At 61.4% G+C, this 57671-nt stretch carries 46 protein-coding genes and 1 rRNA gene (1 of these 47 running past the window's edge); 8 read left to right on the top strand and 39 right to left on the bottom strand.

Annotated elements, in window-relative coordinates; all coding sequences use genetic code 11:
• The 26 genes from B3N48_RS09525 to B3N48_RS09400 all read right to left on the bottom strand — a co-directional run.
• A protein-coding gene (locus B3N48_RS09525; RefSeq protein ID WP_296182544.1) for a flagellin domain-containing protein crosses the window boundary here: on the bottom strand, positions 1 to 456 show its 5' portion. The gene continues 393 nt to the left of window position 1, outside the view; 456 of the gene's 849 nt are visible here — the first part of the coding sequence; the start codon lies at positions 454 to 456; the stop codon falls past the left edge of the window.
• A gap of 291 nt (positions 457 to 747) precedes the next feature.
• On the bottom strand, positions 748 to 1599 hold the full coding sequence (locus B3N48_RS09520) for a flagellin domain-containing protein (RefSeq protein ID WP_296182542.1): 852 nt from the start codon (positions 1597 to 1599) through the stop codon (positions 748 to 750).
• A 275-nt stretch (positions 1600 to 1874) separates the two neighbouring features.
• Positions 1875 to 2147, bottom strand: coding sequence for a hypothetical protein (locus B3N48_RS09515; protein WP_296182539.1), 273 nt, complete (start codon positions 2145 to 2147; stop codon positions 1875 to 1877).
• A complete protein-coding gene (locus B3N48_RS09510) occupies positions 2144 to 3439 on the bottom strand; it encodes a motility associated factor glycosyltransferase family protein (protein WP_296182536.1) in 1296 nt (431 codons plus the stop codon). The genes B3N48_RS09515 and B3N48_RS09510 overlap by 4 nt, the downstream gene beginning before the upstream one ends.
• 83 nt (positions 3440 to 3522) lie before the next feature.
• Positions 3523 to 4455, bottom strand: a complete 933-nt coding sequence (locus B3N48_RS09505; protein ID WP_296182533.1) for a ketoacyl-ACP synthase III — start codon at positions 4453 to 4455, stop codon at positions 3523 to 3525.
• A 571-nt stretch (positions 4456 to 5026) separates the two neighbouring features.
• Entirely contained in the window at positions 5027 to 6079 is a 1053-nt protein-coding gene (gene pseI / locus B3N48_RS09500; protein WP_296182530.1) for a pseudaminic acid synthase, read from the bottom strand.
• A 2-nt stretch (positions 6080 to 6081) separates the two neighbouring features.
• A complete protein-coding gene (gene pseG, locus B3N48_RS09495) occupies positions 6082 to 7176 on the bottom strand; it encodes a UDP-2,4-diacetamido-2,4,6-trideoxy-beta-L-altropyranose hydrolase (RefSeq protein WP_296182528.1) in 1095 nt (364 codons plus the stop codon).
• A complete protein-coding gene (pseF, locus tag B3N48_RS09490) occupies positions 7173 to 7874 on the bottom strand; it encodes a pseudaminic acid cytidylyltransferase (protein ID WP_296182525.1) in 702 nt (233 codons plus the stop codon). Before pseF ends, pseG begins: the two co-directional genes overlap by 4 nt.
• On the bottom strand, positions 7871 to 9049 hold the full coding sequence (gene pseC / locus B3N48_RS09485) for a UDP-4-amino-4,6-dideoxy-N-acetyl-beta-L-altrosamine transaminase (RefSeq protein ID WP_296182522.1): 1179 nt from the start codon (positions 9047 to 9049) through the stop codon (positions 7871 to 7873). The genes pseF and pseC overlap by 4 nt, the downstream gene beginning before the upstream one ends.
• Positions 9046 to 10047: a UDP-N-acetylglucosamine 4,6-dehydratase (inverting) gene (pseB, locus tag B3N48_RS09480; protein ID WP_296182519.1), complete on the bottom strand. Its 1002-nt coding sequence runs from the start codon at positions 10045 to 10047 to the stop codon at positions 9046 to 9048. The genes pseC and pseB overlap by 4 nt, the downstream gene beginning before the upstream one ends.
• A gap of 23 nt (positions 10048 to 10070) precedes the next feature.
• Positions 10071 to 12998 carry a TIGR00180 family glycosyltransferase gene (locus B3N48_RS09475; protein ID WP_296182517.1) on the bottom strand — a complete coding sequence of 976 codons (2928 nt, stop codon included), beginning with the start codon at positions 12996 to 12998 and terminating at the stop codon, positions 10071 to 10073.
• Positions 12999 to 13049: 51 nt separating this feature from the next.
• The gene (locus B3N48_RS09470; protein WP_296182513.1) at positions 13050 to 13784 is read right to left on the bottom strand and encodes a cephalosporin hydroxylase family protein; all 735 of its coding nucleotides are present in this window, start codon (positions 13782 to 13784) and stop codon (positions 13050 to 13052) included.
• Positions 13785 to 13798: 14 nt separating this feature from the next.
• A complete protein-coding gene (locus B3N48_RS09465; RefSeq protein ID WP_296182511.1) occupies positions 13799 to 14881 on the bottom strand; it encodes a class I SAM-dependent methyltransferase in 1083 nt (360 codons plus the stop codon).
• Positions 14871 to 15737 carry an NAD-dependent epimerase/dehydratase family protein gene (locus B3N48_RS09460; RefSeq protein ID WP_296182508.1) on the bottom strand — a complete coding sequence of 289 codons (867 nt, stop codon included), beginning with the start codon at positions 15735 to 15737 and terminating at the stop codon, positions 14871 to 14873. The genes B3N48_RS09465 and B3N48_RS09460 overlap by 11 nt, the downstream gene beginning before the upstream one ends.
• Complete coding sequence (locus B3N48_RS09455; RefSeq protein WP_296182505.1) at positions 15734 to 16957, bottom strand: class I SAM-dependent methyltransferase; 1224 nt, start codon at positions 16955 to 16957, stop codon at positions 15734 to 15736. Before B3N48_RS09455 ends, B3N48_RS09460 begins: the two co-directional genes overlap by 4 nt.
• Complete coding sequence (locus B3N48_RS09450) at positions 16954 to 17505, bottom strand: dTDP-4-dehydrorhamnose 3,5-epimerase family protein (protein ID WP_414704221.1); 552 nt, start codon at positions 17503 to 17505, stop codon at positions 16954 to 16956. The genes B3N48_RS09455 and B3N48_RS09450 overlap by 4 nt, the downstream gene beginning before the upstream one ends.
• Before the next feature lie 5 nt (positions 17506 to 17510).
• The gene (gene rfbG, locus B3N48_RS09445; protein ID WP_414704220.1) at positions 17511 to 18584 is read right to left on the bottom strand and encodes a CDP-glucose 4,6-dehydratase; all 1074 of its coding nucleotides are present in this window, start codon (positions 18582 to 18584) and stop codon (positions 17511 to 17513) included.
• Positions 18575 to 19348: a glucose-1-phosphate cytidylyltransferase gene (gene rfbF / locus B3N48_RS09440; RefSeq protein WP_296182493.1), complete on the bottom strand. Its 774-nt coding sequence runs from the start codon at positions 19346 to 19348 to the stop codon at positions 18575 to 18577. Before rfbF ends, rfbG begins: the two co-directional genes overlap by 10 nt.
• A 1189-nt stretch (positions 19349 to 20537) precedes the next feature.
• Positions 20538 to 24137: a glycosyltransferase gene (locus B3N48_RS09435; RefSeq protein WP_296182490.1), complete on the bottom strand. Its 3600-nt coding sequence runs from the start codon at positions 24135 to 24137 to the stop codon at positions 20538 to 20540.
• Between the two features lie 119 nt (positions 24138 to 24256).
• Positions 24257 to 25861: a flagellar hook-associated protein 3 gene (locus tag B3N48_RS09430; RefSeq protein WP_296182486.1), complete on the bottom strand. Its 1605-nt coding sequence runs from the start codon at positions 25859 to 25861 to the stop codon at positions 24257 to 24259.
• A gap of 11 nt (positions 25862 to 25872) precedes the next feature.
• Positions 25873 to 27966, bottom strand: coding sequence for a flagellar hook-associated protein FlgK (gene flgK / locus B3N48_RS09425; protein WP_296182483.1), 2094 nt, complete (start codon positions 27964 to 27966; stop codon positions 25873 to 25875).
• A gap of 10 nt (positions 27967 to 27976) precedes the next feature.
• Complete coding sequence (gene flgJ / locus B3N48_RS09420; protein ID WP_296182480.1) at positions 27977 to 29245, bottom strand: flagellar assembly peptidoglycan hydrolase FlgJ; 1269 nt, start codon at positions 29243 to 29245, stop codon at positions 27977 to 27979.
• 10 nt (positions 29246 to 29255) lie between these two features.
• Positions 29256 to 30365: a flagellar basal body P-ring protein FlgI gene (locus B3N48_RS09415; RefSeq protein ID WP_296182478.1), complete on the bottom strand. Its 1110-nt coding sequence runs from the start codon at positions 30363 to 30365 to the stop codon at positions 29256 to 29258.
• A 13-nt stretch (positions 30366 to 30378) separates the two neighbouring features.
• Positions 30379 to 31092, bottom strand: a complete 714-nt coding sequence (gene flgH / locus B3N48_RS09410) for a flagellar basal body L-ring protein FlgH (protein WP_296182476.1) — start codon at positions 31090 to 31092, stop codon at positions 30379 to 30381.
• 109 nt (positions 31093 to 31201) lie between these two features.
• Positions 31202 to 31990: a flagellar basal-body rod protein FlgG gene (flgG, locus tag B3N48_RS09405; RefSeq protein ID WP_296182475.1), complete on the bottom strand. Its 789-nt coding sequence runs from the start codon at positions 31988 to 31990 to the stop codon at positions 31202 to 31204.
• A 47-nt stretch (positions 31991 to 32037) separates the two neighbouring features.
• Positions 32038 to 32778, bottom strand: coding sequence for a flagellar basal body rod protein FlgF (locus B3N48_RS09400; RefSeq protein WP_296182473.1), 741 nt, complete (start codon positions 32776 to 32778; stop codon positions 32038 to 32040).
• 272 nt (positions 32779 to 33050) lie between these two features.
• Here B3N48_RS09400 and B3N48_RS09395 point away from each other — a divergent pair, with 272 nt between their 5' ends.
• The gene (locus B3N48_RS09395; RefSeq protein WP_296182471.1) at positions 33051 to 33230 is read left to right on the top strand and encodes a hypothetical protein; all 180 of its coding nucleotides are present in this window, start codon (positions 33051 to 33053) and stop codon (positions 33228 to 33230) included.
• A gap of 540 nt (positions 33231 to 33770) precedes the next feature.
• On the opposite strand, the gene B3N48_RS09390 is transcribed toward B3N48_RS09395, so the two are convergent.
• The 7 genes from B3N48_RS09390 to B3N48_RS09360 form a co-directional block, all read right to left on the bottom strand.
• Complete coding sequence (locus B3N48_RS09390) at positions 33771 to 35582, bottom strand: flagellar hook protein FlgE (protein WP_296182468.1); 1812 nt, start codon at positions 35580 to 35582, stop codon at positions 33771 to 33773.
• A gap of 242 nt (positions 35583 to 35824) precedes the next feature.
• Positions 35825 to 37141, bottom strand: coding sequence for a flagellar hook protein FlgE (gene flgE, locus B3N48_RS09385; protein WP_296182466.1), 1317 nt, complete (start codon positions 37139 to 37141; stop codon positions 35825 to 35827).
• Positions 37142 to 37169: 28 nt separating this feature from the next.
• Positions 37170 to 37865 (bottom strand): flagellar hook assembly protein FlgD, encoded by a 696-nt coding sequence (gene flgD, locus B3N48_RS09380; protein ID WP_296182464.1) that lies wholly within the window; start codon positions 37863 to 37865, stop codon positions 37170 to 37172.
• Positions 37866 to 37880: 15 nt separating this feature from the next.
• Complete coding sequence (gene flgC, locus B3N48_RS09375; protein ID WP_296182462.1) at positions 37881 to 38324, bottom strand: flagellar basal body rod protein FlgC; 444 nt, start codon at positions 38322 to 38324, stop codon at positions 37881 to 37883.
• A gap of 3 nt (positions 38325 to 38327) precedes the next feature.
• On the bottom strand, positions 38328 to 38735 hold the full coding sequence (gene flgB, locus B3N48_RS09370) for a flagellar basal body rod protein FlgB (RefSeq protein ID WP_296182460.1): 408 nt from the start codon (positions 38733 to 38735) through the stop codon (positions 38328 to 38330).
• Positions 38736 to 39280: 545 nt separating this feature from the next.
• Positions 39281 to 40108: a protein-glutamate O-methyltransferase CheR gene (cheR, locus tag B3N48_RS09365; RefSeq protein ID WP_296182457.1), complete on the bottom strand. Its 828-nt coding sequence runs from the start codon at positions 40106 to 40108 to the stop codon at positions 39281 to 39283.
• Positions 40109 to 40153: 45 nt separating this feature from the next.
• Positions 40154 to 41086, bottom strand: coding sequence for a chemotaxis protein CheV (locus B3N48_RS09360; RefSeq protein WP_296182455.1), 933 nt, complete (start codon positions 41084 to 41086; stop codon positions 40154 to 40156).
• Positions 41087 to 41162: 76 nt separating this feature from the next.
• Between B3N48_RS09360 and flgA the strand changes: the two genes are divergently transcribed.
• The 4 genes from flgA to B3N48_RS09340 all read left to right on the top strand — a co-directional run bounded on the left by flgA (position 41163) and on the right by B3N48_RS09340 (position 43743).
• Complete coding sequence (flgA, locus tag B3N48_RS09355; RefSeq protein WP_296182452.1) at positions 41163 to 41924, top strand: flagellar basal body P-ring formation chaperone FlgA; 762 nt, start codon at positions 41163 to 41165, stop codon at positions 41922 to 41924.
• A 162-nt stretch (positions 41925 to 42086) separates the two neighbouring features.
• Complete coding sequence (gene flgM, locus B3N48_RS09350) at positions 42087 to 42404, top strand: flagellar biosynthesis anti-sigma factor FlgM (RefSeq protein WP_296182449.1); 318 nt, start codon at positions 42087 to 42089, stop codon at positions 42402 to 42404.
• Between the two features lie 49 nt (positions 42405 to 42453).
• Positions 42454 to 42921: a flagella synthesis protein FlgN gene (locus B3N48_RS09345; protein WP_296182446.1), complete on the top strand. Its 468-nt coding sequence runs from the start codon at positions 42454 to 42456 to the stop codon at positions 42919 to 42921.
• Positions 42922 to 43002: 81 nt separating this feature from the next.
• Positions 43003 to 43743 (top strand): flagellar brake protein, encoded by a 741-nt coding sequence (locus tag B3N48_RS09340; RefSeq protein ID WP_296182443.1) that lies wholly within the window; start codon positions 43003 to 43005, stop codon positions 43741 to 43743.
• Between the two features lie 123 nt (positions 43744 to 43866).
• On the opposite strand, the gene B3N48_RS09335 is transcribed toward B3N48_RS09340, so the two are convergent.
• Together B3N48_RS09335 and B3N48_RS09330 are read right to left on the bottom strand one after the other, a co-directional pair.
• Complete coding sequence (locus B3N48_RS09335; RefSeq protein ID WP_296182438.1) at positions 43867 to 45348, bottom strand: MFS transporter; 1482 nt, start codon at positions 45346 to 45348, stop codon at positions 43867 to 43869.
• A gap of 56 nt (positions 45349 to 45404) precedes the next feature.
• Positions 45405 to 46646: a glutamine synthetase family protein gene (locus B3N48_RS09330; protein ID WP_296183054.1), complete on the bottom strand. Its 1242-nt coding sequence runs from the start codon at positions 46644 to 46646 to the stop codon at positions 45405 to 45407.
• A gap of 321 nt (positions 46647 to 46967) precedes the next feature.
• On the opposite strand from B3N48_RS09330, the gene B3N48_RS09325 reads away from it, so the two are divergent.
• Complete coding sequence (locus tag B3N48_RS09325; RefSeq protein ID WP_296182436.1) at positions 46968 to 50087, top strand: glycosyltransferase; 3120 nt, start codon at positions 46968 to 46970, stop codon at positions 50085 to 50087.
• 21 nt (positions 50088 to 50108) lie between these two features.
• Here the strand turns inward: B3N48_RS09325 and B3N48_RS09320 are convergent, their stop codons facing one another.
• A complete protein-coding gene (locus tag B3N48_RS09320; protein WP_296182434.1) occupies positions 50109 to 51122 on the bottom strand; it encodes an AraC family transcriptional regulator in 1014 nt (337 codons plus the stop codon).
• Positions 51123 to 51306: 184 nt separating this feature from the next.
• On the opposite strand from B3N48_RS09320, the gene B3N48_RS09315 reads away from it, so the two are divergent.
• Together B3N48_RS09315 and B3N48_RS09310 are read left to right on the top strand one after the other, a co-directional pair.
• The gene (locus tag B3N48_RS09315) at positions 51307 to 52488 is read left to right on the top strand and encodes an acetyl-CoA C-acyltransferase family protein (RefSeq protein WP_296182431.1); all 1182 of its coding nucleotides are present in this window, start codon (positions 51307 to 51309) and stop codon (positions 52486 to 52488) included.
• Positions 52489 to 52500: 12 nt separating this feature from the next.
• Entirely contained in the window at positions 52501 to 53352 is an 852-nt protein-coding gene (locus tag B3N48_RS09310; RefSeq protein WP_296182429.1) for a 3-hydroxybutyryl-CoA dehydrogenase, read from the top strand.
• 177 nt (positions 53353 to 53529) lie between these two features.
• On the opposite strand, the gene B3N48_RS09305 is transcribed toward B3N48_RS09310, so the two are convergent.
• The 3 genes from B3N48_RS09305 to rrf all read right to left on the bottom strand — a co-directional run bounded on the left by B3N48_RS09305 (position 53530) and on the right by rrf (position 57578).
• The gene (locus tag B3N48_RS09305; protein ID WP_296182426.1) at positions 53530 to 55911 is read right to left on the bottom strand and encodes an efflux RND transporter permease subunit; all 2382 of its coding nucleotides are present in this window, start codon (positions 55909 to 55911) and stop codon (positions 53530 to 53532) included.
• A 27-nt stretch (positions 55912 to 55938) separates the two neighbouring features.
• The gene (locus tag B3N48_RS09300) at positions 55939 to 57039 is read right to left on the bottom strand and encodes a WD40/YVTN/BNR-like repeat-containing protein (protein ID WP_414704218.1); all 1101 of its coding nucleotides are present in this window, start codon (positions 57037 to 57039) and stop codon (positions 55939 to 55941) included.
• Positions 57040 to 57462: 423 nt separating this feature from the next.
• Positions 57463 to 57578, bottom strand: a 5S ribosomal RNA gene (rrf, locus tag B3N48_RS09295).
• Positions 57579 to 57671: the final 93 nt, after the last annotated feature.

Raw genomic sequence — 57671 nt, 5'->3', positions numbered from 1 at the left:
ATCGGAACCGACTTGCAGAGTCATGGTGCCAGCAGTACCGTCCAGCAGGTTCTTGCCGTTCAGGTTGGTCGACTTGGAGATACGAGTCAGTTCGTCCGACATCTGAGCGAATTCAGCGTTCAGAGCGGTACGGTCAGCCGAGCCGTTGGTGTCGTTTCGCGACTGAACAGCCAGTTCACGCATACGTTGCAGAATGTTGGTCGACTCTTGCAGAGCGCCTTCAGCGGTCTGAGCCATCGAGATACCGTCGTTGGCGTTCTTGATCGCTACGGTCTGACCACGGATTTGCGAAGTTTCGCGAGTAGCGATCTGCAGGCCGGCGGCGTCGTCTTTGGCGCTGTTGATTTTCAGACCGGAAGACAGACGGGTCATGGAAGTCGACAGTGCATCGGAAGCCTTGCCCAGGTTCTTCTGAACAGCCAAGGAAGCTACGTTAGTGTTTACGCCTAAAGACATGATGAATTCCTCGTTGGTTGGGTACTGCGGCTTTCCGGCCCTGGCAAGCGCCGGGTGTGGCCTAGAGAACCTTCGTAATGTTTATCGTCGCGGTTGCCAGGAGCTTGAGGGCTTTTCAGAAATTTTTTGCCACCAGAGCGCCACCCCTGTGTTCCACGGGGGTTACACAGCGTTTCGGCTCGATCCTCACAAGCTTTAATCACGACGTTAAACCTCTGATCACCAGGGGATTCATCCCGGACACGCCCAGTGGACGTGCCCGGTTCAGCGTTTGCGTCTGTAAGCGCGGGATTACTGAAGCAGCTTCAACACCGCCGCAGGCAGCTGATTGGCCTGCGCCAGGATAGCGGTAGAAGCTTGCTGAAGGGTTTGCTGCTTGGTGAGTTCAGACGTTTCGGCGGCAAAGTCGACGTCCTGAATACGGCCTCGGGCGGCATCCGTGTTCTCACGCATGCTTTGAAGGTTGGCAATGGTCGATGTCAGCCTGTTCTGGGCAGCGCCCAAACCTGCGCGCGTGGCAGTCACCCGTGCCAGCGCAGCGTCCACTGCCGACATCGCCGCATCGGCGTTGGTATGGGCATCCGCCGTCGTGGCCCCTGACAAGGCGAGTGCAGAAGAGGCGACATTCAAAGACACGGCATCAAACTTATCGCTCAATACCAAACTGATCCGATCCGCAGCGGTAGTCCCCGTGCCCACCTGGATTTCCAGAATTCCGGCTGTTCCATCCAGGAGCGGACGGCCATTAAGTTTCGAACTTTCCGACAGCCGTGTCAGTTCGTCACTCATCTCCGCAAACTCTTTATTCATCGCGATGCGTTGAGTCGATCCATTCGTGTCATCACGTGCCTGAACGGCCAGTTCTTTCATCCGGGTCAGAATCTGTGTCGTTTCATGAAGCGCGCCTTCCGCCGCTTGCGCGATCGATATTCCATTGTTGGCATTTCGAAGCGCGACCGTCTGCCCTCGGATTTCACTGCTCATCATCGTTGCGAGCTGCAAGCCAGCGGCATCGTCTTTGGCGCTGTTGATACGCAACCCTGAAGATAAGCGGCTCATCGATGTGCTCAAGGCATCACTGGTGCGGCTGAGCTTGGTCTGAATCGACAGCGACGCAATATTGGTATTAACGGTTAAAGCCATGTTGAATTCCCTCGTTGATGGTAACGGCCGGTCTTCAAAAAGCGGGGAAGTCCATTTCTCCCGGAAAACCTACAGTTTCGTTATCGCCGATTCGAAAGTTGGCTTTAACGCGTGCACGCTCATTCAGAACGTGCCACCACGACAGCTGTCGGATAATAAAGCGGCTAAGTTATTCATAATACTGGGACAAAAAAAATTGAATAAAAAAAGCCCTTTCGGGCTTGGTTAATTCACACATTCTTAATAATTTGTAGGAAGTTTCTCCAACTATTAAGTCAGATCGCATGGGTGGTCTTAACCAACTCAACCAATTCCACTTCCAGCCAATCCGCCACCCCCAACCAATCCTGCCGTTCCTGGCACCCGAGAATTGCGCTCAGAATCCGCGTCCATTCAGCCTGCTCCGTGGCCGGGCGTGAGGTCATGAGCGGCATGGCGGTGTCGATGAGGTCGACCATGCTCAGCGACGCTTCGATGTCGCGCCCGAGGCGGAAAAGCCGCGCGCAATGGCGGGCGGTGTCGATCACGGGCGAGGTAACGTCGGTCATGCCGGGGTCCAGGTCGGGTCGAAAGTGGTGCCGGCGATGAATGCGCCGTCGCGGCTGGTGTTGAGGAAGGTCACGTCGGGGTGCGATGCGATGTAGCGTTCCAGTTCGATCAGGTAGCTGCGGAAGTTAAGCTGGGTCTTGACCTTGTCGCCGCGCCCGTCGAGCACCCAGTGGCGGGCGACGTCGACGTTGGGCCCCAAGTGCCCATCGCCCCAGCCGGTGTGGGTCTTGCCGCCGGGAAAGGCAAAGTCGGCGCCGAACAGGGTGAGGCGCGGCGCACCCATTTTCACCGCCAGGTCGACCGCCGGGTGAATCACGCTGCCGCCCATGTGCAGGTGGCCACGGGGGATCTCGTTACGCATCACCGAATAGATCGGGCTGCTGGAATAGCCCCCGTAACGCGGCCCCTGCCACGCCTTCAGCACATCGGCGTCTTGACCGGGGAGGTAAACCAGCGCAATGCCATCGGTGTCTTCGGGCGGCAAGTGCCGAGGGGCGATGCGGTGATCGATGCTGATCACCAGATCGGGCTTGATGCCGTGTTGGCGCAACGACACATAGGCGGTGTCGACGCAGATGAACACAGGCCGCTGCGCCGCGTGAAAGACTTCGGTCAGGCGCGGCAAGTGCTGTTGCAGGCTGGGGCCGGTGGCGATGATGAACGCGTCCCGCCCGCGCTGGCTGTCAAACAGATCGGCAACGTCGGCATCACTCAGCAGCAGCGCCCTGCCCTGCTCCAGTCGCTCGGCGGTCTCGGCGCTGTCCGGGGAAAACGTCTGATTGGTGAAGCCGACGTGCACTTCGCTCACCAGTCGGTCGCGGATCCGGGCGCTGCTGTCGTCGGCCAGCACCAGTTCGGCGGGCAAGGCGAAGAACGGCAGACGGATTTCGCTGGCGGCATCGGCGTAGGCCAGCTCAACCCGCGGGTCGGTCAGCCAGTCGTCCTGCTCCAGCAGTTGCAGCACCAGCGCGAACAGTGCGCCGTTAAGGATGTAGACGTGCAACGCTCGTAAGGTATTCGCCGCAAGCAGCACACGCTGCAGGTCGCCCAGGCCAGTACCGTAGAGGTAGAGCTGCGGGCTGTCGGCGGGCAGGCTCTCGGCCTGCCGCTGCGCTTCGGCGACGCGGTCATGACGGCTGGTGAGCTGAATGCCGTTCACACTGAGGGTCGAACCCTGGCCTTCAAGCAGTTGCGCGGGCACGGCCTCGGTGTTTTCAGCCAACAGACGCCGGGCGACGTCGGGCCACCGCCGCTCGATGGCTGCAAGGTTGCGCTGAAGTGTCTCGCTCATGACAACCGTCCCTTTCGCACGAGAAGAGCAGAATGCAAAACGGCGACGTGAAGTTCAACGTCGCCGTTTTGGCTGACTCAAGGTCAGGAACGATAAAGGATCGCCGAACCCCACGACAAGCCCACGCCGAAACCGCTGACGGCCACGCGCTTCCAGGTCGCGTTGAGCATGTGTTTTTCGAGCAGCAGCGGAATGCTCGACGACACGGTATTGCCGGTTTCGAGCATGTCCTTGACGAACTTGTCAGAGGCGGCGCCTTCTTCGAAGCGACGCGCCACGGCGTCGACGATGGCCGCACTGCCCTGGTGAATGCAGAACGCATCGATGTCCGATGATTGCAGGTCGGAGTCGGTGAGCAGTTCGTTCAGGTGCGCCGGGACTTTGATCAGCGCGAAGTTGAACACCTGGCGGCCATTCATGAAGAACGCGCCGTTGGTGGTCTTGAGGAATTCGGCGCCGCCGCCGTCCGTGCCGAATTTCGACTTGCCGAGCTGCCATGCCGCGTCTTCGCCCATCCAGGTCGCAGTGGCCGCGTCACCGAAGAGCATGGTGGTGTTGCGGTCTTCGGGATCGACAATCTTGGAATAAGGGTCGGCAGTGACCAGCAGGCCATTTTTCAGGCCAGCGGCTTCCATGAAGCCTTTGAGGGCGTAGATGCCGTAGACATAACCCGAGCAGCCCAGAGAGACGTCGAACGCGGCGACGTGGGTCGGCAGGCCGAGTTTGTGCTGAACGATGGCCGCGGTGTGAGGCAGGCCTTCGGCATCGCCGTTCTGGGTGACGACGATCAACGCGTCGATGGCGTCGCGGGACAGGTCAGGGTTGTTAGCGAATAACTGGTTGACCGCTTCGACGCACAGGTCCGAAGTTTCCTGAGCGTCGTCTTTGCGTGGCAGAAAAGCAGAACCGATCTTGCCGAGAATGAAGTCTTCATCCTTTCCGAATTTGGCACCCTGCGCGTAATTGTCGACGCCGACCGCAGGCACGTAACTCGCTATGCTTTTAATGCCAATCATCATGGCTTCCCAATCAAAATCTGCTGAACATCGCCCGTCGCCCGAAGGCTGGGCATTGAAATCCTGGGCTCGAAGCCGCAAAAACGGCGATCGACTGGCACGGGCGTACAGAGAAAGTCTGTGAAATCAGCCTGATGCCTTTGTCTTCTGCGAGCACGATACAGTGAAGATGCCCGTTATGACTCATAGGTCACCAAAAGTTTTACAAGCTTTTAGCTGACCGATGAGTGCTGCGCAAGGGCGGATGAGGGTTCAGACAGGCAATTGACATGAAGCTGTCACGGCGGCGTGTCAGCCAGGGCCCGTTCGCCACCGTCGTAACCTCCGGAAGCTCCCACAGGGATTACAGGGGGCTCAGATTGTGTGGTCGTCACGATACTGCTTCTGCCGAAGGCGTAGGAGCAAGCTTGCTCGCGATCGGCTGCGCAGCAGTCGCAAATCCTGCCGATGAGGTATACCTGACACTCCGCGCACTGAGGGTTTGCTGCCAGTTCCTGGCAGATCGCAGGCAAGCCAGCTCCTACGCCTTCGGCAGAATCAAAAGCTTCAACCTCGACAGCCGCCCGTTTTTTCAGCCCACCACCTCCCAACTCAACGGCGTGCCGCGCTTGAGCGGTTGGCAGGCGGTGTGGCCGAGGAGGCGGTCGATGTGTTTGGGTGCCAGGCCAAGGCCGGGACGAATGGCGCGGACGTTATCTGTGCTGAAAACCTCGCCTGCGGCCATGTCCTTCACCACGTACAGCGACCGGCGGTAGAGCAGCGAGGGTTGCTCGGCCTGGGTCGCGCCGTATTGCACGTGGCCGAGCCCTTGCCAGGCGCGTTCGGTTTCGGTGACCAGACTGGCCATTTCCGCAGGTTCCAGCGAGAAACTCGCGTCCACCCCGCCCGCCGCCCGGTCCAGGGTGAAGTGTTTTTCGATCACGGTGGCACCCATCGCCACCGCCGCCACCGACACACCGACGCCCATGGTGTGGTCGGACAACCCGACCTGACAGCCGAACAGCCCCGCCAAATGGGGAATGGTTCGAACGTGGCTGTTCTCGGGGGATGCCGGGTAGGTGCTGGTGCATTTGAGCAGCACCAGGTCCTCGCAGCCTGCCCCACGGGCGGCGCGCACGGTTTCGTCGAGCTCGGCAATGCTGGCCATGCCGGTGGAAATGATCATCGGCTTGCCCGTGGCCGCTACTTTGCGAATGAGCGGAATGTCGGTGTTTTCGAAGCTGGCGATCTTGTAGGCCGGCACATCGAGACTTTCGAGGAAATCCACGGCGGTTTCATCGAAGGGCGTGGAGAACGCCAGCAGCCCAAGTTCCTTGGCCCGAGCGAAAATCGGCGCGTGCCATTCCCAGGGCGTGTGCGCTTGTTCGTACAGCGCGTACAATGACGTGCCGGCCCACAGGCTGCTGGGGTCTTTGATGAAAAATTCGCCCTCGGCGATATCGAGGGTCATGGTGTCGGCGGTGTAAGTCTGCAGTTTCAGCGCATGAGCACCTGCCGCCGCAGCCGCTTCAACGATGCGCAGGGCCTGTTCCAGCGACTGGTTATGGTTGCCGCTCATCTCCGCAATGATGAACGGCGGGGCCTCATGGCCGATGGTTCTAGGGCCGATCTTGAAAGCCTTCATGGTCATTCACTCACTGAAAAAGGGTCATCGCCGGACAGCAGGCCGCTGAGCGCATCCGCCACCCGTCTGGCACCGAAACCGTCCACCAGCGCCCGCGACCGTTCAGCGAACGCTTGACGTTGCGGCGCATCGTCGATCAGCCCGGCAATCGCAGCGGTCAACTGCGCCGGGGCCAACCGTTCATGGGCGCCAAGATAGCGGTGCACGCCTGCTTCGGCCAGCAACCGCGCATTGAGCTGCTGGTTGTGTGCCACCGAGATGCAAATCGTCGGCAACCCCAGCGCGGCGCGCTCCCAGGTCGTGCCACCGCCGGCGCCGATGAACAGGTCCGCCTGTTGCATCAGCCCGAAAAAATCGTCCACCAGCGTGTGCAGACGCCAGTTCGGGTGCGCCTTCGCCATCGCCGTCATTGCCGCCCATTGCGGGTTATGCATCCCGGCGACGGCGTCCACCTGCAAGTCGTCGAAGCGTTCCAGCACCCGCAGCGTGGCCTGTACCTGACACGCCGCATCGAAGCCACCGAAGTTGACCAGCACCCGCTTCACTTTCGGTTTGATCACGATGGGCTGGCACTGAAACTCATCGCGCAGCAGGGCGAATCGGGGGCCGAACAAGGTCTGGCAGTGGCTGTCCAGCCACTGCGCGTAGGCTGCGGGCAGTGCTTGAGCGGAGACGTTCTGATCGAGCAACAGGTCCACCGCGTGGGGCCGATTGGCCAAGTCATCGAGGGCCATCAGCCGATGAGTGAACCGACGCGCCGCCCTCTCCCACTGCGCATCCAGCCCGTAGTGGTCGACGATCAGCCAGTCGAAACGCGGGGTATCGGCGACGACGCCGGTCAAGGCCGCAATGTCGGCCTCCCAGGGCAAGCCTGCCTCGATGTCAGCGTCGTTCCGCTCCTGCGGGTAACGTTCCGGCAAACCATGGGCAACGTAACCTTGATCGCGCAAACGTTGCAGCAGATGCCCCGGCAGTTGCCGACAGGCGAAGGTCACTTCAGCACCGCCATTGCGCAGCACATTGGCCAGCGTCAAGCAGCGGGCAATGTGGCCGCTGCCGATGGCGATAGACGCATCGGCGCGAATCAGCACCCTCACGGTTCGATTTCTCCGCCCGCCTTGAGCGCGGCGTACAGGTACTCGGCGCGACGCCAGTCTTCCTCGTCGTCGATGTCCTGCACCAGATGCCGGGGCAGAATCACCGGCAGGCTGAGGGGCGAAAAGATCACGTCGCCCCGCAGCCACGCCGCGCTGCGCCCCCAGTAGAACTGCCCGGCATCCTGATACGCCGGCGGCAAATCCTGCGAGCGCACATGGCGAAACTCGGGGTGCATGGCGTCCAGGCTGCCGTCGTCGTTGATCTTCAATGCGCGCTGGATGGGGAAACCGAAGCTGCACACGGAGAACGCGAACGCCTTGTCCGGCGCAGCCTGCAAAGCCTCGAACCCCTGACGCAGAAATCGGGGCTGCAACAGCGGCGCAGTGGCGTAAATGCAGCAGGTGAAATCGTAGTGTGCGTCCAGTGAACGAATCGCGTGTTGCACCACCGGCCCGGTGCCGGTGAAGGCATCGGCCAGTTCCGAAGGACGCATGAAGGGCACGTCAGCGCCATGCCGACGCGCCACCTCGGCAATCTCTTCGTCGTCGGTACTGACAATGACGCGGTCGAACAGGCCGCTGTTCAATGCCGTGCGAATCGAGCCGACGATCATCGGCTCGCCGTTGAACCGCTTCAGGTTCTTGCGCGGGATACGCTGGCTGCCGCCCCGCGCCGGAATGACCGCAAGTGCCGTCATGAACGCAGACCCTGACCACTCGACAGCAGACGCCGAAGTTGATCGACCACGAAGTCCTGCTGCTCATCGGTCATCGCCGGGTACATCGGCAGGCTGATGGCCTGGGCGTAATAAGCCTCGGCTTCAGGGAAGTCGCCGGGCTTGAACCCGAGGTCGCGGTAATAGGGCTGCAGGTGAACCGGGATGTAATGCACGTTGACCCCGATGCCTGCCGCCCGCAGGCCATCGAATACCTCGCGATGGCTGATGCTCAGACGCTCGGTCTGCACCCGCACCACGTACAGATGCCAGGCGGATTCCGCCTCGGGCTGCAGGGCCGGAAGGGTCAGGGGCAGCTCGGCAAGCAAGGCTTGATAACGGGTCACCAACGCACGACGTCGCGCCAGAAAGCCATCGAGCTTGCCCAGTTGCGACAGCCCCAGCGCCGCCTGCATGTCGGTGATGCGGTAATTGAAGCCCAGTTCGACCTGTTGGTAATACCAGGGGCCGTGAGGCGGTTCGTCCATTTGCGCCGGGTCGCGGGTCATGCCGTGGCTGCGCAGACGCCGCAAGCGTTCGGCCAGCTCGGGACGGTTGGTCAGCACCATCCCGCCCTCGCCGGTGGTGATGATCTTCACCGGATGGAAACTGAACACGGTCATGTCGGCGAATTCGCCACAGCCCACGGGACGACCGGCGTAACGGGCGCCGACGGCGTGGGACGCGTCTTCGATGACCACGAACCCGTAGCGGCGCGACAAGTCACGAATCGCCCGCATGTCAGCGCTCTGACCCGAAAACGCCACGGCCACCAGCACCTTCGGCAGCGTGCCGGCGCGCTCGGCGGCGTCGAGTTTGTCAGCCAGCGCGACGGCATCGAGATTCCAGGTTTGCGGGTCGATGTCGACGAAATCCACCGCAGCGCCGCAATAGCGCCCGCAATTGGCCGACGCCAGAAAGGTGTTGGGGCTGGTCCAAAGCCGGTCGCCCTCCCCCAACCCGGCCGCCAGGCAGGCGATGTGCAGAGCTGCCGTGGCATTGCACACGGCCACGCCAAAACCGGCTTCGCAGCGCTCCGCCATCGCCGCTTCGAAGCGCTCGATGGTCGGGCCCTGGGTCAGCCAGTCGGACGTGAGCACCTCGACCACCGCGTCGATATCCGCCTGATCGAGGCTCTGTCGGCCGTAGGGGATCATGGCCGGATTTCAGCGTGAAGTTGGCCGATTTCAGACACCGACATGAAATCCGGATTGGTATCGGAGCGGTACTCGAAATCATCGGCCACGGGCTGGCCTTTTTCACCCGTGGCGTCGGTGGTGAAATCGGTTTCGACGTTATTGAAACGGATCGACGGCACGATGGTGTAGTGGTCCTTGAACTCCAGCGTCATGCGCGCGTCGTCCTGAGGCACCATCAATTCATGCAGTTTTTCCCCTGGACGAATCCCCACCAGCTTGTGTGGCAGGTCAGCGGCCATGGCAGTCGCCAGATCGACAATGCGCACCGACGGAATCTTCGGCACGAACACTTCGCCGCCATGCATGCGCTCAAAGCTCTGCATGACGAATTTCACGCCGTGGTCGAGTGTGATCCAGAAACGGGTCATGCGCGGATCGGTGATCGGCAATTCTTGAGCCCCGCCCGCGATCAGCTTGTTGAAGAACGGCACGATCGAACCCCGGGAACCGGCAACGTTGCCGTACCGCACGACAGCGAAGCGGGTCTGCTCTTCGCCGCCGATGTTGTTGGCGGCGACAAACAGTTTGTCCGACAGCAACTTGGTCGCGCCGTACAGGTTGATCGGGCTCGCGGCCTTATCGGTGGACAGCGCGATGACTTTCTGCACGCCGTTGGCGATGGCCGCCGAGATGATGTTTTCCGCGCCGTTGACATTGGTGCGGATGAACTCGGTGGGGTTGTATTCCGCCGCTGGCACGTGCTTGAGCGCTGCCGCGTGCACCACGTAGTCGATGCCACGCATGCCTTGTTGCAAGCGCTCGGCATCGCGTACATCGCCGAGGAAGTAGCGCATGCACGGCGCGTTGAATTCCTGCTGCATTTCGTACTGCTTGAGCTCATCGCGGGAGAACACCACCACGCGCCGAGGCTGGTAGTGCTCCAGCAGCGTGCGGATGAACATGCGACCGAACGAACCGGTCGCGCCTGAGATGAACACTGATTTGCCATTAAACATGACGACGTCCTTTGCGTGATGCCCTAGGCGAGCAACTGCGTCCAATTCATCGGGCCGGGCTCGGCCAGGGTAAACCCTTTGCCGGTCAGCGACAGGTTACGGTTGTACGCCAGGTCATGGGCGAACGAAGCGGCCCATTTGTCCTTGAGCGCCGCCAACGCGCCCGGCGCATCAGGCAAGGCGCCCGGATGAACGATTTGCACGTGCGGCGTCCACACGGTCAGGTAACCGGCCTGCCCCAGCTTCAGGCACAGGTCGACATCGGCAAAACCTTCGGCGAACTGCTCTTCATCCAGACCACCGACGGCATCGAACAGTTCTTTGCGCACCATCAGGCACGTGGCTGAAACCGCGCTGTAGTTCTGTTCCACCAGCAAGCGCTGCATGTAGCCGTAGGCGTCTTTTTTCTCGCCGACGAAGGGTGAACCCACGCCGCCGTTCATTCCCAGAATCAGCCCCGCCTGGGTGAGCGTGCCGAAGGTGTCGATCGACTTAGCGCCGACAACGCCGACTTCCGGACGCAGGCCGCTATTGAGCAATGTGCCCAGCCAGTTGGGGTTGACGATCTCGGCATTGGCCGCCAGCAGCACCAGGTATTCGCCCTGGGCCTGACGCGCCGCAGCGTTGAGTTGCGCCGCCCCTTTGCGGTCGCTGTCGTCACGCATGACGCGCAAGCGGTTCGAGGCTTTTTCGCGGGTGGCGAGCCACTCCAGTACCTGAGCGCTGGTGCCCTGATGCACCGGCACCAGCACTTCATAGGCACTGTGGCGCGTGCGCTGGAGGATGCTGGTCACGGAGCGCTGCAAGGCGTCCACGTCATCAGCGCCGTGCAGGATGATCGAGACCTGCGGTCGGGCGCTGTGCTGGTAATCGATCTGCAGGGTGCCGGCCTGGCCGAAGGTCACCAGCGCCTTGTAGCCCCGCGCGCCGAGGTGACGAACCAGTGCCATGCGTTCGTGGACGTTTTCCGCCAGCTCCGGCGCATTGCTGATGAGCAGCGGTTCGTCCAGATGCGCCAGACCGCCAAGGCCGCCCTGTTCGATGACTTTGAGCAGCAGGTCGAATTCCAGCGCGTGCTTGAAGTCAGCGCAATAGCCGCCCGCTTCGACGAACACACTGCGTCGGATCAGCCAATGACGGGCCATTTGCGTTGGCGCGCTTTGCAGCAGGTCCAGGTTGACGCCCGGGCGGAACAGGTGGGTCAACGCGCCGTTGGGCTGGCGCAGGATTTCATCGGCGCAGACCGCGCGAATGCCGTCGGCGCCCAGCAATTCAAGGCCGGCCCGCAGCAGGCCCGACGGGGTGAATTGATCACCGACCTCAGCCAGCATCAGCCAGTCGCTGTTCATCTGGCGCACGGCTTGATTGAGCTTGTCGACGTAGTTGCTGGCGCTGACTTTGACGAAGTGCAGCGTGTTGCTGAAGGTCGTAGAGGTCGCTGGCTCGGCCGTGGTGAACACCACCACGCGGAAGGCCTTGCTGTGCCCTTCGACCAGGCTGTCGAGGGTCACTTGCAGCTTGTCCATGTCGCCGTCGAGGTCCAGCAGCAGCAGGCCGAACACCGGCCCGCCGTCTTTGCCGGCCAGGTACTCGCCAATCGCTGCCGCCTCTTTCGCGTCCGGGTTGCGAGCGGGCAGCCAGTTGAGCAACTGGCCTGACGGCATCGCGTCGAGTCGGCGGCGGCTGTCGTACTCAGGTTCCGCCGCGAGTCGCTTGGCCCAGGCATTCATCTCGGGTGCTTCCTCGGCATCCTGTTCAGTCAGCAGTTGCGCCAGGCGCTTGACCACCCGCCGGTTGAACGGGTTGAGGTCCATCGCCGCCCAAAGGCGGTTGGTGACCGTTTCCGGCACATCGTTGGCGTGGGTGGCGAGCAAGGCCTCCTGGCGCACCCAAATGCCTTCCAGTTCATCCAGCTGCGCATACCCCGCCGGCATGGCGTGCAGCAGAAATTCCTGGGCGGTCAGCTGATCGAAGAAGGTCTGGTTGTAGAACGGCATTTCCACGTATTGCAACGGGCCGAACTGGCGGCTCGGCTGGCCTTTGAAGTCGGTCCAGGTAGAGACGAAGATAGGCTCGGCGGTCAGTGAGTTCCGGCTGCGCAGGCTTTCCGCCAGGGTCCGGAAACTGTCCAGCGTGAGGGCTTTCGCCGCTTGGGCTGTCACGCCGAACAACGGCGCCGCGATCTCCCCCAAAAAGCCTGCGAAGGCCTCACGACCGGCGACCGTTTCGGCCTCGACCCCGGCCAACTGGGTGTAAATCTCGGTGTTGTGCTCGGAGCGGCCGATGTTGATTTCACGCACGACGTAAGGGATCGGCAGTACCCGCGCCTTCCCCCGGGCCAGCAGGTAATAAACGTGCCCGACTTCCTGCCATTCGAACGCCGTCCCGGCGGGCATGGTGTCGTACCAGTCGCGAATCAGTGGCGTACGGGTCACCGCGTAGAACGGCGGCAGGTACTGACTGAAGTACTCGTGGATACGCGCCTGCCCTTGCTCGCTGTCGTAGTCCTCACAGACCTTTTTGTCCCGGCGCAAATAGCTGACCCGGTTGCCGTGGGACGCATACATCAAGCAGTAGCCGTGGCACATGCCGTAGTCGGGGTGGGCTTCGAGGAAATTCACACTCTCGGATAGCGCGTCGTGCACGACGAAATCATCGTCCGCGGCGAACACCATGTACGGCGTCGTGACCTGCCTCACGCCAAAGTCGAGCTTGGCCTGCACGCCCCAATAGCTGTACTCGGGCAAGTGCCGGTAGTCGACGTGCGGGAAGTCGACGTACTCGGCCTCCAGCGCCTGCGCCGAGGAATCCAGGACCAGAATCTTGCACGGCAAGGTGCCGTAATACTGCAAGGCACGGCGCAGGAACGCCGGGCGCTCGTGGGTCATCAGGACCATGGTCAACAAGGCGCCGAGGGGGGCTGCTGCTTCGAAATGTTTATCGCCTTTCATGTCTCTTTCCTACTGCCGACGGCTCAGATGGCGTAATGGATCGGGTGCGGTTCAGCGTACGCGACGCAAGTAGCCGTCAGGTGCCACGGTGATCAACAGCTTGTGATCGACGGCGGAGTCGATCTGGAAATCGTCGTTCTCTTTCAAGTAGGCCCACACGGCGGTTTTCGGGTTGTCGCCCTTGCCCCATGGACGGTCCGGGAACGCGTCTTCCGGCATGTCTTCGACGACGGTGTCCATCACCACGCAATAGCTGCCCACCGCCACCATCGGCGCATACAGGCGAAGCTCTTCGAGGACGTGTTGATGGGTGTGGTTGGAGTCCAGCACCACCAGCACTTTCTTGCCCGCCACGCGCTCACGGACCTGATCGACGATGGCCGTGTCGATGCTCGACCCTTGAATCAGGCTGACGCGGTGGCTCATCGGATGGGCTTCGATGGCTTCACGGTTGTGGGCACGGATGTCGATGTCGATGCCGATCACTTCGCCGTGACCGATCAATTGCAGCATCGAGGCGTAGAACAGAATCGAGCCGCCGTGGGCGATGCCGGTCTCGACAATCACGTCGGGGCGCACGTCCCAGATGATTTCCTGCATCGCCATCATGTCTTGCGGGTATTGAATGACCGGACGGCCCATCCACGAGAAGTGATAGCTGTAGCGGTGGCGGGCGGAAACGTCGAAGAAATCACGAGACAGGCGCGCCAGCTCTGGATCCTTGCCTTGTGCCGCGATCTCGGCCTGGCCTTCTTCTTGGAAAATTTGCGCGGGAGTCTTTGCCATGGGTAGTGCCTCGTTCAAAGTTGGAATTGCGCGCTGTCCACGGCGTGGTAGACGTAGCGGCCGGAGGTCATCCGTTGAATTTCTGTCAGGTAATTGGAGTTCATCACGAACAGGTTCGCCCCTTCGGGCAGGCTGTCCAGCGCCTCTTGCGGCGACGACACGCGCAAACCGCTCAGTGGCAGGTAGCGGCCCTGCTTGCCCGGATTGATGTCGACGACATGATCGACAGCCACCCCGGCGCGCTGCAGAAACAGCGAATAGATCACGCCTTTGGAGGATGCGCCCCAGATCGCGGCACCCCGCTGCGGCGTCGTGCGCAGGATCTGCATCGCGCGGTCGATGCTGGCAGTGAAGCCTTCGGGCAGGCGCTCGAGGATCGAACCGGGCACTGAATCGGCGACCGGCTCGCGCAAGGTCGCGAGGTCCGCCACCACGTACAGGTATTGCCCGCCGAACAGGTGCCCCGCTTCGTGAACGGTGCCGAACAGGCCGCGCACATCATCGAGGCGGAAGTAGTTCACGTGTTCGTAGAACAGGTCGAACCAGGCGCGGTGTTCGAGAATCCAGTCGAAACACGGCACTTCGATGTAGATCTGGCCGCCCTGATTGGCCTTGGCGATTTCCCGCAGGAACGCCAACGGGTCCGGAATGTGTTCGAGGACGTGGCGCAGCACCACGGCATCTGCCCTCAGCCCGAGCTCAGCGGTGAAGGGTTGCTTGACCACGTCCGGGTTGCTGCCTTCGTAGGCAGGATCGATGCCGATGACGGGGTAGCCGCGCTCGCGCAACAGCTCGAGAAAATAGCCCTTGCCGCAGCCGACTTCGATCAGGCTCAACCCGCTGAAATGCTGGCCGATGACGCCCTCAACATCGTCGAGATGCTGCTTGAACAGGCCCGAATGGGCTTGCTCGTTCTGGTAGTTGCTGTCGTAGACCAGCTTGTCCGGGTCGAACGCCTGGTTGTAGATGAGCCCGGTACGGCGGTCCTGCACCAGCACCACGTCGGCGCTGGCCGACTGCTTCGCGCTTTCGGCATCGGCAAACGTGCGGTTCTGCAGCACCGGCAGATCGGTCGCGCGGTATAACTCATGCCACATAGTGGGCTCCCAGTATCTGTTGCAAACGTTCGCAGTTTCCCCAGAACGCCATCGGCTCGTGAGGCGAATAGCCGAATGCCCCCAGGTTCAGGGACAGGGATGAGCCACGGGCGGCGAGGCGTTGTTCCACCAGCCGTCGCACCGACACCGGCTGACCGCTGCTGACGTTGACCACGCCGCTGAACTCGGGGTGCAGCAGCAGGGCCGCCAAGTGGCCGGCTGCCGTCGCGATAGGCAGGTAATCGCGCAGCTGCTCGCCTGCGGACATGTCGAACGACGCGGCCTTTTCATCGATGGCGCGCTCCAGGCTGGCCAGCAGGCTGTTGGGATTCTGCCCTTCGCCATGGAGGTAAAACAGTCGCGCCCATTGCAGGGTGAACGGCTGCTGACGGGCCAGAGATTCGAGAAACAGCCTCAAGGTATTTTTCGCCAGGCCATAGGGGTTGGCCGGTTGCGCCATGCACGCTTCGTCAAGCGAGCCGCTTTGCAAGCCGTATTCGAAACAGGTGCCGGTGACCAGCACGTGTTTGACACCCGCTGCCACCACTTGGCGAATGAAGGCGTAGTCCGCCGGCAAATTGCGTTCGAAGTGGAACAGCCCGCCGTAATTCGGCAGGCCAGGCCAAGCCAGGTGCGCCAGGGCACTGATGCCCTCGGTAAGCGCCGCGACATCCAGGCCGGGATCGTGAAGGTCGGCGGCGACCCAATCGACGTCAGCGAACCACGGCATGCGTCGAGCGACGTCGACGTTGCGGGCGACGGCGCGCACCTGAAACCCGCGTTCGAGCAACGCACTGGCCAGATGGCGTCCGACGAATCCCGTCGCGCCGGTCAGGAGTACTTTGGCGCCGTTCACAACACGCTCAGCTCAGGCACGGCGATGACAAAACGACCACCCCAGCCCTTCACGACCGCGAGCTGTTCGCTGACCTCATTGATCAGGTTCCACGGCAGCACCAGCACGTAATCGGGCTGTTCTTCGATCAGGCGTTCCGGCGCGACCACCGGAATGCGGCTGCCCGGCAGAAATTTGCCTTGCTTGTGCGGGTTGGCGTCGGCGACCCACGGCAGCAGGTCAGCCTTGACCCCGGCGTAGTTGAGCAAGGTGTTGCCTTTGGCCGCCGCGCCGTAACCGACGACGCGCTTGCCCTCGGCTTTCGCTTTGAGCAGGAAGTCGAGCAGTTGAAATTTGATGCGTTCGGCCGCCGGCGCCAACGTGGCGTAATACGCACGGGTCCTGATCCCGGCGTTCAGCTCTTTTTCCAGCTGTTGCGCGACCGCAGGCGAACGGGGTTGCGCGCCGTCGATACGCTGCACGAACACCCGCAGCGAACCGCCGTGGGTCGGCAGGTCGGCAACGTCGAACACCTGCAAGCCGTTGCGCGCGCACAGCGTTTCGACGGAGGTCAGCGACAGGTATGAATAGTGTTCGTGGTACAGGGTGTCGAATTGACCGCCCGCCATCAGCGTCAGCAGTTGCGGGAATTCGAACGTGGCGACGCCCGACGGCTTGAGCAGCGTCGCGAAACCCGACAGGAAATCATTGATGTCCGGCACATGGGCCAGCACGTTGTTGGCGGCCATCAGGTCGGCCGCCCAGCCTTCGTCGCACAAAGCAGCGGCGCTCTCCTTGCCGAAAAACACCTCGCGAATCTCCAGCCCTTTCGCACGGGCGGCGTCGGCGGTGCTGCGGGTGGGCTCGACGCCCAGGCAAGGGATGCCCCGCGCCTTGACGTATTGCAGCAGGTAACCGTCGTTGGCGGCGATTTCCACCACGCGGCTGTCGGCGTTCAGGCCGAAGCGCTCGACCATCTGCGCGACGTACTGCTGCGCATGGTTCAGCCACGAACTGGAATAGGAACTGAAGTAGGCGTACTCGGCGTCGAACAGGCTGTGGGCGCTGGTGTAATCGTTGGTCTGCACCAGCCAGCAGGCCTCGCAGACGTCAACCTTCAGCGGCACCCACTGCTCGGCCTGTGTCAGTTGCTCGGCACGCAGGTACGCATTGGACGGGGGCGACGTCCCGAGGTCGATCAGGGGCAGGCTCAGACGAGCGCCGCAGCCACGGCAGTTCATAGACGCACTCCGGCGTAGGATGGGGTCAGCAACGGATGGGACGCGTCGCGGGCCGACAGATTCTTGACAGGCAACGGCCATTGGATGGCCAGCCGAGGGTCGTGCACCGACAACCCGGCTTCATGCTCGGGGGCGTAGTCGGCGCTGTGCAGGTACAGCAATTGCGCGTCATCGCTGAGCGCTTGAAAGCCGTGGGCGAACCCTTCCGGAATCAACAGACTGCGCCCGTCACCGGCCACCAGGTGCTCGGCGTGCCAGTGGAGAAAGGTCGCCGATTCCGGGTTCAGATCCACGGCCACGTCCCACACTTCACCGCGCAGGCAGGTGATCAATTTGGCTTCCGGCTGTGCGGCGGTCTGGTAGTGAAGCCCGCGCACACTGCCCCGTTGCGCCGTGCACGAATGATTGATCTGGCGAATGTGGAACGGACGACCCAATGCGCTCAGGCTGCCTTCGCAAAACAGGCGGCTGAAGTGTCCGCGGGCGTCGGCATGACGCCGATGCTCCAGGCTGAACAGGCCGGCCAGCGGCAATGCGACCAGCTGCATGTCGCTCACGCGGCCTCCGTGTACAACGCCAACTGGCGCTGAGTGAAATCGTGCATGTCCTCACCCCGTTGCCAGGCCAGGTGCCAATCCACGGTGTGCTGCAGGCACTGTTCCAGGGACCAGCGGGGTTTCCATTGCAGGCGCTGCCGGGCCCGGGCGCTGTCCAGTCGCAGCAAACCGGCCTCATGCATGTCGCTGGGCTCGACGCGCAAACCCGGCGCTTGGGGCCAGTGTCTGGCGAGGGTCGCCACGACATCGCCGACCGAGCACATGTCGTCGTCGCTCGGCCCGAAATTCCAGGCGCCCGCGTAGTCCGGCCCGTGTTCGTAGAGCCGTTCCGCCAACAGCAAATACCCCGCCAGCGGCTCCAGCGCGTGTTGCCACGGGCGCACGGCCTGCGGATAGCGCAGGGTCACCGGTTCGTCGGCCGACCAGGCTTTGAGCACGTCGGGAATCAGACGCTCGGGGGCGAAATCACCGCCGCCCAGTACATTGCCCGCCCGTGCCGTGGCCAGCGCCAGTCCGTGCTCGGCGTAACCGTCGGCAGGAAAAAACGACGCGGCGTAGGATTGCGCCAGCAGTTCGCAACAGGCTTTGCTGCTGCTGTACGGGTCGTGGCCGCCCAAGGGTTCGTTTTCCCGATAGGGCCACAGCCATTCCTGATTCGCGTAGACCTTGTCAGTGGTGACCAATACACAGGCGCGCACGCCGCCCACCTGACGAATCGCGTCCAGCAGGTTCAGCGTGCCCATGACGTTGGTGGAATAGGTGCCGAGCGGATCACGATAGCCCTCGCGCACCAACGGCTGCGCGGCCAGGTGCAGAACGATTTCCGGCTGAGCGCGGGCGATCAGCTCGAGCAAGGTGCCGAGGTCGCGCAAGTCACCGCGCTGGTCGTCCAGTCCTTCACTGACACAGGCCAGTTCAAACAGGCTCGGTTCGGTACCAGGGTCCAGCGCGAAACCGGTGACCTGCGCGCCCATGCGGGCCAGCCACAGCGACAGCCAGCTGCCTTTGAAACCGGTATGGCCGGTGAGCAAGACCCGCTTGCCGCGCCAGAAGTCGGGGTTCACGCCCAGCTTTTCCAAGGGGCCTCCCCGCGCTGCCACAGGTCTTCGAGGTGATTCTTGTCACGCAAGGTGTCCATCGGGTGCCAGAAACCCGCGTGTTCGAACGCCTTGAGTTCGCCTTCCGTGGCGAGGCGCGCCAACGGCTCGGACTCCCATGGCGTCTGGTCGTGCTCGATGTAGGGAATGACTTTCGGCGACAGCACGAAGAAGCCGCCATTGATCCAGCCACCGTCGCCTGGCGGTTTTTCGGTGAAGCCGGTCACGCTGTCGCCCAGGCAATTGAGCGCGCCGTAACGGCCAGGGGGCTGAACGGCGGTGACCGTGGCCAGCTTGCCGTGCTGCAAATGGAAATCCACCAACGCGCCGATGTTCAGGTCAGAGACGCCGTCGCCGTAGGTGAAGCAGAACGCTTCGTCGTCTTCCACGTACTTGCGCACGCGCTTGAGACGGCCGCCGGTGAGGGTGTCTTCGCCGGTGTCGACCAGCGTCACGCGCCAGGGCTCGCTGTAGTTTTCGTGGACGTCCATGCGGTTGTTGCGCATGTCGAACGTCACGTCAGAGGTGTGCAGGAAGTAGTTGGCGAAGAAGTCCTTGATCGCGTAGCCCTTGTAGCCGAGGCAGATCACGAAGTCGTGAATGCCGTGGGCGGAGTACTGCTTCATGATGTGCCAGAGAATTGGCTTTCCGCCGATCTCGATCATGGGTTTGGGCTTGAGATGGGATTCCTCACTGATCCGAGTCCCCAACCCACCCGCCAGAATAATTGCCTTCACCTGCCTACTCCTCCTGTCCCGACAGCGCGCCGCCGCGCTTGCGCGAAAGGTGTGCCCGAACGTCAAACGACCGAATCGTCCGTTGTTCGAATCCGCATGAACGGCACACGCAACGCACGATTTATGGCGATATCAGGAGGACTTGCACGAACCGCGCCAGTTTTTTGGAGGGGAATTCATCGGGGTTGATGACAGGCGCAGGGGGGTGGCGATCTGGGTGTGCCAGACCTGAGGATGTAAAGCCGAGCAACCGCATTCGCCAGCAAGCCGGCTCCCACGGCTACGACATCGATCGCAGAATTGAAGACCTATGCACGACCTTGTAGGAGATGCCGGCGGACGACGGCCGCGAGGCGGTGTGTCAGGCGCACCACCAGCGTCCGTATACCGCTTCGCGGCCGTCGTGCCTCCGGCGGCTCCTACGGACTGCGGCGTGTACATAGTGTGTGAGTCCCCAGCACGCCGACTCTCGCGGAGTGTGAGTCGTTCGCAAAATCCCAGCACACCGCGGACGCTGTAGGAGCAGCCGGAGGCACGACGGCCGCGAGGCGGTGTGTCAGACGCACCTCCAGCGTCCGTGATACCGCTTCGCGGCCGTCGTCCCTCCGGCGGCTCCTACGGACTGCGGCGTGTGCATGGTTTGTGGGTCCCCAGCACGCCGACTCTCGCGGAGTGTGAGTCGTTCGCAAAATCCCAGCACACCGCGGACGCTGTAGGAGCAGCCGGAGGCACGACGGCCGCGAGGCGGTGTGTCAGGCGCAACACCGGCGTCCGTGATAGCGCTTCGCGGCCGTCGTCCCTCCGGCGGCTCCTACGGACTGCGGCGTGTGCATGGTGTGTGAGTCCCCAGCACGCCGACTCTCGCGGAGTGTGAGTCGTTCGCAAAATCCCAGCACACCGCGGACGCTGTAGGAGCAGCCGGAGGCACGACGGCCGCGAGGCGGTGTGTCAGGCGCACCACCAGCGTCCGTGATACCGCTTCGCGGCCGTCGTCCCTCCGGCGGCTCCTACGGACTGCGGCGTGTGCATAGTGTGTGAGTCCCCAGCACGCCGACTCTCGCGGAGTGTGAGTCGTTCGCAAAATCCCAGCACACCGCGGACGCTGTAGGAGCAGCCGGAGGCACGACGGCCGCGAGGCGGTGTGTCAGACGCACCACCGGTGTGTGCATATGGGATCGACGGTTCGCAGTCAGTCCGCCAGCCAGCCATTCACCCAATGCTGCAGATTGTCTTCGCGGAGCATGAAGTCGCGTCTGACGACATCGCGCAGTGCGTCGCCCTGGCGGTAGCTGGCGTCCGGGTCGGCGAGGTGGCTGCGGATCGCGTCGAGCCATTCTTCGGTGCTGTTGGTCAGGATGCGGGTGCGTGGCAGGTAGCCTTGATACGCCGCCGTTTCCGTGCAGATGACCGGGTAGCCGCAGGCGCCGTATTCCAGCAGGCGCAGGTTGCTCTTGCAGTCGTTGAAGATGTGTTTTTCCAACGGCGCCAATGCCAGGTCCAGGTTCAGGCTGGCCAGTTTCGCCGGGTACATGTCCAGCGGGATGACCGGGTAAAACTCGTGCACATAGGGCCGCAAGGCCGGCGGGCACATGCCGAAGAACACCCAGTCGACCTCGTCGGCGAGCAGGCGCACAACCTCGGCGATGATCTCCAGATCGCCGGTGTGACTCGTGCCGCCACCCCAGCCCACCCGGGGTTTGCGACCGGCACGGCGTACGCTGCGCAGGTCTTGCCACAGGGCCGGTGTCAGCATGTTCGGCACCACGCGGATGTCGTGATGCATCGAGGACAACGCGTCAGCCAGTGGCTGCGTGGACACCACCACCCGGTCACACAACGAAATGCCACGGCGCACCAGCCGCTCCATCTCCTGGCTGTCCGGCATGCCGCGAACGTGTTCGTTTTTCTTCGGCACGTGGATCACATAATCATCCAGTTCGTAGATGCGCCGTGCGTTGGAATAGGTTTTCAGGTCGACGATTTCATCGACCCGCAACTGACTGTAACGGCCTTGCAGGACCATGATGTCAGGGGAATGACGCTCGACCTCGATCAAATCCGGATGGGCGTAGCTGATGATTCCGGCGGCCCGGCCTGCGGACTCCAGCGCGATCATCGGTTCGGTGACGCGGTAGTGCCCGATGGCCGAAGCGTTGATCGGCAGGGCCAGGACTTTCGGCAAATGCGCGCCGGCGAAGGGCGTCCAGCCGCTTTTGAGCCCCGGCTCCAGACCAAAGCTGGCCGCGCCCAGACTCTTCAGCGAGAGGTTCGGGTTGTACGCAGGGTCCCGCGCGACCCACGGCAGCCAGCGCAAGTAGAAACGCTGGTTCTCGTCCTCCTGGCGTTTAACGCGGTCGGCGTCAGCCGTCACGGCAGGCCGCGCGCCCTGAGCCACCAACGCCTGTGGCGTCCACACCACGAGATGGCCGGACTCACGCACCCGCAGGCAAAAATCCACCGGGCTCAGGCTGCATCCGAACTGCGCATCGTCCAGCCCGTCAAGGCGCTCGAACAACGAACGGCGCACCATGAAGCAGTCGACGCCGACCGCACTCAGGTCGTGGACCACTTGCAGACGATGCATGTACCCGCCCGCCTGCAGGGTTTCACCGCCAAACGGTAACCCCGCAGGACCGTGCAGGCCGAGAATCATCCCGGCGTGAACGACCCTGCCGTCCGGACCGAACAGCTTCGGTCCTACCACCCCGACTTCCGGCCGTCGCGCCTGATCGAGCATTTCGTCAAGCCAGTTGCCATGGGTGACCACCGAATACGGGCTGAACAACAGCAGGTAATCGCCCCGCGCGTCGGCCGCAGCCGCGTTGTACAACGCGGCATGATCGGCATCGCCTTGAAAGGACAGCACGCGCAGCCGCGTCGGGTCGAGTTGCCCCATCTCCGCCAGCCATTGCCGTGTGCTCGACTGCTCGCTGCCGTTGTCGATGATCAGCAACTCGTAGCGCCCGTAAGCGGTATTGTTCAACACGCTTTCCACACAACGCTGCAACGGCGCGAGTTGGTCCTTGATGACGATCATGATCGACACCAACGGCTGGGTGTCATGCCGGTAGCGAATGCGATTGAGCAGCGGCAGGGTGTCATCCCGCTCGATGTCGCTGGCGATCCCGCTGCGCTGAAGATGGGCCTGGACGACCGCCAGGTTGTATTCCAGCACCTCGGGCAACGCCAGCCATTTGGCCAACGGGAATCGGCACTCCACGGTCATTTCGCTGAGATGACCGATGGCCCCCGCCCCGCGCTCTTCAAACAGACGCCAGAGCAGGTCATGGGGCGCCAATTCACCATAGCGGGCGTCCATTGCGCCGTGCGCCAGCATCGCCTCACGCTGAAAGGCCAGGCATCGGCCCACGTAGGGGTAGCTGCGCAGCAGGTCGAGGTTGAAATCAGGCTTGAACACCGGCTCTGCCGACTCGCCGTCGACCAATGCGCCTTCGTCGCTGTAGAGGCAGCGCAACTGCTCGTTCAGTGCGATGCGTTCGGCCAACATCAGCAACGCAGGCTTGACCAGCCGGTCGCCCGCCTGCAACAGGTAGATCCACTGCGCGCCGTCCAGCTGGGGCAACAGGCCGTTGATCTGGGTCCAGGCATCGTCCTGCAAGGGCAGCGTGAAGATGCGCCCGTCCAGCGCCGCGCTCTGGCACTCGCTGGACAGCACCAGCGTCAGCTCGGGTGCGTAAAGCTGCTCGTCCAGGCTCTCCAGCGTCACGTCCAGACTCGCACGGCTGCCGAAGCGGTCGACGATCACCGGCACGATCTTCGGCCGCGAAGGCCAGCGCATCAGGATGTTGGGCAGCTGTTGGCGCTGCACGTCACGCAGCGTGCGACAGGCCAGCCACTGTTCGTACAGCTCGGCGAAACTCTCGCTGCTGGTGCCAACGCGCCAGTCCTGAGTGGTCTGCTGAGTGCCCAGCGAACGCGACAGCGCCAGCTCCTGCCAGTCGCGCTCGGCGCCCATGTCCTCAGTGAACGGCTGATAGCGCACCCAGCCTTTGCCCAGATACGGCTCGCCGGTGCGCGCCTTGATCATCTCGATCAGCCATCCCTGCTCGGTCTCGACCGAAGACTGCATGGCCTGCTGACGGCTGAGGCGATCGGCATGCAGACGTTCGATGCCAAGCACGTTATTCAGCACCGCCACGTTGCCGCTGTGCATCATGCAGACATACAGCGCCAGGTCGAGCAGGCCAGCGAAACTCTGGCCCGATTGGGTCAGGCCCGGCAAATAATTCAGCACATCGTCACGGCGGAACAGCGCGCTGCTCAGGCCACCCAGAAAATTCAACGGGTAGATTTCGACGATGTTCAGCAGGTCTTCGCCCTTGAACATTGCGCTGGTCGGCGACAGCGGCGAGTTCTCCAGACGCGTGGGCAACTGAACGTCGTCGGCGTCCCAGAACAGACGCTGAGACAGAACAAGGCTCACATCGCTGTGTTTGACGAACTGTTCGACCTGCATCCCCACCGCTGGCGGGAACAACTGGTCGTCGTCGCAGAGAAACTTGATGTATTCACCCCGGGCTTCGGCAAGGCACGCGTGCAGGTTGCCGATGAAACCCAGTCGCTGCGGGTTCCGGACATAACGCGCTGGCACGCTCGAGTCTTGGGTCAGGGTATCGAAAATCTCGCGGATCTCGTCGCCACGGGAATCGTCGCAGACGATCACTTCCACGTGGGCGTAGCGTTGGGTCAGCGCACCGTGCAGCGCTCGCTGAAAGAATCGTGAGTGATAGGCGGGAATGACGATGCTGACAAGAGGCGCTGAATTCACGGGAAAGACTCACAGGCGGCAAGCAGATTGGGGGCTGTCCTGCTAAACCGCTGACAATAACGGTTGACGTCCTGCGCTGGCAGTCCGATCGATGATCGGCGCTGCCAGGGCTCAGGCACTTACAGCTTGCTGAACAGGTTCAGCGACGAGAGCTGGGTGAACACCAGTTGCGAGGCCTGCAACATGGTTTTCTGCAAGGTCAGGCGCGCAATAGCGTCGACCGGGTCGGAGGCCGTGATGGTCCCGGCTTCGGTGGTGCCGTTGTCCATCAGGTTCTGGTTGGTCACGCCCTGATCGGTGGCGGTAGCGGAACGGGCGCCACCGTCGCTGCGAGCCGCGCCGATCTGGTTGGATTGGCTTTTCAGGTTGCCAATCGCCGAGGTCAGAGTCGCTTGCAGTTTTTGCGTGGCCACCGGGTCGCCGTCGACTTTACCGTTCAACGCTGCGATCACTGTGGACAGCGTGTTGAGGACGTTTTCGGTCTGACGGGTCGACGAACTGGCGGTGAACTGATCGCCTGCCGCCAGCGCTGGCGGGTTGCCGCTGAAGGTGAACGTCACACCCGCGGCCACGGCTTGATTCGCCACCGGCGTGCCGGTCAGCGTACCGCCGGTGACCACCGGGGTGCTGGCAGGGTCGTAAGGTGAGGCATACAGGTCGAACGTATTGGCGCCGGTGAAGCGCAGGATCGCACCGCCATCCGGGAACACCTTGTCAAACGCCGCTTGATCCGTGACCTGCGACGAAGTGATCACGGTGTTGGCCGACGAGTTGGTCGGCAGGCGCGCCGTGCTGACCGAACTGGCGGTCACGCCCAGGGTGAACGTGTGGTTGCTCACGGCTGCATCGGCGGTGGTGGTGGTGGCTTTCTGCGCGTCGGTCAGGTTGATGTTCAGGGTCAATTCGAGGCCGCGAAAGCCAATGGTCTGGCCGGCGGGGCTGGACGAATCGAACTTGCCGACCGAGGTCGCTTCAGCCGTCACGTCAGTATTGTTCTTATCCAGAATCTGGAACTGGGTGCTGCTGAGGAAGCTGACCTTGTAGGGCTCACCGGCCGTGAACTTACTGCTGTAGGTGGCATCGTTGGTGACGGTGCCGCCGGAAAGTGAAATCACGCCGTCATTGGCGCCTGCGGTCAGCGTGGCCGAAGTCCGGGTCGTGTTGACCGCTTGCTCGAAAGCGTCCCAACCCGTGGTGTTGCTGGCCATGGAAATGCCGCTGCCGATCGCCAGCTGGTTACGCGTCTGGTCGCCGTGATAGCCATAGCTGCCATCCGGGTTGAGCGAGTAAGGCGCGGTCGTGGATTTCGAGCCGGAGAACAGGTACGAGCCATTGGCATCCTTGCTGTTCATCAAGCCCAGAATCTCGCCCTGCAGCGCTGAGAGTTCCTGAGCGTTGGCCTGGCGATCCTTGTCGGTGAAGCTGGCGCTGCTTGCGCCCAACACCAACTCCTGGGCGCGTTGAATCGCACTGGTGATAGACGTCAGGGCGGTTTCGGTCTGGACCACACCGGTGTTGATGGTGTCGATGTTGGATTTGTACTGATTCAGCATCGTGCCCATTTGCTGCAATTGCAGCACGCGGGCCGCGCCGACAGGGTCATCGCCTGCGGTATTGAGCTTGATCTGGCTGGCCACTTCGTCACCGGTCTTGACGACGTTGGCGTACGTGCGCGAATAGTTCGTCGCACTGGTTTCATAGAACTGGGTCGTTGAGATACGCATGTGACGACTCCTTAAAGACTGTTGATCAGCGTGCTGAAAATGGCTTGAGCCGCTTTGATGATCTGCGACGACGCGGTGTAGTACTGCTGGTACTTGACCAGGTTGGCCGCTTCTTCATCCAGCGAAACACCCGACACGCTGTCGCGGGCGGTCTTGGCCTGACCCAGCACAGCGGTGGTGGCCGTGGCGTCATCTTTCGCCTGGCTGGCCTTGGAGCCGACGGTGGTGATCATGTTGCTGTTGGCGCCGGCGATGCTGGAGCCGGTGCCGTTGTTCGCGGCGTTGCCGATGGTCTGCTTGGTCTGCAGGCCCAGCACCGATTCGGCGTTGCGGTTGTCCGAAGAGCCTGCGCCGGTCAGGCCGATGCTGTAGGTGTCGCCGGCGGTCGGCGTGCCAGAAATAGACATGCCGATGGTGAACGACTGCGCCGTGGAAGCGGAATCGGTGTAGCCCACTTCCAGCGTGATGTCGTTCTTCGCGCCCGGCACGATGCTGCCGGTGACGGCGACGCCGTTCTTGTCCTTGACCGCCGCACCGTTGGCGTCGACCAGCGAGTAAGACTGGGCGCCGTTGGTGACCGCGCCCATCAACAGACGCATCGGTGTCGCGCCGGTGATCGCTTTACGCAAATCAGCAGTGGCCGTCGGGTTGTAGATATCCGCGTGGTTGGTCAGGGTCGGTTGAGTGAACGATCCGGACGAACTGTTGCTGGCACCCGCCGTACCGGTCAGCGGCGCGGCGGCCGCGATGGCTTTCGGATCGGTCAAGACAGTTTTGATGCCATCGGCGCCGGTCTTGGTCGGGCTGACCTTGAAGCTGTCGCCTACCTTGAACGTGCCTGCCGGGGTGGTGCCGTTGTTCGCGTTATTGAACGACAGCGAGAAACCCAGTTTGTCGGTCAGCGCGGACGGCGCCGGGTCGGCAATGTTGTAGGGTCCAAGGCTGGTGCCGTCGGCCGCTTTAACAGTGTATTGCGTGGCGGCTGTCCCCGCCGCGCCGGGACCGAAGGTCACCGAATAATCGCGGGTGCTGAGCACGCCGGTATTGGTGATGTTCACGCCCAGCGTGCCAGACGTCGGGTCGTTGTTCTTGTTGCCCAGGGCCCGTTGACTGGTCAGGCTCGGATCGTTGATGTCTTTGAACAGGCTGGCGCCGAACTGACCGTTGGCGTCCACGCCCTGGTTCAACTGCTGGTTGACCTGATCGGTGACGACCACGGCCATGCGCCCCAGCTCACTGGCGGCCGGTTGCAGCACATCATTGCGATAGCGCAGCAAGCCGCCCAGCGTGCCGCCGGTCACGACGCCGGACACATCGACGACGCTGCCCTGGTAACTGAGTTTGAGCGCATACGCAGTCGGATCGCTGTCACTCGGTACGGCGCTCAAGGCGTTGGACTGAGAGCCGGTGACCAGTGGCTGACCGGTGCCGATGTAAATGTCGTAGTTGCCGTTGGTCTCGACGACCTTGGCGCCCACCAGACCGTTGAGCTGGCGCACCGCTTCGTTACGCGCATCCAGCAGCGAGTTCGGCTGACCACCCAAGGCTTGGGCCTGAGTGATCTGCTTGTTCAGGTCGGCGATGGACGACGCCAACGAATTCACCTGACCGGCCACGGCGGTCATCTGGGTGTTGATCGTCGCGTTCTGTTCTTTCATCTGCGACGAGATCGAATTGAACTGCGCTGCCAGTGCGCTGGCGCTGGTCAGGAAATTGGTACGCGCGGCGGAATCCGTCGGCTTTGCCGAGAGCGCCGTCATCTTGTCGAAGAAATTGCTCAATACGGTGCTGATGCCGGTAGAGCTGTTCGACAACAGTGAATCGAGTTTGCTGGCCTGGCCCAGATACGCCTGGGCATCGGAGTCAAGGGATGTACTGCTCTGCAATTGGGTGTCGAGGTAGCTGTTGTAGATCCGACGCACATCGGACAGCGTCGTACCGGTGCCGATGAAACCGACGCCGATGTTCTGCTGCGCGCTGGACGTGGTCATCACTTGCTGGCGCGAATAGCCCAGCGTGTCGACGTTGGCAGTGTTGTTGCCGATGGTGGTCATCGCAGCACTGCTGGCGTTCAGCCCTGAAAGCCCGATTGAGATCAGTGACATGGTTCAAACCTTATAAAGTCGTGGAAGAGCCCGACGCGGCGGCGTAGTTCTGGTAACTCTTCATCTGTTTCGCGATTTGAGAAATCTTGCTGGCATAGCCCGGGTCTGTGGCGTAACCGGCCTTCTGCAGCTCTTTCACAAACTGTTCCGGGTTATCGGCCGATTTCAGCGTGGCTTGATAGCGATTGTTGTTCTGCAGGAAGCTCACCAGGTCGTGGAAGCTGTCTGCGTAGGAGTCGTAGGAACGGAAGTCCGCCGTTTCCTTGACCATCTTGCCGTCACGGAACTCGCTGGTGATCGCACGGGCTTCCGCGCCCTGCCAGCCGCCTGCGGCCTTGATGCCGAACAGGTTGTGACTGCTGCTGCCATCGGATTGACGCATGATCGATTTGCCCCAGCCGGTTTCCAGCGCAGCCTGAGCCACCAGTACCGTCGGGTCGACGCCGATGCGGGCGGCGGCGTCTTTGGCCAGCGGGAGCATGGTGTTGACGAAATCGTCGGCGTTGGCGAACGCGGCCTTGGCAGGCGCCAGCGGGGTCTGCACCCGATTGCGCACGTAGGCGTCGGCTTGAGCGGTGTATTCCGGGCCGACCGTCCAGTCGCCATTGCTGCCCGCTTTTTTCGCAGCGGCAACAGCGTTGGAAACGGCGATCCTGTTCTTCAGCGTCGTGGCGCTGGTGGCCGGATCCTGAGCGGCCTGGGTATTCGGCACGATGCCGGCCATGATCCGGTCGGTCAGTTTGCTCGGCAGCGCCAGACGACGCGAATTGAGCGCGGCCACGTCGTTGTGCGGCGTGCCGTCAGCCGACGGCGCCGCCGCTACCGAGCGGGAGGCCCACAACGGACGTTGCGCGATGTGAGTCGCCAGGCCGCCCTGCGAGGAGTTCTGCGCGGCGCTCGCGTCAACCTTGGCGGCGGTCGGTTCGGTGCCGGCAGGCGGTACGGTATCGGCTTTGATCTTCGACAGTTGGCGCATCAGCACCTGTTGCAAACCGATACCCCCACCCTCCCGCGACATGCTCACGGCCAACTGCTGGTCGTACATGTCCTGGTACTGCCGGGTCGCGGCGGTGTTCATCGGGTTGTCCTTGGCCAGCACTTCGTTGGCCGAACGCATGGCCTTGAGCATCTGGCTGACGAACAGCGACTCGAACTCCTGCGCCACCTTCTTGAGGTTCGCATCGCTGTCGCGGTCGCCGTTCTTCATGGCGGTCAGACGATTGAGGTCGGTATACGCCCCCGAATCGACATTGCTCGTACCGCCGCTTGGAATACTCATGCCGACTCCCTTAAATCACGATCAGGTCGGCTTGCAGCGCGCCGGCCTGTTTGAGGGCTTCGAGGATGGCCATCAGGTCGCCAGGGGCTGCGCCCACTTGGTTGACCGCACGGACGATCTCGTCAAGCGTGGTGCCTGGACCGAACTTGAACATCGGGTGCATTTCCTGCTGCGCGTTGATCTTCGAACGCGGCACCACAGCGGTCTGGCCGTTGGAGAACGCACCCGGCTGGCTGACGATCGGGTCTTCGGTGATGGTCACGGTCAGGCTGCCGTGAGTGACGGCGGCGGGCGAGACTTTGACGTTCTGACCGATGACGATGGTGCCGGTCCGCGAGTTGATGATGACTTTGGCCGAGGTCTGGCCCGGATCGATTTCCAGGTTTTCCAGCACCGACAGGTAATCGACGCGCTGGTTGGGGTCCAGCGGCGCAGTCACCCGCACGGAACCACCGTCCACCGCTTGGGCAACGCCTGGGCCGAGCATGTCATTGATCTTGTCGACGATGCGCTTGGCCGTGGTGAAGTCGTTGCGGTTGAGGTTCAGGGTCAGCGAGTTGCCCTGATTGAAACCGCTCGGCACCGCACGTTCCACCGACGCGCCGCCGGGGATACGGCCCGAAGACGGAACGTTGACGGTGATTTTCGAGCCGTCGCGGCCTTCGGCGTCAAAACCGCCGACCACCAGGTTGCCCTGGGCGACGGCGTAGACATTGCCGTCGATACCTTTCATGGGCGTCATCAGCAGGCTGCCGCCGCGCAGGCTTTTCGAGTTACCGATGGACGACACGGTGATGTCGATCTGTTGACCGGGTTTGGCGAACGGTGGCAGGTCGGCGTAGACCGCCACGGCGGCAACGTTTTTCAGTTGCACGGTGCCCGATCCCGGCGGCACCTTGATGCCGAACTGCGACAGCATGTTGTTGAAGGTCTGCAGCGTGAACGGCGTCTGGGTGGTCTGGTCACCCGTGCCGTTCAAGCCCACCACCAGACCGTAACCGATCAGCTGGTTGTTCCGTACGCCGGAAATGCTGGCAATGTCCTTCAGGCGCTCGGCGTGTGCACCCAGCGCGGTGAGGGAAAGCAGCGCTGCCGCTATCAGTTGCTTGAACGTGATCATGGCTATCCCGGAATCAGAAAGGGAACAACGGACTGAGGAAGAAGCGGTCGAACCAGCCAGGCTGACTGGAGTCGGCAAACGCCCCGGTACCGGAATACGTGATGCGCGCATCGGCTACGCGGGTGGACGACACTGTGTTGTCGGTCGCGATGTCATCGGCCCGGATCAGACCGGCGATGCGCACCAGCTCGTCACCGGTGTTGAGCGTCATCCACTTCTCACCGCGCACCGACAGAATGCCGTTGGGCAACACGTCGGCCACCGTCACGGTGATCGAGCCGGTCAGGCTGTTGCTTTGCGCCGCCTTGCCGTCGCCCTTGGTCGCGCGGTCACCGGCGTAACCGGCGTCCAGGCTGAGGCTGCCGCCGCCCACCGGGTTATTGGTGCTGACACCGGCGCCGAACAGCGAGGTGAGGCCGAGGCTGGTTTTGCTGGATTTGGTGAGACCGGAACTGGCCGCCTTGCTGGCCGCTGTGCGCTCGGACAGGGTGATGGTGATGATGTCACCCACCCGATACGCCTTCCGGTCGCCATACAGGTTCTGCTCGAAACCGGCCTGATAGATCGAACCGTTGTTGGCCGCTGCAGGCAGCGGCGTGCGTGGCAACACCGGCGCGTAGTAAGGGTCATTGGGTTTGGCCGAAGGCGCAACGCAACCGGTCAGCAGCGCGAGACCGCAAAGCGGTGCTGCCAACTGGGAAAGCCGCAATACAAAAAGCCGTTTCATGACACTTAAAACCTCGCGGTGTAGCAGGCGTTTTTCAGGCGCCCCGTCGGATTGATCAGGTGTTTCGTTGCAAGACATCAGGTGGTTCGTATTCCGTTCAGAAAGCCGCTTACAGGTTCTGCGTCACGTACTGCAGCATCGAGTCGGCGGTGGAGATCACTTTGGAGTTCATCTCGTAAGCGCGCTGGGTGGTGATCATGTTCACCAACTCCTCAACGGTGCTGACGTTGGAGTTTTCCAGGGTGTTCTGCTTGACCACGCCCAAACCGTTCAAGCCCGGAGTCCCCACTTGCGGCGCACCGCTGGAAGCGGTTTCCAGGAACAGGTTGCCGCCCTGGGACTGCAAGCCAGCCGGGTTGATGAAGTCGGCGGTCTGGATGTTGCCGATGATCTGTGGCGTCGCGGTGTTGGCCGAGGTGGTGATCGACACCGTGCCGTCTTCACCGACGGTGAAGGTCTGCGAGTCCTGTGGAACGACGATCGCTGGCTCCAGCGCGTAGCCGTTGGCGGTCACGATCTGGCCGTTCTGGTCCAGGTGAAACGTACCGTCGCGGGTGTACGCCACGGTGCCGTCAGGCTGGCGAATCTGGAAGAAACCACGCCCGTTGACCGCCATGTCCAGCGGCTGGTTGGTGGTTTGCAGGCTACCTGCGGTGAAGTTTTTCTGCGTGCCGACGATGCGCACACCGGTACCCAGCTGCAGACCCGAAGGCAGTTCGCTGTCCTGTGTGGACTGCGCGCCTGGCTGACGCTTGATCTGGTACAGCAGGTCCTGGAATTCGGCGCGATCACTTTTGAAACCCGTGGTCGAGACGTTGGCCAGGTTGTTGGAAATGGTCGTCAGGTTGGTGTCCTGAGCGGCCAGACCGGTTTTCGCTACGTAGAGTGCCGGAAGCATTCGTTTATCTCCTCAAGCGCCTGTTTGTCGGCGCAAGCTGTCAGTCATTAGCTCATTTGCAAGACGCGAGCCATCGACTCGTCATCCTGCTCAGCGGTCTTCATCATCTTGACGTGCAGTTCGAACTGACGGGACAGCGCCAGCACCGAGGTCATTTCCTCGACGGCGTTGACGTTGCTCGACTGCAGAAATCCGGATTCCACTTGCACATCGGCATCGACTTGCGCCGGTTTGCCGTCTTTGGTGTGCATCAGGCCATCGGGGCCTTTTTCCATGTTGGCCAGGTCCGGGCGGACCAGCTTGATGCGGTCGATTTGCGCCATGACCTGCGGGCTTTCACCCAGGGAGCGGACGCTGATGGTGCCGTCCGCGCCGATTTCGATCTGCTGCTGAGGGGGCACGGCAATCGGCCCGCTGTTGCCCATCACCGGCAAACCATTGCCATCACGCAACACGCCGAGGGCGTCGATGTTCATGCTGGAGGTGCGGGTGTAGGCTTCACCGCCGTCGGGGGTCTGGACGGCCATCCAGCCATTGCCTTTGACCGCAACGTCCAGTTCGCGGCCGGTGTCGATCATCGAACCCTGGCTGAAGTCAGTGCCCGGACGCTCGCTCATGGCATAGGCGCGCGACGGGTTGACCTCGCCAAACACCGGCATCGAGCGGGCCTGTTCGAGGTCACGCTGAAACCCGTTGGTCGAGACGTTCGCCAGATTGTTGGCATGGGCCTTTTGCGCGATGGCGTTTTCCGACGCTCCGCTCATGGCCACGTAAAGCAACTTGTCCACAGTCTTCCTCCTCCGACAGACGCTTGCCGCCTGTAGCTGTACTGCAGAGGCCATAGCAATAATCGAACCAGTTTTTCAGACGTGATACAAAGCGCTGATTCGCCAATGGTTATTGGCCGAGATCGCGCGCTGACCCGACCGCGGAATTCGACCGCGACGGTGGACCGCCACTTTCTTCACCATCGGGCCTTGCCGCCGCCAAAAAAATTTCGCGCCCGGAGCGATAATTGCAGCCATTGGTTCAATCGGCCGTTTGCCACAGGAATCCCGTCATGCGTCTGCGCTCCGCCCTGCTCCTCACCCTCGCGGCCCTGTCCGCCTCAGCCATCGCCGCCCCGGCGCCTTATTACTGGTGGCAGGGGCAACACACCACGATCTGCGCCCAGACCAGCCCCGGCAAGGGCTGGACCCGGATCAGTGGGGCGTTCGTGAAGTCGGATTGTTCGATATGAATGGGTGATGCCGTCCGGTATCGGTTTGCAGCCCGACGTTTCTGCACGCCGCCAATCTTGTAGGAGGGGGGGGACGACGGCCGAACGCGGTGGCTCAGTTGCAGATGCGCGGTCTGACACCCCGCCATCGCGGCGGGTCAACTGCAGCTGTGTGATCTGACACACCGTCATCGCGGCCGTCGTGCCTCCGGCGGCTCCTACAGGGATTGTGTTCATTCAGGGGGAAGGCACGATCGCTGCGATGGCGTGAATCGGCCGAATGACGCCCGAACGCTGCGGCTCCTACAGGGATTGTGTTCATTCAGCGGGAAGGCACGATCGCAGCGATTGAGTGAATCGGCCGAATGACGCCCGAACGCTGCGGTATGGGTAGGAGCCGCCGGAGGCACGACGGCCGCGATGCGGAATGTCAGATACCACAGTGGTGACTGACCCGACGCCATCGCAGCCGTCGCTCCTCCCTTCCGCAGCTCCTGCGGGTTCAGGGATAACCCTATAAGCACGCCCTCCCCAAGCTTTCTGCAACTGCCCGACTCGGTATCACGTCGCTCTGATCAACGTCTGCATCAACTCTGCCTCGGTGGACAAGGTTTTGGAGTTGGCCTGGTATGCCGTCTGTGCCTGGATCAATTCCACCAGTTGGTCAGTGAGATTGACGTTCGACCCCTCCAGCGACTGGCTGACGACACCGCCCAGATTCGCCGACCCTGGCGTGTCGTAATTCGCTACGCCGGACGCATGGCTTTCGATCCATCGGGTATTGCTGATCGGGCTCAGGCCTTGTTCATTGGCGAAGCTGGCGAGCATCACCTGGCCGATCTTGCGATGCAGGCCGTTGCTGAAGTTCATGCTGATGATCCCGCTCTTGTCGACGGACAGCTGATTGGCCTCCCCTGCCGCGTGACCGTCCGCAATCAGTCCTGAACTCGCCGATGCCGCCTGATGCTGGGTGAGCTTGTTCAGGTCGATGACGATGCCGCGCCCATCGCCTGCCGCACCATTCGCGCCCCACTGTCCGCCCGGCGTGCCGCTGTCCAGCGGCTTGGCGGGCACCCAACCGCTGAGGGTCAGCTTATTGGCGGCCACGGTCAGGCCATTCCCGCCCACCAGAGACTGTATTGCGCCGTTACTGCTGAACAACACGCTGGCGGTCAGCGGATCGGTTCGGGTCGGATCCTGGGGGTTGCGTCCGTCGATCAGCAGGTGGGTTTTCCAACTGTTGTTGCCGTCTTTCACAAAATATTGGCTCAGGAGGTGTCGGTTGCCGAGGCTGTCGAACACTTCAGCGGGCCACATCTTGTTGTAGGTGGTGACGTCGGTGGGATCGAACGCCGGCACCGGGCGCGTCATCGCGGGGTCGGCCGGATTGAGCAGCGGCCCACTGGCGTCCAGCAGAGGCAACTTGATCGGTCCGGCGTTGGCCGCCGGACTGGGCACCCACGTGCCGTTGATCTCGGTGGCCGGACGCCAGTCCTGCAGAGACAATTCTGTATTGCTCGTCACCGTTACCGCCGCTGTGCTGCCTGTCATCGACAACTGGCCGAGGGCGGATTGACGCAAGCCGATTTCCAGCGGCGCTGCGCTGGCTGGGTCGAGCGGATTCCTGCCGTCGATCAGCACGTACGACGTCCAGGTGCTGTCATCGAGCTTGACGAAATACTGATTGAGCTGATGGTCCTGCGGCGGGATCGCGGGCTGGGCGGCAGTGATGATGATGTCGTTGCCGTTGGCGTCCTTGCCTTTCACCTCCTTGATCGCCGGTACGCCAGCGTCCTGGATCGTCTGCGTGGTCATGCGGGTGTAGGTCGTCGGGTCATTGGCATCGAAGCGGCGAACAGCGGCCAGTGAAGGCTCGGCGGCGTCCAGGTTGAGGGTGCGCTCGATCCGGCTGGTGGCCTTGGGCGCGATGCTGCCGCCTTCGATCTTGAGGTCGGTGCGAACACCGCTGATGACCTTGCCGTCAGCGTTCACGCCATAGCCCTGCAAACGGCTGCCATGGGCGTCGATGACATAGTTTTCCGCGTCGGCATGGAACGCGCCAGAGCGGGTATAGCTGACGGCGCCGTTGTCGCTCATGACGAAGAAGCCTTTGCCCTGAATGCGCATGTCCAGGGGTTTGCCGGTCCCGGACAACGCGCCCCCTTCGGCGAAGTCCTGGCTGACATTGGCCAGCTGCACGCCGTCGCCTACAGCGGTGCGGCTGCCGCCAAAAGCGGACGAGGAATACAGCGCAGAGAATTCCGCGCGGGATGATTTGAAGCCGGTGGTGCCAACGTTGGCGATGTTGTTGCCCGCCACTTCCATTCGTTTATGCGCGGCGTTCAATCCGGAGATCGCGATGTTGAATGACATGAACTCTCCCTGAGTCGCTGTTCACGACACGTTCGTCAGTGCATTGGTTTCGCGGGCAAATGAATGCGATCGAACGCTCGGCTCAATGGCATTGATTTGTCGGCGACCTCGATTCTCCCACTGACGAAAGTAGGAATTTTCCAGTTATTGAGTGGGACGGCTCTTGATGTGTGCGGGGTGGGAAGCGGGCAAAAAAAAGCCCCTCCGAGGAGGGGCTTCTGAAGGACTCGGCCGTCGCCGAATCAGTTAACCATTTGAATCGTGGTTTGCAGGATGGTGCTTTCAGTCGAGATGGTTTTTGCGTTCGCCTGATAGTTGCTTTGCGCCTTGATCAACTGAACCAGCTCGCCGGTCAGGTCGACGTTGGATTCTTCCAGCGCAGAACCGGTAATGTTGCCCAGCGTACCGGATTCCGGCGCACCGGTGACCGGGATGCCCGACGCATAGGTTTCGCGCCACATGGTGCCGCCCGCCGGTGCCAGACCCTGGACGTTGGCGAAGCTGGTCAAGGCCACTTGACCGATCACTTTGGATCGACCGTTGGTGTACGTGGCGAACAGGTTACCGGTGGAGTCCACATTCATGGCACTGATCTGCCCGGTGTAGTTACCGTTCTGAGTCTTGGAGATCGCACCGCCGGCCGCGTTGGTCTGCGAGGTCGCCAGCATGTCCAGTTTGATCGTTTCTGATGCCGCGCCGTTGCCGACCCAGGTCGTGGTCGACCCAATGGTTTTGCTTTGCGCCGGGATCCAGCCGGTGATGTTGAACGTGCCGTCAGCATTGATGCCCACACCGCCCGTGGACGACGTTGGCGTCTGCAGGTTGCCAGCGGAATCGAAGTGCAACTGGGTCTGTGCCGGATCAGTCGAGTTCTCTGGATCGGTGATGCTGCGCCCGTCGATCAGACTGTACATGGTCCAGGAGTTGGTATCGGTCTTGCGGAAATACTGCGACAGGGTGTGTTCGTTACCCTGGCTGTCGTAGATCGGCGTACTGAACGTGGAGGTGTAGGTCGAGGTGTCAGCCGGATCGAACGCCGCACCGGTCGAGACCGGTTTCGACGAGTCCAGGTTCGATTTGATTGAAATCTCGCTGGTGGCCTTCGGTTGCATGTTCGAGGTGTCGACCCTGAGGTTGGTCAGCACACCCGTCATCACGTTGCCGTTGGCGTCCGTGGCATAGCCCTGCAAGTTATTGCCGGCGTTGTCGATGATGTTGCCAGCGGTATCGGTGTGGAAGTTGCCCGCACGGGTGTACAGCTTCTCGCCGTTGTTGCTCATCATGAAGAAACCGTTGCCGTTGATGGCAAGGTCCAGGTCACGGCCGGTGCCAGTGGTCAGCGAACCCTGGGTGAACTGTTGGGTCACCGCAGCGGTGCGTACGCCGCTGCCCACGTCGGTGCCACCGGAGGTGCCACGGATGGATTGCGCGTATTGGTCGGCGAATTCCGCACGGGAGGCCTTGAAGCCGACGGTAGCGACGTTGGCGATGTTGTTGCCCGCCACGTCGAGACTTTTATTCGCTGCGTAGAGCCCACTCAGACCGATATTGAAAGACATGTTTCACTCCTGCGCCGTCGAGTCGGCTCTAGATTCCGATTTGTTGAACTTTGGTCAAGGCGATGGTAGAGCCGTTGGCCAGATTGAGTGTCAGAGGACTGCCTGCCGTGCCCATGGTCACGCTGCTGACCGTTGCCGGCAGGTAGGTGGTCAGGCCTGTGTTCTTGCCATCCAGCGCGCCACTGGCTTTGAAGGTGTAGTCGCCGGAGGCCAGGGGCTCGCCCGCATCGTCCTTGCCATCCCACGCGAAGGGGATGGTGCCGGCTTTTTGCTCGCCCAGGTCCAGCGTGCGCACCACGCTGCCGGTGCTGTCGTAGACCTTGACGGTGGTGAGGGTGCTGGCCGATGGCAGAACGGCCTGACCGGTCATGCCCTTGGCGGTGTCGACGGTGGTAGCACTGCCTTCGAAGATCACCGAACGGCCGACCAGAGAAGACGCCTGCAACGCTTGGGACGACTGATACATGCCGCCAATCGCGTCGACCGATGTGTTCAGATTCTGCAAGCTTTCGACACTGCTGAACTGCGCCAACTGCGCCACGAACTGGCTGTTGTCCTGCGGGTCCAGAGGGTTCTGGTTCTGCAGTTGCGTGACCAGCAACTTCAGGAAAGAGTCTTTACCCAGGCTGCTGGCGCCGGTATTGCTGTCGCCCGCCTTCCCGGAGGTCGGCGCTTGCAGCGACTTGAGGTAGTCGCTCGTGGTGTTGTTATTTACAGCGGTCATGACATTCGCCCCTTATCACTGACCGAGGGTCAGGACCTTCTGCATCATTGTCTTCGCGGTACTCATGATTTCCGCGTTGGTCTGGAACGAACGGCTGGCCGAGATCATGTCGGCCATTTCGTTGACGACGTTCACGTTCGGGTAATACACGTAGCCGTTCTTGTCAGCCGCCGGGTGATTAGGCTCGTAACGGGCTTCCAGATTGGAGGCATCCTCGACGATGCCGGACACCTGAACTCCGGCACCGGCCTGGCCCTGGTCTTCGAACAACGACGCACTGCCGCCCGCCTGCTGCCCCTGAAACACGGTGGCGAACACCGGGTGACGGGCGCGGTAGGTTTTATCCATGCTCGACGACACGGTTTCGGCGTTGGCGATGTTACTGGCCACGGTGTTCAGACGAGTGTTCTGGGCACTCATGCCGCTACCGGCAATATTGAAAACACTGGATAGAGACATGAATTACTCTCCGCGCAAGGCTGAGACCAGCCCTTTGAACTTACTGTTGAGCAAGGTGAAACTGGCCTGAAAGCCGATGGCGTTCTCGGCGTAATTGGCGTTCTCGACCTGAGAGTCGACGGTGTTCTGGTCCAGCGACGGCTGCGACGGCGTGCGATACAGCAAGCTCGCCTCGCCCGAATCCATGCCACTGGCTTCGATGTGATGGCTGTTGGTGGTGTTCAGGGCGAACGTGCCGTTCTTGGCCTTGTCGCTTTCAGCGGCCAACACCTTGGAAAAATCCAGGTCGCGCGCCTTGTAATTCGGCGTGTCGGCGTTGGTGATGTTGTTGGCCAGCACTTCGGCACGTTGGGCGCGGAAGTTCAGCGCTTTCTCGTGGATGCCCAGTGCGTTTTCGAAGCTGATGCTCATGTCGGGAACCTTTGTCGGTTGACCAGATGTTCGTGACAGAGAGATAGCAAGGGCCGTGCCAGTTTTCGAAGCGCCTGTATTTGCGGGGTTTCAGGGATTTTGGCAGATGGCGATGCCAGAAAAGCGGCAAGTGATTTCCGCTGTCGGAGAGGAAAGCGGCAAGGGAGGTGTCGTTTTTTTGCCGGTTCATGCGCCCCCTGCCGCTTCTACCGAAGGCGTAGGCGCATTGCTCGCTCGCGCTCGGCCCGGGGTCGCATCCGACCGAAGCGACAGCAAAACCTGACAGCGCGGTTTACCTGACCCACCCCGTGGACAAGCGTTGCCATCGCTGCGCAATGGACCGTCGGCAAGCCAACGGATACGACGTCGGTCGCAGATTTCATGACCTATGCACGACCCTCGTGGGAGCCGGCTCGCTGGGAATGCGGTTTGCCAGCGAGCATAGAATCTCCCACGGCCTGCGGCCAGGAACGACATACCTATTCAATTCTCAAAAAAGAAAAACCCCGCCGCAGCGGGGTTCAGGGCCATCGTTCAACCCACAATCACTTGGCCTGATAAATAATCCCGGGACTGCACTGCACCATCTGGTAATGATCCGGCAATCCATTCAACGCTTCCGACGCGCCAAGGAACAAATACCCGCCCGGCTTCAACGTCGCGTGAATGCGCAGCAGGATGTCTTTCTTCACCTCAGCCGAAAAGTAGATCAACACGTTGCGGCAAAACACGATGTCGAACTTGCCCAGCGCCGCATAACTGTCCAACAGGTTGAAGGAGCGAAACTCCACCCGGTTCTTGATCGGCGCCTTGACCGTCCAGCGGCCAGGGGTTTTCTGATCGAAATAACGCTGCAGACGGTCCGGTGACAGCCCCCGGCCAATCGCCAGGCTGTCGTATTCCCCGGTTTTGCAGTTGTTCAGCATGCTGCCTGACAAATCCGTCGCGACGATTTGCGCGCCGGCCTTCAACTGTCCTGGGTTGCTGCGCTCGAATTCATCGATCGACATCGACAGCGAATAGGGTTCCTGCCCCGACGAACAGGCTGCCGACCAGATACGTGGACGCAAACCCGGGCTGGCCTTGATCTGCTCCGGCAATACTTTGTTCTTGAGCACCTCAAATGGGTAAGTGTCCCGAAACCAGAGGGTTTCGTTGGTCGTCATGGCATCCACCACCTGCTCGCGCAATCCGCTGCGCGGCTGGCTCTGGATACGCTGGATCAACTCCCCCAGCGACTTGAGCCCTTGCTGCTCCATCAGCTTGTTCAGGCGACTGGACACCAGATACTGTTTGTTTTCACCCAGCAAAATGCCACAGGCTTTTTCCAGGAAGACCCGGAACTGTTCAAAATCCAAATTACCTGTAGACATGCCGCCTCTCAAATCATGTGAACAGCAAGGAGGGAAAGCCCCTCCTCAGCTGATATCTGCCGCCTTGATACGATCCACCACGCGCGCAGCCAGATCGTCCGGCCGGAACTTGGCCAGGAAATCGTCGGCACCCACCTTCTTCACCATGGCCTGGTTGAAAACCCCGGACAGCGAAGTATGCAAGATGATGTGCAGCTTCTGCATGCGCGGATCGCTGCGGATCTCGGCAGTCAAGGTGTAGCCATCCATCTCCGGCATTTCAATGTCGGAGATCATCATCAGAAACTCTTCTTCAGGCTTTTTGCCTTCGTCCACCAGTTTGCGCAGGAAATCCAACGCCTGACGACCGTCATTCAACGCCGTGACTTCCACGCCTACGGTTTGCAGGCAACGGGTGACCTGCTTGCGCGCCACCGACGAGTCATCGACCGTCAGCACCCGCAGCGAAATGGCCTTGTGCTGAACCTCGGCACTGACCACCCCGGCGGAGATGTTTTCCGATACCGGCGCCACCTCGGCGAGGATTTTCTCCACGTCGATGATTTCCACCAACTGATTGTCCAGCCGCGTCACCGCCGTGAGGTAGTGGTCGCGACCGGTGCCCTTGGGTGGCGGGTGAATGTCTTCCCAGTTCATGTTGACGATGCGTTCCACCGAATGCACCAGAAAGCCCTGAATCTTGGTGTTGTATTCGGTAATGATCACGAACGCGTTATCAACGTTGCCGAGCGCCGTCGCCCCGGTTGCCATCGCTAGATCGAGGATCGGGATGGTCCCGCCACGAATGTTGGCCACTCCGCGCACAATCGGACTGGATTTGGGCATATGGGTAAGTTTTGGGCACTGAAGCACCTCTTTTACCTTGAACACGTTGATCCCATACAACTGCTTGCCGTCCAGACGGAACAACAGCAGCTCAAGGCGGTTCTGCCCTACCAGTTGAGTGCGCTGGTTCACTGAATCCAATACACCAGCCATGCCCCACTCCTTCCCAAAACGACCAATTGCGCACTGCCACAGCGGCAAGCGGCACGGGCCTTGCTATTTACCTGTCATGAACACACAAACGACAGTATCCCGACACCTGGCCCCCGCCCTTCGCAGACTCTTCAGCCTGCTGATGGCGGCGTGTCTGCTTTGTGCCGCCGGGATCAGCCGTGCGGACAATGTGACGTTGCCTGAACAACTTATCGGCGTCACCCAAGGCTTTCTTGAATTCACCGTGGAAGACTATCTGGCGACCAGTCAGACCACCGGCCGATACGAGATCGAAGTCAAGCAGCTCGACCCTCGCCTGCGCATGCCCCATTGCGACAGGGATTTGACAGCCTCGCTGGAAAGCCCGGCCAAACCCATCGGTCGGGTCACCGTGAAAGTGCGTTGTGAAGGCAGTGCTCCATGGACGGTCTTCGTCCCGGCCCAGGTACATCTGTTTCGCAATGTGGTGACCGTGGTACGGCCGATGAAGCGCGACGTCATTGTCTCGGATGCTGACGTGGCCCTGCGCGAGCGCGACGTAGGGCTGTTGGGGCAAGGTTTTCTGGATTCGGTGGATCAGGCCATAGGACAGAAGGTTGTCCGACCGACGGTCATCGATCAGATCCTCACGCCGTTGCATCTGGAACAGCCGCAAATGGTGCGCAAGGGCGATCAAGTGGTAATCAGCGCGCGCAGCGGCGCGATGAGCGTGCGCATGCCCGGCGAAGCGCTGTCCGATGGCGGCTTCAACGAACAGATTCGGGTCAAGAACCTCAATTCGAAACGCGTGATCAAGGCCAATATCGTGGCCCCCGGCCAAGTTGAGGTGCCTATGTAAAAAGCCGCGATCCTCTGGCGCGACGCTTGCGCTTTTCCTACACTCGGAACCCATATGCCTGACGGGCAGTCCATTTGAGACTGTTTTCGTGCAGGCCCTAAAGTTATTCCGGGTTTGGCCGAAACCAAGGCAAGCGTCCTAGAACCCAGAGGTTTTTCAATCATGGTCATCGACTTCAGTCGTTTGAATAGTTCCACTACCGTTGGGGGTACACAGCGTACCGCCAGCACCAAGGAAGCCGGCAAAACCGACGCTGCGGCGACGGTCAGCACTTCCACAAGCGTGAGCGGCAGTGGCGAGACAGTCAGTTTGAGCAGCGAAGCTCAACAGTTGCAGAAGATCACTGATTCGTTGCGTGATCAGCCCGTCGTCAACAGCAGCCGTGTGGCTGAGTTGAAACAGGCCATCGCCGACGGCAGTTACAAGGTCGACAGCAATCGTGTTGCCAGCAAACTGCTCGATTTCGAAGCCCAGCGCTAGCCCCCGGTTTGCGCAGGGGCTTCTGGACGCTTAAATCCCAGGGCATGCGATGCAAGACACTACATTGCTTCAACTGATCACGGACGATATTGCGCCAGCCCAGCATCTGCTGGAAATCCTGAAGGCTGAATCACTGGCCCTGCATGGTCGCAATATGGTCGAAATGGAACACATCCTGGCGCAGAAACAGGCGCTGGTGATCGTGCTCGAACAGCATGGACGCAGACGCTCACAGCTGCTGTCGAGCCTTGGCCTGCCCGCCAGTCGCGCGGGACTCGAGGAAGTGGCCAAACACTCGTCAGTCGGTGAAGCGTTATTGAACGCAAGCGACGAACTGAGCGCGTTGATCGCCGAGTGCCAGGCCGCCAATGGACAGAACGGCAGCCTGATCCAGCTGCAACAGCTGACCACGGCGCAACAGCTCAGAATCCTCAATGGTGGCGATACGCCGACGCTGTATGACAGCCGGGGTTCGACATCGGGCAGGGCCAGACCACGTCCGCTTAGCCAGGCGTAAGTTCTAGTATCAAGGCGTGCAACATGATGGCAAAATGCCCGCGCCGCACGCTGTCGTTTTTTGCCTGGAGATGGATGAACCGTGAATGCCTCAAGCGCGGACGATGTTCCGCAGCCCCCGAAGGTACTGACCACGCCTTTGGAAATTGCCGCCAACATGCGGCTGCTGATGGAAAGCCATGATCCGCTGATCATCACTTTTCACGAGCGCAGTCAGCGCTTCCAGAGCTATGTCATCGACGTCGACCGCGACAGCAACGAAATCGCCCTCGACGAAATGATCCCCCGCGACGGTGAACGGTTCCTGGCCAACGGCGAGCCGTTCCGTGTCGAAGGTTTCCACGACGGCGTGCGCATCGCCTGGGAAGTCAAGGCGCAAATGACCATCATCGAGGACCCGCACAGTTATCGCGGCCCCCTGCCTGAAGAAGTGGTTTATCACCAGCGCCGCAATGCCTTCCGCGCAGCCCTCAAGCTGGCGTCTCTGGTCGATATCGAAATCGGCGGGGAAAAGCTCAAGTCGCCGTTGCGCGGCAAGCTTCTGGACATTTCGGCCACCGGCTGCAAATTGCGTTTCGAAGGCGATGTGTCCGAACGCATGCAACTGGGCCAGGTGTACGACCGCTTCATCGCCAACCTGCCCTTCGGCAGCATGACCACCTCGGTGGAACTGCGGTATCTGCACTTCGAGGAAAGGATCAACACCACCTTCGCTGGCGTGCGCTTCCACAACATCAGTGGGTTGGTGCAGCGTCAGGTCGAACGTTTCGTGTATCAATTGCAGCGTGAAGCCCGTCGCTTCGACAAGGACGACGACTTCTGAAAACGGCCCTTCGGGGCCGTTTCTGCTTCTACGTCTGCCTCTCTTGCAGTTATCGATCCGGTGGGCACACCGCTCTGGCTGGACACGTACAGCTCCCGCGGCGTGAGCGCTCACTGCTCGCACTTACAACGGCCGATCCACACCCACGTCCCGTGACGCTTCATGGGCCGCGTCCGGTTTGGCGGCCTGCGGTTCAGTGCTGGCATCTGCATCCACCACCGCCACGGGCCTGACCACCCCCTCACCCGACGCCACTACGCGCTCTGGCGCTTCTTCGCTGCCCGGCTGCGGCTCGGACGTTGACCCGGTCTGGGCGTCAGGCGCGCCCTCCTCCGGCTCAGTCGCGGTCTGCATCTGGTCTTGAACCACTTGCTCATCCACGCGCGGATCGAGGGCCACCACCAACGGCGAACTGGACATGCTGTCCGGCATCGCGATGTGATGCAGCGGCGCATCTTCCACCTGGTGCAGATTGGTGACAGCCTTGGGACGGATGCGCAGCACCAGCATCAACGCCGTGAAGCAGACGAAGGCATAGAGCATGTTGCTGCCGAACTGCTTCATCAGCACGCCTGCTACCAACGGCCCGATACTGGCGCCTATCCCGTACGTCATCAGCAACATGGCCGTGAGCGATACCCGCCGCTCGCCTTCCACGTGGTCGTTGGAAAAGGCCACCGCCAGCGGGTACAGGGCGAATTGCAGCAGTGAGGCGACGAAGCCCATGGCGAACACGACCTCCATCGGCATGCCTGGAAAGATCGCCAGCGGCAGCGCCGCTAGCACCAGCAGACCGGCCACGCCCCGGATCAACCAAGCGCGGTCGTAGCGGTCGGACAGTTTGCCCAGCGGCCCTTGCACCAACAGACCCGCGCCAATACAGGTGGCCATGAACAGACCAACGTGCTCGGTGGTCAGCCCCTGCTGCGCTGCGTACAAGGGCGCAAGGCCGTAAAACGAGCCAATGATCAGCCCGGCACTCAGGACCGTGGTCAGCGACTGCGGCACACGACGCATGAAGAACAGCGGCTCCAACGGCGCAGGCCGCATGGGCGCCGGGTGAATGCTGCGGGTCATCGCCACCGGCACCAGACACAGCGTAAAGCACATCGCAACCAGCATCAGCAGCTCAGGCCCCAACTGCGGATGCACCACGAGAATCAACTGACCGAGCACCAGCCCCAGGTAGGACGCGATCATGTAGCCGCTGAACACGGTACCGCGCTGTTTCGGCGAGGCCTGTTCGTTGAGCCAGCTTTCAATGACCATGTACTGACACATCATGCCAAGGCCGACGATCATGCGCAGGAAGATCCAGGCTGGCAGGTAGTCGATCAAACCATGCCCCAGCACCGCCGCGCCGACGATCCCGGCACATGTCGCGTACGCCCGAATGTGCCCGACCCGACCAATCAGCCGGTGACCCACCTTGCCACCCAGCGCCAGGCCGACGTAGTTGGCGGCCATCAACGCACCGACCCACAGACCGTCCACATGATCGGCGGCCAGACGCAAGGCCAGGTAAGTACTCAACAGGCCCGAACCGATCAACATCATCAGTGAGGCAAAATACAGCGCTCGAAACGACTTCCAGATTTGGCGCATTGGCTTTCCAAAAAAACGCCAACCCTCGTCCACCGAGGATTGGCGAAACACAGTTCTTAAGCTTGAGAGGCCAAAACGCGACGCTCCCAAGGCGTGATTTCGTTAAAGAAACTGGTCAGCTCCAGGGTCTTCGACGCGATGTAGCCTTCGATGAATTCGGCACCAAACAGTTCCTTGGCCAGCGGGCTGCGTGTCAGACGCTCCAAAGCCGCATGCAAGGTACAGGGCAGCGAAAGATTGTCCGGTACGACGAACTCGCCCTGAATCGGCGCCGACGGTGACAGGCGGTGCTCGATGCCGTACAGGCCGGCCGCAAGACTGGCTGCAATCGCCAGATAGGGGTTGGCGTCAGCCCCCGGCAGGCGGTTTTCCACCCGCCGCGCGACCGGCGCACTGGCCGGAATACGCAGCCCGGCCGCACGGTTGTCGTGGGACCAGCAAGCATTGTTCGGGGAGGCGAAAGGATGACACAAACGCTGGTAGGAATTGACGTTCGGCGCAAATAAAGCCGTGAAATCCGCCATTGCCGCCTGCTGGCCGCCGATGAAGTGGTGAAAAGCCTCGGTCGCCTCCCCTTGTTCATCGCTGAAAATGTTTTGCCCGGTCGTGCTGTCGACAACGCTCTGATGAATGTGCATCGAACTGCCCGGCGTGTGGGCCAGCGGTTTGGCCATGCAGACCACGCTAAGGCCGTGCTTGAGCGCCACTTCCTTGAGCATGTGCTTGAACAGAAACGTCTGGTCCGCCAGCAGCAGCGGATCACCGTGCAGCAGATTGATCTCGAACTGGCTGACGCCCATTTCATGCATGAAGGTGTCGCGGGGCAGGCCCAGCGCAGCCATGCATCTGTAGACTTCGCTGAAGAACGGGCGAAGGCCGTTGTTGGAGCTGATACTGAACGCCGACTGGCCGTCCTCGCGACGACCGTCCAGGCCCACGGGCGGCTGGAACGGTTGGTTCGGGTCGCTGTTCGGGGCGAAGACGAAGAATTCCAGTTCGGTGGCGACCACCGGCGACCAGCCCTGCCGGGCATACCGTGCGATCACCGATTTGAGCTGGCCCCGGGTGGACAGGCTGGAGGGTTCGCCATCCAGTTCGTCGGCGTCGCAAATGGCCAACGCGCGCGGCTCGTCGCTCCAGGGCAAGCGGTGAATCTGTCGGGCGTCGGCGATCAGCGCCAGGTCGCCGTCATCGCTGCCGTAGAACCTGGCTGCCGGGTAGCCACCCATGATGCATTGCAGCAGCACGCCCCGGGCCAGTTGCAGACGCCGCCCTTCGAGGAAGCCCTGCGCCGTCATCACTTTTCCACGCGGCACACCGTTGAGGTCCGGGGTGACGCATTCAATTTCATCAATGCCCATCAATCGCTGCGCGAGTGAATCAGGCCCATCGCTCGACATGACGCAAATCCTTTTTAGCTGGCAGGCCGCTTACTGCGGCAGGCGTACAAAATAAGCGCCGGGCGTTCAACATATCAAGCACCCCATGGGCGTTGCCCCCTCTGGGAGAGCATCACAGCTGGCCGGTTTATTGCTGCACTTCGGCCTTTGGCGCACATTCGCCACTTTCCTGACGGGGCGCTCATTCGGCCCGCCTCTTAGACGATCATCGAGCACGCCGTGACTTTCGAGAAAACCACCGCCCATCCGTACATCCTCTACGCCGGTGACGACCTGGCCAGCGACCACGACCGCCGAGCGATGCATCTGCTATGTCACGCCTTGAACCTTGCCGGCGCCGAGGCGTACATCGCGGGGAGCACGGTGGTCAGCCCGCACCTGGAAACGCCGGTGCTGACCGAGTCAATCCTGGAAGCGTGCAAGGCGGCCCAGCGGCTGCCGATCACGGTCTATCCCGGCTCGGTGGAAGGCAACCCTTTGTCCAGCCGGGTCGTGGCGCGCTACGTCCTGAACGCCTCAGACGATCTGATCGAAAAAGACTTTGGCACGGTCGACACCGACCTGGTGTTCTATGTCAGCCACGAGGTCAGCCACGGAGCCGCCGAGCCGATCCTGCTGACCCTGGCGCTGAACGACGGCACGCCGGTGACACTGCCAGACGGCGACGAATTGCAGCGGTTCATCGCCCTGACGTCGCAGGCCGCAGAGCGCTACCAACTGCGCATGACGCTGGACATTCCCCGCTGGCTGGAAGCGCGTCGACTGACCGCCGTGCAGCGTCGGCTGCTGGACGCGCACCAGGCGCTGAACGTGCAGTCGAGCGTGACGGTCATCGTGCAGGACCCCTCCGGACAGCCCGAGGCACTGGCGAAAACCCTCGCCAGCGTGTTGAGCTGGCGCGCCCGTTCCGCGACTGCTATCGGCGTGCACGTTCTCAGTCTCCACACGCCGCCAGGCACCCTGCCTGCCGGCGTCAGCTGGGATCGCCTCGGCGCGGCGCCCGCGCGGCAGATCAACACGCTGATCGACGGCGTGGATCACGCATGGCTGCTGCTGCTCAACGCCGGGGATGAACTGATCGAGAGCGGCACTTGCCTTCTCGAACAGCAGCTGCCGCGCTCGTCGGCCTCGATGCTGTATGGCGATGAAATCCATCGCAGCGGCGAGCAGACCGGCCCGGCGTTCAGGCCGGACATCAATCTGGATTACCTGCTCAGCCTGCCTGTGGTCATGGCCACGCACTGGCTGTTCCGTCGCGACGCGTTTCTGGCGTTTGGCGGGTTCGACGACCAACTGCCCCAGGCGCTGGAGTTCGACCTGATCCTGCGCATCATCGACGGCCAGGGACTGGGCGCCATCGAACACCTCACCGAACCGCTGTTGAGCTGTGAATCACCGTCGTTGCACCCCAACCCCGACGAGATCACGGCGCTGGAACGTCATCTGCACAACCGGGGCTACACCGCCCACCAAGTGCGTGAATACCCGGCGCGCCACTACCACATTCACTACGGTCACACCGCCGAGCCGCTGGTCTCGATCATCGTCCCAACCAAGGACCAATTGCCGATACTGCGTCGCTGCGTGGAAACGCTGCTGGAGAAAACCCAGTATTTCAATTACGAGTTGATCATCGTCGACAACGACAGCCAGACCGAGGAAGCCTTGGCCTGGCTCGCTGAGCTGGACGCCATTGGCGGGCAAAAAATCCGTGTGCTGCGCTACCCCTACCCGTTCAACTATTCGGCCATCAACAACTTCGCGGTGACCCAGTCCAAAGGCGAATACGTGGTGTTGCTCAACAACGACACCGCCATCCTCGACGGTGGCTGGCTCCATGCGTTGCTCAACCATGCCCAGCGACCGGAAGTCGGGGTGGTCGGCGCCAAACTGCTGTTCCCCAACGGCCTGATCCAGCATGCGGGGGTGGTGGTCGGCCTGGATGGCCCGGCGGGGCACCCGTTCATTGGCCAGCCCGCTGCCACACCGGGTTACATGCAGCGCGTAATGGTCGATCAGAACTACAGCGCCGTCACGGCGGCGTGTCTGATGATCCGCCGGTCAATCTACGAAGAGGTCGCGGGGCTGGACGAAGACCTGTTCAAGGTCTCCTACAACGACGTCGATCTGTGCCTGAAAGTCGGCGCGCAGGGCTACCTGATCGTCTGGACGCCTCACGCGTTGCTGTTGCATGAAGGCAGCGTCAGCCAGACCCACGTCGACCGCACCGCATTCGCCGCGAAGCTCAGACGCTTCCGTTCCGAGCAGCACGGGATGATGAGCAAGTGGCTGCCTGTCATGGCCAACGACCCTGCATACAATCGCAACTTGTCCCTCGAAGACAACGGCTTCAGGATCGACGGGCGCACTGAATTGACCTGGCGTCCGCTCAAGGGGCTGCCCCTGCCGACGGTGCTCGCCTTCCCCGCCGTGGAATCCGCTTCCGCGCGGCGGCGCATTTCGCACCCGTTCGACACCTTGAAAGCCGAGGGCTTGCTCGATGGCGTCATTGGCGCACAGGTGCCGAGTGTGGTTGACGTCGAACGCTATCAGCCTGACAGCCTCATTCTGCACCGACGCCTTGACCCGCCGCGCCTCGAATCCATGCGCTCGCTCGCGTCGTTCGCAAAACGCTTCCGCGTGCTGGACATCGATGGCCTGCCCAGCGAGCTGGAAATGGCAAACGCTGTGCAGGTGGCGCAGGGACTGGTCGACCGTATTCTGGTGGCGACCCCGGCGCTGGCGGACATCTTCGACCGCAACCAGACGCCGGTGCAGGTACTGCCCTCCCGCCTGAGCGGCGACTGGGCTCTGCCATTGTCGAAGCGTCTGGCCAATCCGCGCCCGCGGATCGGCTGCTTTGTCAGCAGCGAGCAGCACTCGGACATTCCCTTGATCGAAGCCCTGATGCGTGAGCTGGAGGTCGATTGGGTGCTGCTGGGCGACGGCCATCCGCGTCTGAACGGCCTGGCCCAAGAGGTGCACCGCAACGCGCATTTCTGGGGGAATCGCGACCTGCTTGCCGGGCTGAATCTGGATTTGGCACTGGTTCCGTTGTGCGATACGTTAAGCAACCATTGTCGCGATCACGGTCTGCTGCTGGAGTACGGGGCGTGCGGCGTGCCGGTGCTGTGCAGTGACGTGGACGGATTCCGCGGCGAGCTCCCGGTGCAGCGTTTGAACAATGACGTGGGTCGCTGGCGGAGTGCGATTGCCGACCACTTGCATGACGAAGACACGCGTATCGCGTGGGGCGACCAGCTGCGCAGCGCGGTCCTCACTCACTGGGTTCAAGATGCCGCGTCACTGCAAACCTTGCTGAAGGCATGGTTGCCGTAACCCCGTCGATGTGAGCCGGTTTCATCCCTGGGCGGCGCGTCCTCGCCGATAGCCGCCAGGACTTTCCCCCGTCCACTTCTTGAAGGCCCGGTGGAACGCGCTCGGCTCCTGAAACCCCACCAGTGCCGCGATCTCGACCACGCTCATGTCGGTTTCCCGGAGTTTTTGTTGGGCGATGCTTCGGCGCACATCGTCCTTGATGCCTTGAAACGCACAGCCTTCGCGCTCCAGTCGGCGTCGAAAGGTGGTCGGGCTGAGTTTCAGCTCCAGGGCCATTTCCAACAGCGTCGGCCAGTGGCCGTAATGGCTGCCGCGCAGGCGTTGGTAAACCTGCGCGGCAAGGCCACGCTGGTTACGGAAGCGAATCACCAGCCATTGGGGCGCCGAACGCAGAAACGACTTGAGCGACGGCAAGGTCTGCACCACCGGCAGCCGCAGGTACTGGCTGGAAAATTCAACTTCAGTCCGTGCCTCGCCGAAACTCAGGTTGAAGCCCCAGAGCATGGAGTCGTCGCTGAGGCGCTCGCGGGTATGGCGAAAGTGCGCGCGGTCGATGCTGATGCGACGGCCGCCAAGCCAACACAACAGGCTGATCATCAACAACAGAAACGTCTCCTCGCCAAACCGTCGCTTGTCGGGGTCTGTCGCCAGATTATCCAGCGAGATGACGGCGCGCTGGCCGCGCACAATGAGGGTCCCGCGAAAATCCCGCAGAAACAGCCCGAAGTTCGCCAGGCATTGACGCAGGGCTTTTTCCAGGTTCGGCTCCTGAATCAGTCCCCGACAGATCAACGCGAAGCTGCCCAAGGGCATGCCATGGGAGTCCAGCGCGAAGAACTCGTCGCGCAGCTCCTTGATCTGGATCAGCCACAGGGAGGCAAAGGCACTGGCTGGCACACGCGCCGTGGGATCGTCCAACAGCGCCCTGTCGATGCCCGCCCCCTCCAGCACCGATTGCAGGCGCAGAGGCTGGTCGCGCAAGGCATGCACCACCAGTTGGACGAAATAGACCGACACCGAATCCTTCTCTCGCATGAGCCGCCTTTCCTATTTGTCGTTATGAGCCACGGAGCCGATGGTAAAGAACGCCAGTCGATCTGGACAGTTTTGGCATAGGCCCACCCCAGATGCCGATCTAGACTTGCCCGCAAACGGCACGTGACCGAAATGCCGTCTCACGCTGCCACCTCACAACAATCAACAGGTTTCAGGAGTCGACATGAGCAATACCGAAGTTTTCGTCGTCAGCGCACTGCGTACCGCCATCGGCGGATTCGGCGGTTCACTCAAAGACGTCTCGCCGATCGAGCTGGGCACCCAGGTCAGCCGCGCCGCGCTGGCCCAATCCGGCCTGGCAGCTGAACACATCGGACACGTGGTCATGGGCCATGTGATCCCGACCGAAGTCCGCGACGCCTACCTCGCGCGGGTCATTGCGCTGGAAGCGGGGCTGAGCAAAGAAACCCCGGCGATGAACGTCAACCGCCTGTGCGGCTCAGGCCTGCAAGCGATCGTCTCGGCCGCACAATCCCTGCTGCTGGGCGACGCCAAGGCCGTGCTGGCCGGTGGCGCAGAATCCATGAGCCGCGGCGCTTACATCATGCCCCAGGCCCGTTGGGGCGCGCGGATGGGCAACGTGCAGGCCTACGATTACATGCTTGGGGCGTTGCACGATCCATTCGCCAACATTCACATGGGCATCACCGCCGAAAACGTCGCCGAACACCACGGCATCACCCGCGCCGACCAGGACGCCCTGGCGCTGACCAGTCAGCAACGTGCAGCCCGCGCCATCGCCGAAGGCCGATTCGAAGGGCAGATCGTCCCTATCGACATCGTGACCCGCAAAGGCACTGTCACCTTCGCGCAGGACGAACACGTGCGCGACGTGACGGCCGAGCAGCTGGAAAAAATGAAGACCGCCTTCAAAAAGGACGGCACGGTCACCGCGGGCAATGCGTCAGGCCTGAATGATGGCGCTGCCGCGCTGGTGATGGCCAACGGCGACATGGTGTGCGAACACGGTCTCAAGCCGCTGGCACGTCTGGTGACGTACGCCCATGCCGGTGTCGAGCCGTCGATGATGGGCCTCGGGCCGATCCCTGCCAGCCGCAAGGCACTTGAGCGTGCCGGGCTGACGGTGGCCGATCTGGACGTCATCGAATCCAACGAAGCGTTCGCTGCACAGGCCTGCGCGGTGGCCCGTGAACTGGGTTTCGACCCGGAGAAGGTGAACCCGAACGGCTCCGGCATCTCCCTCGGCCACCCGGTGGGCGCAACCGGCGCGATCATCGCGACCAAGGCCATTCATGAACTGCACCGGATCGGCGGGCGATACGCGCTGGTCACCATGTGCATCGGGGGCGGCCAGGGTATCGCCGCCATTTTCGAACGGGTGTAAAGGAGCGATTTCATGACCCTGCATCACATCGCTGTGATCGGCGCAGGCACCATGGGCAACGGCATCGCCCAGGTCTGTGCGCTGGCCGGCTTCGACGTGACCCTGCTGGACATCAACGACGCCGCACTGGAACGGGGCTTGGCCACCGTGCGCAAGAACCTCGAACGTCAGGTCAACAAACAGACGCTGACGGGCGTGCACGCCGAAGAGGCGCTCGGACGCATCCGCACCCTCACCGACTATGCGCAATTAAACGACCCTCAGCTGGTGATCGAAGCCGCCACCGAAAACCTCGACCTCAAACTGCGCCTGCTGAAACAGATCGCGGCGCATGTGGGGGACGAGTGCGTGATCGCTTCTAACACGTCGTCGCTATCGATCACGCAGTTGGCCGCCAGCGTCCACCACCCGCAACGCTTCATTGGTCTGCACTTCTTTAATCCCGTGCCGATGATGGGGCTGATCGAGGTGATTCGCGGCCTGCAAACCGCGGACGAAACCCATGTCGTGGCGATCAAGCTGGCGGAGCGCCTGAACAAGACCGCCATCACGGCAGGCAACCGGCCGGGCTTCGTGGTCAACCGGATTCTGGTGCCGATGATCAACGAAGCGATTCTGGTACTTCAGGAAGGCCTGGCCACGGCACAGGACATCGACGATGGCATGCGCCTGGGTTGCAACCAGCCCATCGGACCACTGGCGCTGGCCGACCTGATCGGTCTCGACACGTTACTGGCCATCATTGAAGCCTTCCACGACGGGTTCAACGACAGCAAATACCGCCCGGCGCCGCTGCTCAAGGAAATGGTCGCAGCGGGCTATCTGGGCCGCAAAAGCGGGCGTGGGTTCTTCGTTTATAACTAAGCTCTTGTAAAAGCCTCGCACCCGAGGGAGCCGGCTTGCTGGCGAAAGCGTTGTACCAGACGAAGCATTTTTCAATGAAACACCGCATTCGCCAGCAAGCCGGCTCCCACACGATGTTCGCACCCCGTTAAACGAAAGCGCCGCCCTCACAGGCGGCGTTTTCGTTTCATCTTGCCATTAATGGGAAAACAGCGAATTCCCCACCTTGCCCGCCATCTTCTCCGGCTTGATCAGGAACCGCGCCAGTGCGGGCAACAGCCACAACGCGCCGAACATGTTCCACAGCAACATGAACGTCAACATCAAGCCCATGTCTGCCTGGAATTTGATCGCCGAGAATATCCACGTGCACACGCCGATCGCCAGACACAGCCCGGTGAACAGCACGGCTTTGCCCGTCGACTTCAGCGTTTCGTAGTACGCGGCTTGCAGCGGCAACCCTGCGCGCAGGAAGCTTTCCAGACGACTGTAAATGTAGATGCCGTAATCGACCCCGATGCCCACGCCCAAGGCCACCACCGGCAACGTTGCGACCTTCACGCCAATGCCCATGAACGCCATCAGCGCGTTGCCCAGCACCGATGTCAACACCAGCGGCAACACGATGCACAACGTCGCAGCCCACGAACGAAACGTGATCATGCACATCACGGCCACGCAGATGTACACCAGAACCAGGATGGTCAACTCGGCCTGTTTAATGACCTCGTTGGTCGCCGCTTCGATTCCGGCATTGCCTGCCGCCAACAGAAACTCTAGTCCTTCCTTGTTATTGGCTTTGGCGAAGTCCTGCACGGCATGCACGGCGCGGTCCAGTGTTTCCGCCTTGTGATCGTTCAGAAAGATCAGCAGCGGGGCAAGCGAGCAGGTGTTGTTATACAGCCCGTCGGCGCGAGAGATGGAGCTGTTGAGCACGTCCTTGTTCCGCGACAGCGACTCCCATTTCAAGTTGCCCTCGTTCATGCCCTTGATCACTTGCTTGGACACCGTGACCAGCGAGATCGCCGACTGCACCCCGGGCGTGTTCTCCATCTTCCACGACAGCTCATTGATGGCCGAGAGGGTCTGATAAGCCGAGCAGCCTTCAGGCGGCGTCTTGACCATTACTACCAACACGTCGGAACTGGTGGAGTAATTGTTGATGATGAAGTTGTTGTCCTGGTTGTAGCGCGAGTCCGGCCGCAGCTCCGGCGCACCTTGATCGAGATCGCCGATTTTCAAATTGTGGCCGTACCAGAGGCCGCCCCCGAGTGCCAGCAATGCCAGGATCAGCGAAACGCTCGCTACCTTGGGCGCCGCAAAATTCGACAGCAGACGCCAGAAAGGGTGTTCGCGTACGGCGTCCTCTTTACTGCGTACGACTGCCCTTTTGCTAATCCCCACGTAGGAAATCGCGACAGGGAGCAGGATCAGGTTGGTGAACACAATCACCGCCACACCAATGGACGCGCCAATGGCCAACTCACGAATCACGCCGATGTCGATGATCAGCAAGGTGATGAAACCCACTGCGTCCGCCAGAATCGCGATCATGCCCGGCAGAAACAACTGACGAAATGTGCGCCGCGCCGCCGTCAGGGCGTTGTCCGCATCGCTGGATTGCAAGGCAATGCCGTTGATCTTCTGTACGCCGTGGGAAATGCCAATGGCGAAGATCAGAAAAGGGACGAGCATCGAGTAGGGATCGAGACCGAAGCCCACCACATGCATGAGACCCAGCTGCCAGATCACGGCGATCAGCGTCGTGCTCAACACCGCAATGGTGCTGCGGGCGCAACGGGTGAACCACATCAACAGCACGAGCGTGATCAGGAATGCGACACCAAAGAACATCACCACCATGATCAGGCCGTCGATCAGGTCCCCAACCTTCTTGGCGAAGCCGACGATATGGATGTGGACATTGGGGTTCTGCGCTTCGTACTTGTCCCGGATCTTTTCTTCAAGTTGATGAGAGAACTGCCGGTAGTCCAGCGGCAGCAATTTGCCCTGATCCGCCGGGTCCGGGTAGAACTCCTGGAGGGGCACATCAACGATGCTGGATTTGAAATTGTTCGCTACCAGCCGCCCGACTTGACCTGACTTGAGGACGTTGTTGCGCAGTTTGTCGAGACTGTCCTGAGAACCGTCATAGCTCTGGGGAATCACCTCCCCCCCGGCGAAGCCTTCTTCCGTCACCTCAGTCCAGCGAACGCTCGGGCTCCACAGCGATTTGAGCCCGGATCGGTCAACGCCCGAGATGTAAAACACCTCGTCATTGATCTGCCGCAGGGTCTCCATGTATTCCTTTGTGAAGATGTCGCCTTGTTTCGCTTCGACTGATATCCGCACAGTGTTGCCCAGGTTCGCCAGATCGTTGCGGTGCTCCATCATCTTTTGGATGAAGGGATGCCCCAACGGAATCATCTTTTCAAAACTGGTAGAGGGCCGGACGAGAGTCGCCTGCCAAAACAGAAAAATACTGACCAACAGACAAATGCCAATCACAGTCGGGCGGTTGTTGAAGATCAATTGCTCGAGAAAAGTCGGTTTCTCATGGGGTTGCTGAAGATTCGTCATCGAAAATCGTCCTCGCCTGGTCAGTTCTTATTGTTGAGCGACATCGACGCCTGTCGGCGAGGTGACGTGAACGCCGCCCTGTCCTACCAGAATGAGATTGCCCTTGTCGTCCTCCGCTACGCCGGCCAACGAGAGGCGATCCGAGCGATTGGAAACGGTGAACGTCTCACCGTCGTCTGTGCTGCGCATGATGCTGCCGCCGTTTCCTACCAGTACGATAGAGTGGTCTGGCAGCAGCGAGGCATTGGCGATGCTGAATTCCAGTGGCCCCCGCTCCCCCTGTAGGGCGATTGGCTCCCAGTTGCTGCCAAAATCAGTGGAACGAAAGAGGTTGCCGCGCAGGCCGTACGCCAAAAGCGTCATGGATTGAGAAGTGCCGACCGCGCCGAATAACGAACCCTGGTAAGGGCCTTCGAGTTTTTCCCATGTCTGCCCGTCATCCGCCGAGCGAAACATACTGCCCATTTCCCCAACGATAAACAGACCTGCGTCCTTCACGTACGCGATGCCATTGAGATGGTATTGGTCTTCGTTATCCAGCCGGTCGCCAATGTCTTCCCAATGTTGGCCACCGTCGGTGGTTTCCAGCAGCGCACCGTAGGCCCCAACGGCGATCCCGGATTTCAAATCCTTGAACCACACGTCCAGCAACGGCGCTTCGCGCTTGAGATCTTCGAATTGTTTGGTCCAGGTCGCTCCGCCGTCCTTGCTGGCAAGAATCTGTGCATCATGACCGACTGCCCAGCCATGTTGGTCATCGACGAAATACACGGCCGTGAGCAATTGACGTGTCGGGACCTTGGCCTGTGTCCAGGACGTGCCCTGATCATCGGAATAGAGGATGTGGCCGCGATCACCTACCACCACAATGCGCTTGCCCGCGTGGGTCACATCCAGCAGTAGACTGCGTGACGCCTTGGTCGATTCGAGTGCAAAAACGGCGGCGTCCCCGGTATTGGCGGGAGCATCGACAGGCCTGCTCTCTGCGGCTTGGGCGGCGCCGCAGAGGGTCATGGACATCAACAACGACAACACGACGTTTAGAGGTCTGCCCGACAGTAGCGTCCGGGAATCATCACTGCCTTGAATGAACACGAACCGAGCGCGCCGAGTGATTGGCTCACGCATGGAGCTTCCCCTTCCTTTATTTTTATTAGGTTCTCCGAAGGGCCGGTTACATGCCGCAGGCGCTCTAGCCTGCGCACTCGACTCTCGAAGCGATCCCATCCTATCCAGCTTCAGAAACGTATGACAATCGACATGACGTTATCTTTTGTTAAGAAGCGGCGAGCTGATTGCCGTGTTATCACTCAGACTGATGGACAATGTTAGCCGCGTGCGATGGGCTGTCGGGTGACATGCATGCAAACGCCGTTTATCACGAGCGGTATGGCCGTGATGATGGTCTTGATCAGAGCGGAGCAAGGACGTGTGAAGAGGGAGAAGACTAACAGAGGGGCAATGGTGTCGCAGCACGAAGAGAGGTCGGCCTTTTTCCACGCGCAAAAACAAAACCCCATCTGCGTTAGCAGATGGGGTTCTGGAATTTAATCTTGACGATGACCTACTCTCACATGGGGAAACCCCACACTACCATCGGCGATGCATCGTTTCACTTCTGAGTTCGGGATGGGATCAGGTGGTTCCAATGCTCTATGGTCGTCAAGAAATTCGGGTACTGAATCGTGGCCTGCGCCGCGCCTCAGCAAATCGGGTATGTGATCAGGTCGGTCTGTGCGGCAAACTTTCGGTTGCTGTCG

It is taken from the genome of Pseudomonas sp. UBA1879, from assembly GCF_002338065.1.
In the GTDB taxonomy this organism is placed as follows: domain Bacteria; phylum Pseudomonadota; class Gammaproteobacteria; order Pseudomonadales; family Pseudomonadaceae; genus Aquipseudomonas.
The sequence above is the reverse complement of the archived record's forward strand: the minus strand, read 5'-3'. Positions and strand labels throughout refer to the sequence as shown.

Excerpts from the sequence above, each read along its gene's own strand:
- B3N48_RS09520 (WP_296182542.1), bottom strand. The coding sequence starts at position 1,599 with ATGGCTTTAACCGTTAATACCAATATTGCGTCGCTGTCGATTCAGACC.
- B3N48_RS09515 (WP_296182539.1), bottom strand. The coding sequence starts at position 2,147 with ATGACCGACGTTACCTCGCCCGTGATCGACACCGCCCGCCATTGCGCG.
- B3N48_RS09510 (WP_296182536.1), bottom strand. The coding sequence starts at position 3,439 with ATGAGCGAGACACTTCAGCGCAACCTTGCAGCCATCGAGCGGCGGTGG.
- B3N48_RS09505 (WP_296182533.1), bottom strand. The coding sequence starts at position 4,455 with ATGATTGGCATTAAAAGCATAGCGAGTTACGTGCCTGCGGTCGGCGTC.
- pseI (WP_296182530.1), bottom strand. The coding sequence starts at position 6,079 with ATGAAGGCTTTCAAGATCGGCCCTAGAACCATCGGCCATGAGGCCCCG.
- pseF (WP_296182525.1), bottom strand. The coding sequence starts at position 7,874 with ATGACGGCACTTGCGGTCATTCCGGCGCGGGGCGGCAGCCAGCGTATC.
- pseC (WP_296182522.1), bottom strand. The coding sequence starts at position 9,049 with ATGATCCCCTACGGCCGACAGAGCCTCGATCAGGCGGATATCGACGCG.
- pseB (WP_296182519.1), bottom strand. The coding sequence starts at position 10,047 with ATGTTTAATGGCAAATCAGTGTTCATCTCAGGCGCGACCGGTTCGTTC.
- B3N48_RS09475 (WP_296182517.1), bottom strand. The coding sequence starts at position 12,998 with ATGAAAGGCGATAAACATTTCGAAGCAGCAGCCCCCCTCGGCGCCTTG.
- B3N48_RS09470 (WP_296182513.1), bottom strand. The coding sequence starts at position 13,784 with ATGGCAAAGACTCCCGCGCAAATTTTCCAAGAAGAAGGCCAGGCCGAG.
- B3N48_RS09465 (WP_296182511.1), bottom strand. The coding sequence starts at position 14,881 with ATGTGGCATGAGTTATACCGCGCGACCGATCTGCCGGTGCTGCAGAAC.
- B3N48_RS09455 (WP_296182505.1), bottom strand. The coding sequence starts at position 16,957 with ATGAACTGCCGTGGCTGCGGCGCTCGTCTGAGCCTGCCCCTGATCGAC.
- B3N48_RS09450 (WP_414704221.1), bottom strand. The coding sequence starts at position 17,505 with ATGCAGCTGGTCGCATTGCCGCTGGCCGGCCTGTTCAGCCTGGAGCAT.
- B3N48_RS09430 (WP_296182486.1), bottom strand. The coding sequence starts at position 25,861 with ATGCGTATCTCAACGACCCAGTTCTATGAAACCAGTGCGACGAACTAT.
- flgK (WP_296182483.1), bottom strand. The coding sequence starts at position 27,966 with ATGTCACTGATCTCAATCGGGCTTTCAGGGCTGAACGCCAGCAGTGCT.
- flgJ (WP_296182480.1), bottom strand. The coding sequence starts at position 29,245 with ATGAGTATTCCAAGCGGCGGTACGAGCAATGTCGATTCGGGGGCGTAT.
- B3N48_RS09415 (WP_296182478.1), bottom strand. The coding sequence starts at position 30,365 with ATGATCACGTTCAAGCAACTGATAGCGGCAGCGCTGCTTTCCCTCACC.
- flgH (WP_296182476.1), bottom strand. The coding sequence starts at position 31,092 with ATGAAACGGCTTTTTGTATTGCGGCTTTCCCAGTTGGCAGCACCGCTT.
- flgG (WP_296182475.1), bottom strand. The coding sequence starts at position 31,990 with ATGCTTCCGGCACTCTACGTAGCGAAAACCGGTCTGGCCGCTCAGGAC.
- B3N48_RS09395 (WP_296182471.1), top strand. The coding sequence starts at position 33,051 with ATGCGTCTGCGCTCCGCCCTGCTCCTCACCCTCGCGGCCCTGTCCGCC.
- B3N48_RS09390 (WP_296182468.1), bottom strand. The coding sequence starts at position 35,582 with ATGTCATTCAACATCGCGATCTCCGGATTGAACGCCGCGCATAAACGA.
- flgE (WP_296182466.1), bottom strand. The coding sequence starts at position 37,141 with ATGTCTTTCAATATCGGTCTGAGTGGGCTCTACGCAGCGAATAAAAGT.
- flgD (WP_296182464.1), bottom strand. The coding sequence starts at position 37,865 with ATGACCGCTGTAAATAACAACACCACGAGCGACTACCTCAAGTCGCTG.
- flgC (WP_296182462.1), bottom strand. The coding sequence starts at position 38,324 with ATGTCTCTATCCAGTGTTTTCAATATTGCCGGTAGCGGCATGAGTGCC.
- flgB (WP_296182460.1), bottom strand. The coding sequence starts at position 38,735 with ATGAGCATCAGCTTCGAAAACGCACTGGGCATCCACGAGAAAGCGCTG.
- cheR (WP_296182457.1), bottom strand. The coding sequence starts at position 40,108 with ATGTCTACAGGTAATTTGGATTTTGAACAGTTCCGGGTCTTCCTGGAA.
- B3N48_RS09360 (WP_296182455.1), bottom strand. The coding sequence starts at position 41,086 with ATGGCTGGTGTATTGGATTCAGTGAACCAGCGCACTCAACTGGTAGGG.
- flgA (WP_296182452.1), top strand. The coding sequence starts at position 41,163 with ATGAACACACAAACGACAGTATCCCGACACCTGGCCCCCGCCCTTCGC.
- flgM (WP_296182449.1), top strand. The coding sequence starts at position 42,087 with ATGGTCATCGACTTCAGTCGTTTGAATAGTTCCACTACCGTTGGGGGT.
- B3N48_RS09345 (WP_296182446.1), top strand. The coding sequence starts at position 42,454 with ATGCAAGACACTACATTGCTTCAACTGATCACGGACGATATTGCGCCA.
- B3N48_RS09335 (WP_296182438.1), bottom strand. The coding sequence starts at position 45,348 with ATGCGCCAAATCTGGAAGTCGTTTCGAGCGCTGTATTTTGCCTCACTG.
- B3N48_RS09330 (WP_296183054.1), bottom strand. The coding sequence starts at position 46,646 with ATGACGGCGCAGGGCTTCCTCGAAGGGCGGCGTCTGCAACTGGCCCGG.
- B3N48_RS09320 (WP_296182434.1), bottom strand. The coding sequence starts at position 51,122 with ATGCGAGAGAAGGATTCGGTGTCGGTCTATTTCGTCCAACTGGTGGTG.
- B3N48_RS09315 (WP_296182431.1), top strand. The coding sequence starts at position 51,307 with ATGAGCAATACCGAAGTTTTCGTCGTCAGCGCACTGCGTACCGCCATC.
- B3N48_RS09310 (WP_296182429.1), top strand. The coding sequence starts at position 52,501 with ATGACCCTGCATCACATCGCTGTGATCGGCGCAGGCACCATGGGCAAC.
- B3N48_RS09305 (WP_296182426.1), bottom strand. The coding sequence starts at position 55,911 with ATGACGAATCTTCAGCAACCCCATGAGAAACCGACTTTTCTCGAGCAA.
- B3N48_RS09300 (WP_414704218.1), bottom strand. The coding sequence starts at position 57,039 with ATGCGTGAGCCAATCACTCGGCGCGCTCGGTTCGTGTTCATTCAAGGC.